This window comes from Brucella sp. GW823-FHT04E01, from assembly GCF_058796175.1.
Map to the genome: position 1 here is coordinate 953,574 of NZ_JBXAIK010000001.1, position 57,069 is coordinate 1,010,642.

Here is a 57,069-nt window from a genome sequence, read left to right on the forward strand (position 1 = left end):
AGCGACACCGCGTCAATGGCAACGTCGCTGCCCAGCAGCTCATCGATGTCGTGAAAAGACGGCAGGCCGTCCAGCCCGGCATTGCGACTGGCAATGGCTTTCAGCTCAATGCCATCGACGGCTTCAATCGATGGCAGATGCTGGTCACGCGCAATCTTGCCCAGACCGACGATTGCGAGAGCGATGTTCGGTTCCGCCGCCATGTTCAAAGCGCCTTCACGACAAGGTTTTTAGCTGCCGCCTGAGCCAGCCTGTTGACCAGCGGATAACGGAACGGCTTGGCAGAAATCTCGAACTGGTCGCCAGCTTCCGTCTTCACGCCTTCTGAGAAAGACAAGGTTGCCGTGCCAAAGAAATGAACATGAATGTCGCCCGGACGGCGGAACAGCTCATATTTGAAATGATGGTGTTCCAGATTGGCGATCGTATGTGACATGTTCGCTTCACCCGAAAGGAACGGCTTTTCAAAGATCACCTGATCGCCGCGACGAATGCGCGAAACGCCCTCCACATGGTCAGGCAACGCCCCCACATATAGCTCCGGCCCCAACGCGGCCTGACGCAGCTTGGAATGGGCAAGCCAGAGATAGTTCTGCTTCTCGGTCACATGATCGGAAAATTCATTGGCAAGGCAGAAGCCAAGCCGGAACGGCGTACCATCCAGGCCAATCAGGTAGATGCCTGCCAGCTCCGGCTCTTCGCCACCATCCTCGGCAAAGGAAGGCGAAACCAGTTCGCCGCCGGTTGCCACCAGCGCCGAACCGTCACCCTTGTAGAACCATTCCGGCTGCACGCCGGTTTCACCCGGCTTCGGTTTGCCGCCTTCGACACCCATCAGGAACATGCGCATGGAGTCGGTCGGCTTTTCAGCAGACTGCGCGGCCTTATGCATCTTGTCGCGACCGTCGGCGGAGCCAAGATGTGTGAGGCCCGTGCCGGCAACAATCAGATGTGCCGGATCGGCATGGGTGATGGGCAGACCGACGCGACCAGCCGCCAGGGCAGCGTCTATATCGACGGCTTCGCCCTTGCCGCTGCGTACGACTTGTTCCTCAAGGCTGATACCCGCTGCAATGGCTGCCGAGGCTAGCTCATAGGTCGTTGCTACGCCCTTGACGACATGCGCCGCTCCCTCCTCACTGCAGGCAGCCACACGCATTTCTCCGCTTTCATCGCGGAACTGGACCAGACGCAACATTAAACCTCCCATTTTCCGCATACCCGTTGCGGAATTCACCCCGACCGCTTGAGAAACGCCATAAGACGCCAATTTACGGCTCGTGTTATTAATATGACTATTTTGCCGTAACCCGCTTTGTCAAGCAAGCAGACGCCCCCACCGGGGCAGTTCGCGAGCCCTGCCCCTCCCGCACGAATACAAGCCTTTGTTTTATATATATAAATAGCAATATTGCGCGTTTGTCGCACCGGCATTTTATTGGGAAACGTCGAAAGGCTCTTGCCATAAAGTAATATTATATGCTTCATAAATGCGAAGGCCGGGAGGGCCTTATTGGGAGGAACCATCATGAAACGCACATTGACGGCCCTGACGGCCGCATTTTCTTTTGCCCTGATTTCGAGCGCATCTGCTGCATCGCTGACGGTTGGCTTTTCGCAGATCGGTTCGGAATCGGGCTGGCGTGCTGCAGAAACGGCCCTGACCAAGCAGGAAGCCGAAAAACGCGGCTATACGCTCAAGTTCGCCGATGCACAGCAGAAGCAGGAAAACCAGATCAAGGCCGTTCGTGGCTTCATCGCTCAAGGGGTTGATGCAATCCTGATCGCACCGGTGGTCTCCACAGGTTGGGACGCCGTTCTGAAGGAAGCCAAGGAAGCCGAAATTCCGGTCGTCCTGCTCGACCGCCAGATCGATTCTCCGGAAGACCTTTATCTGACCGCCGTAACCTCCGATCAGGTTCATGAAGGCAAGGTGGCCGGTGACTGGCTGGTGAAGGATGTGGGCGACAAGCCGTGCAATGTGGTCGAGCTTCAGGGCACCACCGGTTCCTCGCCCGCCATCAACCGCAAGAAGGGTTTTGAAGACGCCATCAAAGGTCATGACAACATCAAGATTTCCCGCTCGCAGACGGGCGACTTCACCCGCACAAAGGGCAAGGAAGTCATGGAAAGCTTCATCAAGGCCGAAGGCGGCGGCAAGAATATCTGCGCCGTCTATGCCCATAATGACGACATGGCTGTCGGCGCCATTCAGGCAATCAAGGAAGCTGGCTTGAAGCCGGGCACGGAAATCAAGATCGTGTCGATCGACTCCGTGCCGGACATCTTCCAGGCCATGGCGAACGGCGAAGCCAACGCGACCGTCGAACTGACGCCGAACATGGCAGGCCCGGCCTTCGACGCGATTGAAGCCTTCAAGGACAAGGGCACCGTTCCGCCGAAGTGGATCCAGACGGAATCGAAGCTCTACACGCAGGCTGACGATCCGAAGGCCGTCTACGAAGCCAAGAAGGGTCTCGGTTACTGATCCTCTCGTCCTCGGGCCGCGTTTGTCGCGGCCCGGAATGACCTTTGCAAAATGCAATGGAAGACTGCCATGGCTGCAAAAGACGCTCCATCGGCGGCCGCTATGCCGCTTCTTGAAGCCCGTTCGATCACCAAATCCTTTCTGGGCGTGACCGCGCTCGACCATGTCGATTTCACGCTCAACCGCGGGGAAATCCATGCATTGCTCGGCGAAAACGGCGCGGGTAAATCCACGCTTATCAAGATATTGACCGGCGCTTACCACGGCTTCGGTGGTTCGATCCTGCTTGAGGGCCAGCCGATTGCGCCTGCCTCCGTGGCAGAGGCGCAGACATTTGGCATCGGCACGGTCTATCAGGAGGTCAACCTTCTCGAAAATCTGACGGTAGCAGAAAACCTGTTTCTGGGACGCCAGCCGAAACGTTTCGGACTGGTCGACCGGGGCCGGATGGAAAAAGATGCGACGAACCTTCTTTCCCGCTATGGCCTCACCATCGATGTCGGCGTGCCTCTGTCCGCCTATTCAGTCGCCATCCGCCAGATCATCGCGATTGCACGTGCCGTCGATCTCTCGGGCAAGGTGCTCGTCCTTGACGAACCGACCGCCAGTCTCGATGCACGCGAAGTCGAAATGCTGTTCGGCGTGCTGCGCCAGTTGAAGGCAGAAGGCCTCGGCATCATCGTCATCACCCATTTTCTGGATCAGGTCTACGCCATCGCCGATTGCGCCACCGTATTGCGCAACGGACGGCTGGTCGGCAGCCGCAACCTGTCGGAACTGCCGCGCACCGATCTCATTTCCATGATGCTCGGCCACCAGCTGCAGGAGACTGTGCGCCGCCAGCTGACCGAGGAAGTAAGCCGCGACACGATTGCCCCGATCCGTTTTGCAGGCTTCGGCAGACAAGGCAGCGTTGCGCCGTTCGATCTCTCGATCAAGCCGGGAGAAGCCGTTGGCATTGCCGGGTTGCTCGGTTCCGGCCGCACCGAAACCGCGCTGTTGATGTTCGGTGTCGATCAGACCGATAGCGGCACCTTGACCGTCGACGGCAAGGAAACGAGGCTCCCCTCGCCCGTTGCGGCCATTGCGGAACGCTTCGCCTTCTGCCCGGAAGAACGCAAGACCGACGGCATCATTGGCGATTTCTCGATGGCGGAAAACATCGCGCTGGCGGTTCAGGCGAAGCGCGGCTGGTCCAGACCGATTTCATCGCGCGAGAAGACGGCGCTTGCGCAGCGTTACATCAAGGCGCTCGATATTCGCCCGCCCGATCCTGACAAGCCGATCAAGTTTCTGTCCGGCGGCAACCAGCAGAAAGCCATACTGGCACGCTGGCTTGCCACCGATCCCCGCCTGCTGATCCTCGATGAGCCGACGCGTGGCATCGATATCGGCGCCCATGCTGAAATCCTGAAGCTCATCGGCGAACTTTGCGCTGAAGGCATGTCGCTGGTCATCATCTCGTCGGAATTCGAGGAGCTTGCCGCCGTTGCCAATCGCGTCATCGTCCTGTCCGACCGTCGCCATGTGGCGGAACTGAAGGGCGAGGAAATCACTGCCGACAATATCGTGCGTGCAATCGCTGAGACCGGAAGCGAAAAGGAAGCTGCAGCATGATTGCCCGCATGACCAGAAAACTCAAAAGACTGGCGCCGCAACTGGCCGCCCTTGTGCTCATTCTGGTGGCGAACACCGTCATCGCGCCTGGCTTTCTCGACATCTCGTTCCAGAACGGACGGCTTTATGGAAGCCTGATCGATATTCTGGTGCGCGCCGCACCCGTCGCCATTCTGGCTGTCGGCATGACACTGGTGATCGCAACGCGCGGCATCGATCTGTCAGTCGGTGCCGTCATGGCGATCAGCGGTGCTTTTGCCGCCTCACTCATCGTCGCGGGCTATCCACTTGCAATCGTCATTCCGGCAGCGCTTGGCGTCGGCCTTCTGTGTGGCTTGTGGAACGGCTTTCTGGTTGCGGTCTTCGATATCCAGCCGATCATCGCGACGCTTATCCTTATGGTGGCAGGTCGCGGCATCGCACAGCTTATCACCGAAGGCGCGATCCTGACCTTCAACAATGATTCCTTTGCGGCGCTTGGCTCCGGCTCCTTCCTCGGCGTGCCTGTTCCAGTCCTGATATGGATTCTGGCCGGTCTGGTCGTGGGCCTCGCAGTGCGTACCAGTGCGCTTGGCTTCCTGATCGAGGCGACCGGCATCAACCGTCGCGCAGCGATGCTGGCAGGGGTCAAGGCACGCTTTCTCCTGTTCAGCGTCTATGCGGTTTCCGGCGTCGGCGCTGCCCTTGCAGGGCTTATCGCGGCGGCGGATATTCGCGGCGCAGATGCCAACAATGCCGGGCTGTGGCTTGAACTCGACGCGATTCTGGCGGTCGTCATCGGCGGCACCTCGCTTAATGGCGGGCGTTTCTCGATCATGGCCTCGCTGCTCGGCGCGCTCATCATCCAGTCGATCAACACAGGCATTCTGATGGCGGGCTTTCCGCCGGAATTCAACCTCATCATCAAGGCCGTCATCATCGTGATCGTGCTCACCTTCCAGTCGCCGGCCATTGTCCAGCTCATTACCTTCCTGCGCTCGGAACGCAAGGGCAATGGAGCCAATCCGGTCCGTCAAAGCCAGCAGGGAGCACGGCAATGAGAGCACTGCGCAATCTGCCCTTCCTGACGACGGTTGCAATCTTCCTGCTCGCCTATGCGATCTGCATCGTCCAGTTTCCGAACATGCTGTCGACACGGGTAATCGGCAATCTTCTGACGGACAACGCCTTCCTCGGCATAGCCGCCGTCGGCATGACATTCGTGATCCTTTCCGGCGGCATCGACCTGTCGGTCGGCTCGGTCATCGCCTTCACCAGCGTTTTCGTTGCCGTGATGGTCGGGCAGCTCGGCGTGCATCCGCTCGTGGCATTCGGCCTCGTTCTTGTGATCGCTGCATTGTTCGGGGCGTGGATGGGCATGATGATCCATTTCTTGCGGATCCCGCCTTTCGTGGCCACACTTGCGGGCATGTTTCTGGCTCGCGGTGCGGCATTCCTCATCTCGACGCAATCCGTGCCCATCGCGCATCCGTTTCTCGATACATTGCAGGGGCTTTATTTCCGCCTGCCGGGCGGCGGCAGGCTGACATTCATCGCCATGCTCATGCTCGCGGTCTTCATCGTTGGCGGCATCATCGCCCATCGCACGCGCTTCGGCGCCAATATCTACGCGCTTGGCGGCAACCAGCAGTCGGCGGAGCTGATGGGCGTTCCGATTGCCCGCACGACAATCGGCATCTATACGATGTCGGGTATCCTTTCCGGCCTCGCCGGGATCGTCTATACGCTTTATACTTCGTCCGGCTATTCGCTCGCGACGGTTGGGGTAGAACTGGATGCCATCGCTTCGGTGGTGATCGGCGGGACATTGCTGACAGGTGGCGCAGGCCTTGTGGCCGGAACATTCGTCGGCATTCTCATACAGGGGCTGATCCAGACATACATTGTTTTCGACGGAACGCTGTCTTCCTGGTGGACGAAAATAGCAATCGGTATATTGCTGTTCCTGTTCATTGCTCTGCAACGAGGACTTGCGTGGTTCTCGGATCTAAGGCGCATCCCGAAAAGTGGGAACCGGTTTTCGGGCAAGATGCGCATTGAAACAAATAGCTAGCCAGGCAACGAATGAAGGAGGCCTGAATTGGGATTGCTGGAAACGGCCATAACCGGACGCAAGCGCCATAACAGCCACGCTGTCGTGGTGGGTGAACTGGGCCGCGGCATCGTCGCGGGAACCATTCCTGCAGGGTCCATCCTTCCGGGCGATCATGAATTGTCGCTGCGCTTCGGCGTTTCCCGCACCGTTCTGCGCGAGGCGATGAAAACCCTTGCCGCCAAGCGCCTCATCGAACCCAAGGCCAAGGTCGGCACCCGTGTTCTGGGCCATGCGAGCTGGAATTTCTTCGATCCCGATGTGCTGACATGGCGCTTCGAGGCAGGCTTCGATGAAGTCTTCGTGGACCATCTGGCGGAAATGCGCATGGCACTGGAACCGGCAGCCGCAGCGGCCGCGGCTGAACGCGCCACCAGTGACGAGATTGTCGAGCTTTACGCGCTCGCCGCCAAGTTTGACGATCCGAACCACACGCCGGAGTCCATCGCCAAGGTTGATCTGGAATTCCATCTGGCCATTGCGCGCATGTCCGGCAATCCGTTCATGCGCTCGGTCAGCGGATTGATCGAGGCGGCGCTGGCAATCTCGTTCCAGCTTTCATCACCCGCCTCATCGCGAGAAGGCATTGCCGAATGCGCGGCCAATCACCTGCGCATTGCCCACGCCATTGCATCGCGTGATCCACAAAAAGCACGTCTGGCCATGGAAAGCGTTATCAAGCTCGGCGTCGATCGTATCCGCGATGTGATCTGAGCATTTCCAGCAAAAGTGGGAGCCGGTTTTGCGTTCGGAAATGCGGTAACAAAGAGACAGAGCGGTTCTTACGGTTCTATCATACAAGAACCACTCTGAAGGTTACGATACCTTCAGATCAAACTGCGGCTCGCCGCGCAGCGTATTACTGACCGTGCAGATTTCCTCAGCCATTTCGGCGAGACGATGCTTTTCGTCGTCGGTGAGGTCACCGCCGAAATGGAAGGTGATGTTGAACCGTTCGATACGCGACGGTCCTTCATGCGCCTTGTCGCCCTTCACTTCCACCCGCACATCGGTCAGCTTTTCCCTTAGTTCGAGCTTCGTTGCGGCGATACGAGCGCTCAACGCCATGCAGGCCGCAACCGACGAATAGATGAGATCGAGCGGATTGAAGCCCGCTTGACTGACACTCGTAACGAGCTCGACCACGCCGCCGGTCGGCGTGGTGATGACAGGCAGCTTTCCATGCTGCATTTCGGCGACGGCACCCGTCTCGCGGGTTCTGACTTTCAGTTCGCTCATTCCTGAATTCTCCTGTAGTCCACATGCCGTGCCAGCCAGCAGCCGACGGTCATGCCTGTTATCTCGCCTTTGGCGTCACGATGGAAGACAAGTTTCCATTCGCCCGGCGACGGCGCGTCCATCGAGCGCTGCACCGGCAGCAGCCAGACATGCGGTCCTGCCTCATAGAGCGAATACATATCGCTCTTGCCGAGAAATCCTTCAAAGGCCCCGTAAAAAGCGCCGCCCTCATTGACGATCAGAAGATCGGCCTCAAGTTCGTCGCTGCGATAACGTCCAGCAATATCCTGCTTCGCCGCGCCTTTCAGGCGCTGCATTGTCAGGCTCAGATTTTCATCCTCGCGCGCCAGATGGATCGTGTCGCCATCGCGGCGGATCGTGGTCATCGCGGAACGCGCCTCGTTCTCGCCTATTACGTCCATGATTTCCGGGCCGGTGCCGAAACGTGCCTTCATGCGTCCGCGTCCGGCATCTTCAAGGCTCAGCACGAGACCGGTTTCATGGTCGAGCCATGAGCCGAACCATGCGGCATCGGCTTCAACGCGAACCTGTTCCGATGTCGGAACGCCAAGCGCAATATTCATCAGCTTGAAGGCGACGTCGGAAGCTCCGCCTTCAAAATTGAACATGGCGATTGTCGAGAGGCGCTCATCGGCGCAATGCCAGCGCTGGCAGCGCCAGCCGCGCAAAGCCCCGCCATGGCCGGTCAGTCGCTTGCCGCCTGTTTCCTCGAATTTAAGGCCGAGGCCGTAGGGAGCAGCAGCACCGTCGCTGAAAGTCTGAGGACCGCTCAGGCGACGATAGATTCCGCTTTCGTCGTCGCCGGTCGCATCGATGAACTGCTCCCAGGCAATCATGTCGTCCAGCGACGCGCAGATGCCGGCATCGCCCATCCAGTGGATGCGATTGACGGCAGGCAGGAAGCCGCGCACCGTATCGCCCTCATAGCCAATGCATTCATCGAACAGCGCGGTATCGGGAATAAGTTCTGCGGTCTTCATGCCCGCCGGCTGGAAAATGCGTTCCGACAGAAGTTCGATAAGCTTCCGGCCTGTATGCTGTTCGATCAGATCAGCCAGAATGCGGAAATTGCCGTTGCAGTAGGAATAATGCGTGCCCGGTGCAAAATGCGTGGTCTTCAGGCGGCGCAGCAGGCTTTGTGCCTGTTCGGGCAGAAAGACGCCTTCCGGATCGGCCCCGCACAGAACCGTCAGCGCCCAGTAATCGCGCAGGCCCGACTGGTTGTTGCACAGATCGCGCACGCTGGGACGCTTTTCAGCAAACTTGTCGAGATAGGCGGCAAGCGCATCATCAAGAACTTCCGGCTCGCCGACACTGTCGAGCAGAACGGCGCAGGTGAACTGCTTGCTGACCGAACAGATCGGCATGCGCGTTTCGGGCGTCATCGCCTTGCGAGTGGAAAGATCGGCAAAGCCCCATGCATGGCGCAGCACGACCTTGCCATCTTTCAGCACCGCGACCGCACCACCCGGTCCCTTATAGTGCTGCGGAATGGTGCGAACGAAGGTTTCAAGCGCGGAAAGATCGAATTTTGACATGATGCTCAGGCGACTCAGATGAAAATCAACAGCCGCCACGAGGCATCATTTTGTCCGTTCGATCAAGGCCATGGCCGCATGCGGATTATGCGCCTTATAGCCGCTGATCACATAGAGATAGACATCGCGGGCGATATGGTCCGCAACAGGCGGCGTCACGGTCTTCAACCCTTCAGCGGGTTCTCCCGCTGCTATCGCCTTGGCGCGTGCAGCCCACTGATCGAGATGACTTTCACCATAGCCAAGCGGCTCGCTTTCCTTCGTTCCCATGATGCGAAGATAGGCGAAAGGTGCGGTCATATCGGCGAATTGCGGAAAGTCGCTGTCGCCTGCAATCACCACCGCTACGCCATATTCGCGCAGCAAGGCGATGAAGTCCGGTGAATTGAAACTGTCGTGGCGCACTTCCACCGCATGACGCACATCGCGCCCGTCGACACGCTTCGGCAGAAGCTTCAAAAACGCCTCGAAGTCCACGGGGTCGAACTTCTTCGTTCCCATGAATTGCCAGTTGACCACGCCGAGCTTGTCCTTCAGTTCCATCATGCCGCCGGTCATGAACCGTTCAATGCTCTCACCCGCCTCCGCCAGGACACGGCGATTGGTGGAAAAACGCGGTGCCTTCAGCGAAAACACAAAGCCTTCCGGCGTTTCATCGTGCCATTTGGCGAAGGTCGTGGGTTTCTGCGGACCGTAATAAGTGCTGTTGATCTCGATGGATGTGAGCTTGCTCGATGCATATTCAAGCTGGCGCTTCTTCGACAGTTTTTCAGGATAGAAGCTCTTGTCCCACGGTTCATAGGCCCATCCGCCAATACCGACGCGGATCTTACCCGTGTTTTCCCTGGCCATCGCCATTCCTCCATACCGGTGCATCATGAGTTCATACAGTTTAGTCATGATGTTTAATCTGTATTCGCACCGCTGGCTATGTTCATATCAGCGTGCTTGACTGGGAGGAGAAGCAGGCGGCTGAACGTAAACTTTGCCGCGAGACTGAGGTTTATGCACCTGTCGGCCATTTGGGTGCGTCTGACCATGAGTTCCCGTTCCCCCAACACATGGATTGTCCCGGTTTTCGGGAGGATCTTTTTGAAAAGAGGCGGAGAAACCGTCCTTGCAAGGCGCGCCGGAATGGCGAGCGAGACATGGTGAGATTGAGGAAATGCATACAATGACGAGCAAACCCAATGCCCGTACCGGAGGCCAGATTTTGGTGGATGCGCTGCGCATCCACGGCACCGACCGGGTCTTCTGCGTCCCCGGCGAGAGCTATCTCGCCGCGCTTGACGCCTTTCATGATTCCAGCGACACGATTGACCTGATCGTCTGCCGGCAGGAAGGCGGCGCGGCCTATATGGCGGAAGCCTATGGCAAGCTGACCGGCAAGCCGGGCATCTGCTTCGTCACACGCGGTCCCGGCGCAACAAACGCCTCTGTCGGTGTGCATACAGCTTTTCAGGATTCGACACCGATGCTGCTCTTCATCGGTCAGGTCGCCAGCGATCAGGTCGAGCGCGAGGCATTTCAGGAAATCGATTATCGCCGCATGTTCGGCCAGATGGCCAAATGGGTCGTCCAGATCGACGATGCCGCCCGCATTCCGGAACTGGTCAGCCAAGCCTTCCACCGCGCCGTCAACGGTCGCCCCGGCCCGGTCGTGATCGCCCTGCCGGAAGACATGCTGACATCCTATGCCGCCGTCAGCGACGCACCAGCCTTTAAACAGGTTCAGATGCATCCAGGTGCCGACCAGTTGCAGGACATGCAAGCGCTTCTTGCAAAGGCCGAACGGCCTCTGGTGATCGTCGGCGGTGGCGGCTGGAATGCGAGAGCCATCAGCGATCTGCGGAAATTTGCCGAGAACATGCACCTGCCCGTCGCGGCATCCTTCCGCTGCCAGGACATGTTCGACAACACTCACCCGCTCTATGCAGGCGAAATGGGAACCTCGATCAGCCCCAAGCTGGCGCAGCGCGTGCGCGATGCCGATCTGCTGATCGTAATCGGTGCCCGCCTCGGCGAAATGACGACACAGGGCTACGAACTCGTCTCCATTCCGGTGCCACAACAGAAGCTCGTCCATATCCATCCGGGGGCGGAGGAACTGGGCCGCGTCTATCATGCAGACGTTCCGGTCAATGCTTCCATGCCTGCCTTCTGTGCGGCAGCAGCAAAGCTTGCGCCGGTTGCTGATCCGCGCTGGAAATCATGGACCGACAGCGCCAATGCCGATTACCGCGACAACATCAAATCGCCGGTCATCCCCGGTGATGTGCAGATGGGCGAAGTGATGGAGTGGTTGCGCGCGCATCTGCCAGCCGACGCCATCATCACCAATGGCGCAGGCAACTATTCCGCCTGGCCGCATCGCTTCTACCAGTACCGTACCTATCGCAGCCAGCTGGCTCCCACCAACGGCTCGATGGGCTATGGCGTACCGGCTGCGGTCGCGGCCAAGCTCACCGCGCCGGAACGCACGGTTGTTGCCTTTGCAGGTGACGGCTGCTTCCTCATGAACGGACAGGAACTGGCAACGGCGGCGCAATATGGCGCCAATGCCATCTTCATCGTCGTCAATAACGGCATGTACGGCACCATCCGCATGCATCAGGAGCGCACCTATCCGGGCCGCGTTTCAGGCACCGGCCTCGCCAATCCTGACTTCGCAGCGCTTGCCCGCGCCTATGGCCTGCATGGCGAAGTGGTGGAAAAGACGGCTGATTTTGCACCGGCCTTCGAGGCTTGCGAAAAGTCCGGCAAGCCGGGCCTCATCGAAATCCGCATCGATCCGGAAGCGCTTTCACCGAAGATGAGCCTCAGTCAGATGCGCGAGCAGGGTCTGGCCAAGCAGCGATAGACGGACGCCAATAAAAAAGCACGCTTTCTTCTCGGCCAAGAAGGAAGCGTGCAAAAAGACATTTTCAATCACAACGCCCCCCGGCGTATCTATGATCCGGTGCAAGGGGGTGTACCGCACCGATAAAATGCCTTTCGGTCGCCGGAACGAGTGTCCCGGCAATCCCAAGATCAGGCCTGCGCTTCTCCACAGATCTGCTGTTTGTCGAGCGCCTCGATCATCAGCTCCACCGCTGACGAGATCGGCGCGACAATCGGAATATCGAAGCCGCCACGCAGTTGTTCCGCAGCTTCCCCGAGCGGCCCACCGCCGATGATGACCGCTTCGGCTCCATCCATGATGCAAAACCGCACCGCCGCTTCCAGTTCTGTACGCAGACGCGCGCCATCGCGCGCCAGTTTCTCAGGGTCTCCGGGCGTGCAGCGAATACCCGTATAAAGATGCGACAGGCCTAGGCTTTCCGCCCGCGCCGCTATTGCATCGGCAAGATCCGGCGTTACCGTCGCAATGCCGAACCGTCGTCCATTCCGTGTTGCCTCGACCATCGAGGCCTCACAAATGCCGAGAACCGGTACGGCCAGGCTTTCCTGCAAATGCACGACACCGGGATCGCCATAAGCGCTGACAATGACCCCGATGCAGTTTGAATTCTGCCCCCTGCCGATTTCTATGACCTGCGCCGCTGAAGCGTGCAACTGCTCGTCATTGACGATCATCGAAGGGCTGCGTGTCGCAGTGGCGGCTTCGATCCGAAGCCGCCCGTTCGCCTTCCGCCTGGCAATATCGAGCATCATCCCGCTCGTTGCCTCTGAGCTGTTTGGATTGATCAGCAGGACATAGGGGGATGATGCAGTCATGTTCAGGCCTGTTCTTTAGCAGTTTTTGTGAAATCGACCGTCGGCTCGTCGGCTTCCGCCGGCTGCGTCAGGTCTTCCATGGACCGACCATAGGTTTCCGGCCCAAGCTGGATGCAGAATGCGAAGATGGCATACATCGATGCGGCAAGGCCGAAGACACCGAGCATTCCGTATGTGTCGAACAAGGCACCCGCAATCGTTGGTACGAAGGATCCGGCAGCCGAACCGCTCGCGAGGATGAGTGCCACACCGAAGCCGCGGATACGGGTTGGATAGAGTTCCGGCGCGTAAATCCAGATCGACGTGTTGAGCAACAGGACGAAGAACTGGAACAGCGCTCCGAAGAACAGCACCAGATAGATGTTCGTGCCCAGATAGATGATCGAAAGCGCTGCGGCACAGGCACAGACCGCACCCAGGCTGAGAACTTTCTTGCGCGGAAAGTAATAGCCGAATGCCGATGCTGCAATGGCACCGAGCACGCTGCCGCTCTGGATGATCATGCTGTAAAGAAGGCTGCCCGAAAGCGTGTAGCCCATCGAAACGAAAATCATTGGCATCAGCGTCAGGACGGAAAGCTGTGCGCCGTAGCTCATCAGGATCGCGATCGCCACAGGGACGGTGCGGCCAAGATAAGGCGCCTGGAACAGTTCCCTCCAATTGCCCTTGACAGGCTTGGTGTCACTGTCTTCCGACTTCGACAGATATTCAGTGACTTTCAGGTTCTTGGGTCGGAGTGATCCGGACGCCAGAATGGAAAGTACCTTGTTTGCTTCGTCGATCTTGCCTTGCGAGGCCAGAAAACGCGGTGTTTCCGGCACGTAACGGCGAAAGAAAACAACGAGGAAAGCGGGGATCGCCAGAACGGCGAAGAGCCAGCGCCAGTTGTCGTCGCCCGGAAAGAGCGTGAAAACCAGCAGGCCGAAAGCCGGGGCGAGGAAGTTGCCGAAACCGCCTGCGCCGACATTGACGAGACCGGCTGCAGTTCCACGGAACTTCGGCGAACAGAATTCGGCAAGCATCGTAACGGCAGTCGAAATTTCGCCGCCGACACCAAAGCCGACAATGGCGCGTGCGAGACAGAGCCAGCCGAAGCTCGGTGCGAGCGCACAAAGTGCGGAACCGACGGTGAAGAGAAGAAGATTGATCGTCAGCATGACACGGCGGCCGTACCGGTCGCCAAGAATGCCGGACAAGAGACGGCCAATGGCCGCGCTTGCGAAAGTGATGGTATTGAGGAAGCCGATATCGGCGCCCGACAGACCCCATTGTTCGCGAAGGATCGGCCCGACGAGGCCAATCGTGTTCTGCTCGAAACTGTCAAAGAGACAGCCGATCAGGATCAGCGCGAGAATCTGCTTGTGCGCAGTTGTCACGCCGATATTTCCCAATGCATTTTCCATCTGCTTGATGGCCGGTGACGTCGCACCGGATTGTATCATTTGTTCCCCTGCCATAACGGTCCAACTCCCATGATATTAGCCGTATGAAATTATTTTTTCATAATCAAACATCAGAAAATCAATTTTTACAAGCAATTTTTTATCGTTTATTTTCAGATAGATAATCTGCTCAAAGCTTAGGCGAAAAAGATGCAAAAATAGTCAAAAGCTGCTAATAGTTAGGCAATCTGAAAATATGATTTCATCAGGCGGCACATGAAACCCACCGAAAAGTCCTTTCTGACCCGCGTAAGAGACGTGATGGACGAACTGCCGCCAGCCGAAAAAAGGCTGGGTGAATTCGTATGTGATTTTCCAGGGGAACTGGCGAGCTATTCGGCGTCGGAACTGGCAGCTCTCGCCCATGTTTCCAACGCGACCGTGACGCGTTTCGTACAGCGCCTCGGTTATGACACCTATGAAGAATCCCGACGCCATGCCCGTGAGGAAAAACAGACGGGATCGCGTCTGTTTCTGTCGAGTGCCACCGATGCGGAGAGCGGCCAGTCCCTGTCGTCGCATGTCGGTCAGGGCATCGCCAATCTGGAAAAGACCTTTCTTTCAATACGCGAAACACAGATCGATGCCGTTGTGGAAGCAATGCTCGGCGCACGCAAGACATGGGTATTCGGCTTTCGCAGCAGCCAGCCTTTTGCGGCCTATCTGCAATGGCAGATGATACAGGTGGTGGACAATATCGTTGCGGTTCCCGGACCGGGCCAGACACTTGGCGAATATATTGCCAGCATCAGCCCCGACGATATGGTCATCGTCTTCGCGCTTCGCCGCCGTATTGCAAAAATGGACGACATCCTTGCCGCCATCGAAAAGCGTGGTGCGAAACTTCTCTACATCACCGATGAAGGCGCGCCGTTCCGGGCTTCCGCGCAATGGCATTTTCATTGCCAGACACTGGCGCCCGGCCCGTTGTTCAATCACGTTGCGGTCATGGCGCTCTGCCATTTATTGACCACGCGGGCCATTGAAAAAGCAGGCGCTTCCGGACGAAAGCGCCTGCGTGATATCGAAGCCTCCGGCGACCTGCTCGAAGAGCTGTAAACCGGTTATTTTACAGGCGGCGCATACATAAGCCCGCCCTTGTTCCACAGCGCATTGATGCCGCGGTCGATCTTGAGCAGGCTGCCCTTGCCGATGGTGCGTTCAAACATTTCGCCATAATTGCCGATCTTGGAGACGACATTATAGGCCCATTTCGGCTCAAGGCCGAGCTGTTGGCCGCTATCGCCTTCCGATCCGAGGAAACGGCGCACGTCCGGCTTCTTGGAGTTCAGATCCGCATCAGCTGAGGCTTGCGTAATGCCCAGTTCCTCGGCCTCAAGCATTGCAAACAGCGTCCAGCGAACGATGTTGAACCATTTATCGTCGCCCTGGCGGACGGCAGGTCCAAGCGGCTCCTTGGAAATCACTTCCGGCAGAACGGTGAAAGCATCAGGTTCGGCAAGCTTCAGACGTTGCGCATAAAGTGCGGACGCGTCGGTCGTGTAAACATCACAGCGACCCGTTTCAAATGCCTTCAGGATGCCATCGGCAGAATCGATCACCACCGGTTCATACTTGATACTGTTGGCGCTGAAAAAATCAGCGGCGTTCTGTTCGGTAGTCGTGCCCTGCTCGGTGCAGACCGAAGCGCCGTCGAGCTTCAAGGCGCTATCGATACCCAGATCCTTACGGATCATGAAACCTTGACCGTCATAATAGGCGGTGCCGACGAAATGGATGCCCATGCCCGCATCACGCGAAAGCGTCCAGGTGGTCTGGCGCGAAAGCAGGTCGACCGTGCCGGATTGCAACGCCGTGAAACGTTCCTTGGTCGAAAGCGGAATGAAACTCACCTTGTCAGGATCGCCAAAGACTGCCGCCGATACCGCACGACAGAAATCAATATCGAAGCCGGTCCATTTGCCCTGATCGTCTGGCGACGAAAAGCCTGCAACGCCCTGACTGACGCCGCAATTGATCTTGCCGCGCTCCTTCACGGTCGAAAGCGTATCCGCCTGCGCCCCAGTTTGAGCGGACATGGCAAAGCCCGCCGCCAACAACGAACCCAAAACTATTTTTTTCATTGTTCCTCCTCCCAGAGTTTCGGCCCAGAATTTCGAAAAAGCCGATCCATTGCCCGGCAGCACGCCGCCGGGCTTGTTGTTTGTTCAGTTATCCGACTACGAACTACTTCAGTGCAGCCGCGAAGCTGTCCTCCAGAACGCTCAGCAGATGATCGGCATTGGCACGCGTGAAGATCATCGGCGGGCGCATTTTCAGGACATTGTCGAACGGACCTTCAGTCCCCATCAGAATGCCGCGTTCGCGCGCGCCATCATTGATCTTCTTGGCCAGAGCCGTTGCCGGTTCCTTGGTCTTGTGATCCGTGACCAGTTCGATACCGAGGAACAGCCCCTGCCCGCGCACATCACCGATGATATCGAAGCGCTTCTGCATCGAGCGGAACCCGTCGATGAGATAGTTGCCGATATCAAGCGCGTTGCGGCGCAGATCGTTGCGCTCAATGACATCCAGCACTGCCAGACCTGCCGCGCAGGAAACCGGATTGCCGCCAAACGTGTTGAAATATTCCATGCCATTGTTGAAACTGCTGGCTATTTCACGGGTCGTTACCACTGCCGACATCGGATGGCCGTTGCCGATAGGCTTGCCCATGGTGACGATATCCGGCACCACATCCTGCATTTCAAACGCCCACCAGTGGCTGCCGACACGGCCGAAGCCAACCTGCACCTCATCCGCGATGCAGACACCACCAGCCGCCCGCACCATCTTGTAGACTTCCTGCAGATAGCCTTCCGGCAGGAAGACCTGACCGGCGACGCTCGGGATCGACTCGGCAATGAAATAAGCCGGGCCGCGTCCAAGGCTTTTGATGGCCTCGATCTGCTCGGCAATACTTTCAGCAAAGCGCTTGCCATGTTCTGCCAGCGGCCAATTTTCCGGCGCGCGGTAGCTGTCGGGGATGACGGCCTCAAACACGTGATCCGGACGTCCTTTGCCGCCCTTGCGCTTGTATTTATAGGGACTGAGATCGATCAGCTCCTGCGTTGTACCGTGATAGGCCCAGTCGAGCACCAGCGCATCGCGCTGGCCCGAATGCGCACGTGCCATACGCAGCGCCAGACTGTTCGCCTCACTGCCCGAGCAGGCAAACGAGGCCACCGTCAAACCTTCGGGCAAAGTCGCCGTCAGGCGCTCCGCATAGGAAACGATGTTGTCGTGCAGATAGCGCGTATTGGTGTTGAGGATCGCGGCCTGTCTGGCAATCGCCTCCACCACCTGCGGATGAGCGTGGCCGAGATGGCAGACATTGTTGAAGCAATCGAGATAGGCGCGGCCCCGATTATCGATCAGCCATGCGCCTTCACCGCGCACGAACTTGATCGGCTCGGAGTAGGAGATGGAGAGGTTCGGCAGCAGAATATCCTTGCGGGCGCTGACGATCTCGGTGCGCGTGCGACCGGTCTGGTGGAAGGCTTCCGCCGGAATATCGGCAAGGACTGCGGCATCCGGGAAGATATCGGCCCAGACATCAAGATAGGCATGTTCGCCGACGCCCAGAATTTCCGCTGCCGTGAGGCCGGTATCCGTCGAAATCTGGAAATGGAGATGCGGCGTCCAGCCACCATTCTCGTGCATGTCGCCCATCTGGCCGACGAGATCACCGGCGGCCAGTTTCTGCCCCGGCTTCAGGCGGGACACAGCCTCATGCGCCATATGGCCCCACAGCGTGATGAAAGGCGGGCAGCCTTCCGGCTGATGTTCCAGCGCAATCAGGCCGCCATAGCCAAGTGGCGCGGTCTCGATCTCGACGCTTTTCACAGTAGCTGCAAGCGGCGTGTAGACGGGCGTGCCTGCAGGCATGAACAGGTCAAGGCCCAGATGGTGGACACGCCGCTCGCCTTCGACAAAGCGTGAACGAAACGCCTCATCGGTATAGACAGTACGCTTTTCGCCCCATGGACCGATGCCGAGCTGCACATGGTTGCGGGCGCAGAAATCATCCCACCAGGCGGTGGCTTCCTTTGGGCGCTGCCCGGCAGAATCGACCGTCATCACATGAGCCGGGTCGCCATAGGGCACCAGCGCCTTGGTCATCGTCGCCGGATGCGGGCGAACGATGGGGGCGAGGTTCTTTCGGTTGGCATTGATCCATTCACGCACCGCACCAGCACCGTCTACAGCATCGAAACCGCATGCCTTGCGCAGGATGGCGGTGGCGAAGCGCGGGTTCATGGCATCAAGCTTGTGCAGAAGCCGCCATGCAGGTGCTTCGCTGATCGCAAGATAAGGATTGTCACCGGTCTTTTCGCGGCGCGAAGCCGACAGCGTGACGCTGGTGACGAGACGCATCGCAATCAGATCGAATATGAGATCGATTTCCTGCGGCAAAAGCGGATATCTCGCATGGAACCCGGCAGCGAGGGCTGCGGCTGCACCAATCGGGTCGTCCATATCCAGAATGGAATAGGCAGCGGCAATCGCCACTTCGGCAACCAGAACAGTGTGAACCGCATCGCCAAAATCGATCAGCCCGGCAATACGTTCATTATCCTGCGGATCAACCAGCACATTCCAGTCATTGGCATCGCTATGGATCACCTGTGCACGCTGGAGCGGCAGCTTCGGCGCGATATCGCGCTCGAAACGGACAAGGAAGCGCTCGACGACAGCGCGGTCTTCCGGCTTGTCGATGAAATGCAGACGGTCACGCGCCCGTCCGGCGTGGCGCACATCCCAGTCAAAATCGCGCAAGGCACCCGGATGGATGAAGCCCTGCAAGGCGCGGTCCAGCTGCCCCAGCGCACCGCCCAGATTGTGCATCAGCGCCTTGGTGCGCTTGACCTCGGCCAACGGCGTGCCCGGCAGCCAGCTTGCCACCCGCAGCGCATGGGGCTTGCCCTTTTCCTTTTCGATAGAGGCCAGTACCTCCCCCGACAGGCTCGCTTTCAGGCGCGGTACGGCGAGCGCCGGATCAGCCTTGGCCAGATGCTGCAGGAGCGCTGTCTGGAATTCGCTTTCAACGCGCGGTTCACTGGCATTCACGACTTTCAGAATCCAGTCTCCCGATCCATTGCCCGTCTTCAGCCGGAAATTGCGATCACGCTCGCTGTCGAGCGGCGAGGCACTCGCCGTCACCCCGAAATGAAGCTGGGCCAGCACTTCAGCCTCTTGCGGAGAAAAATCGGGGGCGGGATACGAAATATCGGTCATGGGAGGCACTTCACGGGTTGAATATGAATGGGAAGTAACAGGATGAGCTTGGCATGTCCGCGATTTTCAGGCATCAGACAAGGCGTCGGTCAGACCGGCACTTTGCCGGAATGGACCGGCACATTTACGATAGTACGAAAGAACCGACCATGCGGGAACTGGATGCGAAGGATCGCGAGATATTGGCCATTCTCTCCAAGGAAGCGCGCATTCCGCTGAAAACCCTGGCGGGACGCATCGGTCTTTCGCGCAGTGCAACCGGAGAGCGTGTCGCCAATCTTGAGAAAAATGGCGTCATTCGCGGTTACAGGGCAGACATCGGCCAGATCGACAGGAACGTCATCCGCGCCATGATTCTGGTCAGCCTCAAGCGTACACCGGCACTCGGTCTCCTCGATGAGCTGGCGCGCCACGCCGAGGTGCGCCGGGTATCGTCGGTGAGTGGCCAGCTCGATTTGATCGTCGAGGTTGAAGTCCCCACCATAGACCGCCTCAACAGCCTGCGTGATCTCATCGCCACTCATGAAACTGTAGAGGATCTCACTACCGCAATCGTGCTTCGCCGGGATATCGAGCGCGAAACCGTCTGAAATTCAGTTATACAACTTTAGTTTGGACTACTACAATTTAAGGTAGACATTCTACCATAAGTCGAACATAACGCCTCCGGGTTGAAAAGGAGGGGACATGAAGACGCTTAATCTATTCATTATCGGGTTCGGCTTTACCGCACTCGTCATTACTTGCATTTTCGCCATTGGCGGCGGCACTATCTGATCAGTAACGAACGACAATATCATGCCCTCAGCAGGGGTTCCCCGAGGAAGATTGCTGAAGATTCGCGCACAGCGCGGATCATGAAATCGCTCAGCACCCGGATTCGCGGTGCAGCCACCACATCGATGTGACAGCTCATCCAATATTCACGCACCAGATGCATCTCGCGCGGCAGAACCGGAACCAGTTCCTGATGCCGGCTGGCGATGAAATAAGGCAGCACGCACAAGCCATAGCCAATCTGCGTGGCGATCAGTTGCGCATGAATACTGGAACTTTGATAGGTGCAGCGCTGCCCTGGCAGGATTTCGCGCATGTAATCCAGGCCGGGCGTGAACACCATGTCGTCGATGTAACCAATGAACGGATGCCGGGCCATGTCCTCGCGTGTCCTGATCGGCGGATGCCGCTCCAGATAATCGCGATGACCATAGATGAAGAGCCGATAGGGCGTCAGCTTCTCGCTGTGATAGGGACCGGTGCGCGGCATATGCAGCGTGATCGACAATTCCGCCTCGCGGCGCGACAGCGACATGATCTGCTGGATCGTCACCACTTCCACGAACAGGCTCGGATAGGATTGCGCCAGCACAGGCAGACGGTCGGCAAGAAAGAAATTGCCGAAACCTTCCAGCGTCGAGAGACGCACGACACCTGACAGCGCCGCCAGATTGCCGGTAGCCTCGGTCTGGAATTTCATCGCCTCGCGCTCCATGACCTCGGCAGAGTTCACCAGCCGTTCACCGATGGGCGTCAGCAGATAACCGCGCGGATTGCGCTCGAAAAGCTTGGTCGCAAGGGCCTGTTCCAGCCGGTCGATCCGGCGCAGAACAGTGACATGGCTGGTGCGCAATTGCCGCGCCGCCGTGGAGAGCTGGCCGGTGCGCGCAACCGCCAGAAAATATTGCAGATCGTCCCATGTGAACTGCCGCATGCACCCCTCCCAAACAGTTGCGGTGGCTCCTGCCTCTCTGTCTGTACGTTTTCGAACAGACGGTGTTCAAAAATTGTTGTTCGTGTACGCATTTGTCAATGCTACCGTTTCAAAAAGTAGCTCCATCGAAAATGCTAGACAGGTTTGCGTCAGGAGCTGCAACAAAGAAAGAAACGCCCGGGGCGGAGGAACAAATCGGGCGGAAGCAGAGGGCTAACGGCACAGAGGAAAAGCCGTTTCCTGATCTCGAAAGACTGCTTCACTACAGCATTGGCCGGAAAATCGGAATCGATTTTCAGAAAGCACAATGCGTAGATTCAATAGTTTAGAGCGTCGTTTGTACGTCCGTAAGGATGCATGGCGCTCTGAAGAATGCCGTGCGGGTTTTCCGTGGCGGTTTTGGTGTTATTGGGAGGAGCACTTCATGAAATGTCTCGCACTTGCAACGGCAGCGCTTTTCGCCGCCACGGCTATCTCGTCGGCAGCGGAAATTTCCGACGGCAAGGTCAAGATCGGCATTCTGAACGATCAATCCGGCGTTTATGCCGACTTCGGCGGCAAATGGTCGTTCGAGGCTGCCAAGATGGCGGCTGAAGATTTCGGGGGCAAAGTGCTCGATGCGCCGATTGAGATCATCACGGCGGACCACCAGAACAAGCCGGACGTCGCCTCGAACATCGCGCGCCAGTGGTACGACACCGAGCAGGTCGATTCCATCATGGAACTGACAACCTCGTCGGTCGGCCTCGCCGTACAGGCCCTGTCCAAGGACAAGAAGAAGATCACCATCAACACAGGTGCGGCCACGTCGGAACTGACCGGCAAGCAGTGCACGCCTTATGGCTTCCATTGGGCCTATGACACCCATGCGCTTGCAGTCGGCACCGGCGGCTCGCTTGTGCAGCAGGGCGGCGATACCTGGTACTTCCTCACTGCCGACTATGCTTTCGGCTATTCGCTGGAAGAGCAGACAAGCAAATTCGTCGAATCCAAGGGCGGCAAGGTTCTGGGTTCCGTGCGCCACCCGCTGGCAACCACCGATTATTCCTCCTTCCTGCTGCAGGCACAGGCCTCCGGCGCCAAGGTGGTCGGCCTTGCCAATGCAGGTCTCGACACGTCCAACGCCATCAAGCAGGCGGCTGAATTCGGCATCGTCGCCGGTGGCCAGCGCCTCGCGGCCCTGCTCTTTACCCTGTCGGAAGTGCACGGTCTCGGCCTCGAAGCCGCTCAAGGCCTGACGCTGACCGAAGGTTTCTACTGGGATCGCGACGATGAATCGCGCGAATTCGGCAAGCGATTCTTCGAGCGCACGGGCCGTATGCCGAACATGATTCAGGCAGGCACCTATTCCGCTGTCACCCAATATCTGAAGGCGATCAAGGAAGCCGGGACCGACGAAACCGAGGCCGTTGCCAAGAAGCTTCATGAAATGCCGGTCGAGGACGTCTTTGCCCGTCACGGCAAGGTCGGTGCCAACGGACGCATGATCTACGACATGTATCTGATGGAAGTGAAGAAGCCTGATGAAAGCAAGGCGCCTTGGGATTACTATAAGGTTCTTGCAACCATTCCCGGCGATCAGGCCTACATGAAGCCGGAAGAAAGCGGCTGCCCGCTGGTAACGCAGTAAAAAGAGGCTGGTTGAATGAACGCAGCAACTGGCAATATGACGGCCCTGCATGAAGCAGGGCCGAACGATGGCGGCTCATCCGGCAAGACCGTTCTGTCGGCACGCGGACTGGGCAAGTCTTTTGGCGGCTTTCATGCAGTCAAGAATGTCGACCTCGATGTGGAACATGCTCGTGTTCACGCGTTGATCGGCCCCAACGGTGCAGGCAAGACCACTGTTTTCAACCTCCTGACCAAGTTCTTGCAGCCATCGAGTGGCGAGATCACACTTCTGGGCGAAACCATCACCAAGACCGATCCGGCCAAGGTGGCCCGCATGGGTTTGGTGCGCTCGTTCCAGATTTCGGCCACCTTTCCGCACCTGACCGTGCTGGAAAATGTAAAGGTCGCATTGCAGCGTCCCAATGGGCTTGCCACACAGTTCTGGCGCTCGCTGTCAGCACTCGACCGGCTCGACGCGCAGGCCATCGAGCTTCTGGAGCGGGTCGGCCTTGCCGATGCCCGTCATGCGCTGGCCGCCGATCTGTCCTATGGCCGCAAGCGCGCGCTCGAAATCGCCACCACGCTGGCGCTCGATCCGAAGGTTCTGCTGCTCGATGAGCCGATGGCGGGCATGGGCCATGAAGATGTCCATACCATTGCCGCCCTCATTGCCGATGTGGCGAAGGATCGCGCGGTCTTGATGGTCGAACACAATCTCAAGGTGGTGGCCGACATTGCCCACCACGTCACGGTGCTGCAGCGCGGCGAAATTCTCGCCTCCGGCGATTATGCCACCGTCTCCAAGGACGAGCGCGTGCGCACCGCCTATATGGGAACCGAACATGAATAGAGGCCAACCGCTATTATCCGTGCGCGGGCTCAATGCCTGGTATGGCGAAAGCCATGCCCTGCACGGCGTCGACCTCGATATCTGGCCCGGCGAAACCATAACGCTTCTTGGCCGCAACGGCGTCGGCAAGACGACGACGCTGCGTGCCATCATGGGCATCATCCGCAAGCGCACCGGCACCATCACGCTCGACGGCAAGGACATCATGCGCGTGCCGCTGCATCGCATCGCCCATGCCGGTCTCGGTTTTGTGCCCGAAGAGCGCGGCATCTTTGCCACCTTGAGCGTGCATGAAAACCTGCTTTTGCCGCCTGTCGTCGCCAAAGGCAGTCAGGGCACGATGTCGCTTGACGAAATCTACGAACTCTTTCCCAATCTGCATGAGCGCCGCAACAGCCCCGGCACCAAGCTTTCGGGTGGCGAACAGCAGATGCTGGCAATTGCGCGCATCCTGCGCACCGGGGTCAAGGTGCTGCTGCTCGACGAGCCGACCGAAGGTCTTGCGCCCGTTATCGTGCAGCGCATCGGCGATGTGCTGGTGGAGTTGAAAAAACGTGGCATGACGGTGTTGCTGGTCGAGCAGAATTTCCGCTTCGCCGCCAAGGTCGCCGACCGCTTTTATCTCATGGATCATGGCGTGGTGACGGAAAACTTCCCCACCGCCGAACTGCCCGCCCGCATGGCGGCGCTCAACGAAGCGCTGGGGGTATGACACGATGACAATGATTTTTGGAATACCTTTGCAGGCACTTCTCGGGCAGCTGCTGGTCGGCCTCATCAACGGCTCCTTCTATGCCATGCTAAGTCTCGGCCTTGCCATCATCTTCGGGCTTCTGCGCATCATTAATTTCGCCCATGGCGCGCAATATATGCTGGGTGCCTTTGTCGGCTATCTGCTGTTGAGCTGGCTTGGCATCGGCTACTGGCCAGCGCTGATCCTCGCCCCGCTTATCGTCGGCCTCGGTGGCGCGATCATCGAGCGCGTGGCCCTGTCGCGGCTCTACAATCTCGATCCGCTCTATGGCCTGCTCTTCACCTTCGGCCTTGCCCTCGTGATCGAAGGCACGTTCCGCTATTATTATGGCGCTGCCGGTCAGCCCTATGCCGTGCCGCCCTCGCTTGCGGGCGGGCACAATCTCGGCTTCATGTTCCTGCCGAACTATCGCGCCTGGGTGGTCGTCGCCTCGCTTTTCGTCTGCCTCGGCACCTGGCTCCTGATCGAAAAGACCAAGCTTGGCGCCTATCTGCGTGCCGCGACGGAAAACCCCACTTTGGTCAAGGCCTTCGGCATCAATGTGCCGCTGCTGCTCACCTTCACCTATGCGCTGGGTGCAGCGCTTGCCGGTGTTGCGGGCATCATGGCCGCGCCGATCTATCAGGTCAGCCCGCTGATGGGGTCCAACATCATCATCGTGGTCTTTGCCGTGGTGGTCGTCGGCGGCATGGGCTCGATCCTTGGCGCCATCATCACCGGTTATGTGCTGGGACTGGCGGAAGGCCTCACCAAGGTCTTCTACCCCGAGGCTTCCAGCATCGTCATCTTCGTCATCATGGCTATCGTCCTTCTGGTTCGACCCGCCGGACTGTTCGGGAAGGAGGCCTGATATGGCTGATACTGCTCTCAAGACCGCTCTCAGGGCCACCGCAGCCCCGCGCGAAAGCAAGGCGCCTGCCGTCAACAGCCTCTCGGTCATCGTCCTCGGCATTGCCCTTGTGGGACTACTGGCAGCGCCCTTCATGGTCTACCCCATCTTCCTGATGAAGATGCTGTGCTTTGCGCTGTTCGCCTCTGCCTTCAACCTTCTGTTGGGCTATACCGGCATTCTGTCCTTCGGCCATGCAGCCTTCTTCGGCGGCGCGGCCTATATCACGGCCCATACGGTGAAAGTCTGGGGCGTTACGCCGGAACTCGGTCTCGTACTCGGCGTTCTCGCCGCAGCCGCCCTTGGCCTCGTGATCGGTTATCTCGCCATTCGCCGCCAGGGCATCTATTCGACGATGATTACGCTGGCATTGGCGCAGATGTTCTTCTTCTTCTGCCTGCAAGCCACCTTCACCCATGGCGAAGACGGATTGCAGGGTGTGCCGCGTGGATATCTCTTCGGCATCATCGACCTCAACCAGCCGATGAACATGTATTATTTCGTGCTGGCCGTGTTCGTTCTTGGCGTCTTCGTCATCTGGCGCATCATCAATTCGCCCTTCGGCATGATCCTGAAGTCGGTACGCGAAAACGAGAACCGCGCGGTTTCGCTCGGCTATTCCGTCAACCGCTACAAGCTTGCAGCCTTCGTCATGTCGGCAGCACTCGCGGGTCTTGCAGGCGGCCTGAAGGCGCTTGTCTTCCAGTTTGCAACGCTGACCGATGTCGGCTGGCAGATGTCGGGCGAAGTGATCCTCATGACGCTTCTGGGCGGTATCGGAACACTCATAGGCCCCATCGTCGGCGCTGCCTTCGTCGTTGCGCTGCAGAACTATCTCGCAACATCCGACTTCCCGGTAACGATCGTGACGGGCGTCATCTTCATGGCATGCGTCCTCCTCTTCCGTAAGGGAATCGTAGGCGAGTTCTATGCATCGCGAATTGGAAAGAAACTCTTCGGCTAACCAACATTTCGGGAGCCGCACGCTCGTTCGATAGCGGCTCCGCCTTTTACTGGATATGAGATCATGACCGACACCTACGATTACATCGTGGTTGGCGCGGGCACGGCAGGTTGCGCCCTCGCGAACCGGCTTTCCGCAGACCAGAACCGCTCCGTGCTGCTGCTGGAGGCAGGCGGAAAGGACAATTACGCCTGGATCCACATCCCGGTCGGCTATCTCTATTGCATCGGCAATCCGCGCACCGACTGGTGCTTTACCACGGAGGCCGAACCGGGGCTGAACGGTCGTTCGCTCGGCTATCCGCGCGGCAAGGTATTGGGCGGCTGCTCCTCCATCAACGGCATGATCTATATGCGCGGTCAGGCCCGCGACTACGATCTGTGGCGTCAGGCCGGATGCGAAGGCTGGGGCTGGGACGATATCCTGCCACTCTTCAAGAAATCAGAAGATTATTTTGCAGGCGCCAGCGATCTGCATGGTTCGGGCGGCGAATGGCGCGTCGAGAGCGCTCGCCTGCACTGGGATATTCTGGATGCCTTCCGCGATGCAGCCGTCTCGGCGGGCATCCCCGCCACCGACGATTTCAATCGCGGCGACAATGAAGGCGTGTCCTATTTCAAGGTCAACCAGAAGCGCGGCATTCGCTGGAACACGGCCAAGGCCTTTCTGCGCCCGGCATTGGATCGCAAGAACCTCACCGTCGAAACCGGCGCGCATGTGCGCCGCATCGAGATCGAGGAGTTGCGTGCCACCGGCGTCACCTTCGACCAGAACGGTACCACCCGCACGGTGAAGGCAAAGCGTGAGGTCATTCTTGCTGCCGGTGCGGTCGGCTCGCCGCAAATTCTCGAATTGTCGGGCATCGGGCGCGGCGACGTGCTGCAGCAAGCGGGTATCCCGATCAAGCTGGAGCGCAAGCAACTCGGCGAAAACCTGCAGGATCACCTGCAATTGCGCTGCGCATATAAGGTCGCCGGTATTCCGACGCTCAACGAAAAGGCGAGCAAGCTTGTCGGCAAGGCAATGATCGGGCTGGAATATCTGCTGCGCCGTTCGGGGCCTATGTCGATGGCTCCAAGCCAGCTCGGCGTCTTCACCCGCTCCGACCCGTCCTACGAGACCGCCAATCTGCAATATCACGTGCAGCCGCTCAGTCTGGAAAAATTCGGCGAGGCGGTGCACCCCTTCCCTGCCTTCACGGCAAGCGTGTGCAATCTGCGCCCTGATAGCCGCGGCTCGATCCACATCAAGTCACCGGATCATCGTTCACAACCGGCGATCAGGCCGAATTATCTCGCCACCGAAAGCGACCGCCGCGTTGCCGCCGACGCCATCCGCATCACGCGCCATATCGTGGCACAGGCTCCATTGCAGAAGTTCCGCCCGGAGGAATTCAAGCCCGGCCCTGCTTACGAAACGCAGGAGCAGCTGGAAAAGGCGGCGGGCGATATCGGCACCACGATTTTCCATCCGGTCGGCACCTGCCGCATGGGGCAGGATGCGGAAGCAATCGTCGATCCGCGCCTGCGCTTCAACGGCATTGCGGGCCTGCGCGTTGCCGACGCCTCGGTCATGCCGACCATCACTTCCGGCAACACCAACTCGCCGACTCTCATGATCGCCGAGAAGGCCGCACAGATGATTATCGCCGATAACCGCTAGAACCAGATTTCCGAGTGCCCGGTCAGCGGAAATGACAATCCGCTCACCGTCTCGTGAACGCAATTTCGGCATCATGACTTCGGCAAATTCTGAAATAATTTTCCTTGTTTATTGCCTGACAAAAGGGAATTATCGGCAACAAGGTGGGCAGGGGGAGAAAGATCATCTCAAAAGATCGCTTTCCGGGACCGGCTCTCCAAAGTTTTTAAACAAGGAAAACAAAATGTCGTCAGTCCTTTCCCGCTACACGCTGACCCGTCGCGCCGGTCTGAAAGCCCTTCTCTTCACCGCAGCCGCACTGACTGTCGGCTTCGCGTCGGCACCGAGCCACGCAGAAGACAAGACCATCAAGGTCGGCATCATGGGCGGTGAAGACGAAGACGTCTGGAAAGTCGTTGCCGAAGAAGGCAAGAAGCACGGCCTCAACATCGAGCGCGTGACCTTCAACGATTACAACCAGCCGAATGAAGCTCTGGAACGCAAGGAAATCGACGCCAACGCCTTCCAGCACAAGCCTTATCTCGATGAGCAGGTCAAGCAGCACGGCTACAAGATCAGCGTCGCCGGCTACACCGCCGTCTGGCCGATCGGCATCTATTCGCGCAAGCACAAGAGCCTTGACGAGCTGAAGGAAGGCGCGGTCGTCGGCGTGCCGAACGATCCGTCGAACGAAGGCCGCGCCCTTCGCGTTCTCGAAGAAAAAGGCCTCATCAAGCTGAAGCCGGATGCAGGCATTCTGGCCACGCCGATCGACATCGTCGAAAATCCGAAGAAGCTTGAGATCAAGGAACTCGACGCCGGTGTTGTCGGCCGTTCCATCGATGACCTCGATGCAGCCATCGTGAACAACGATTGGGCAGCAAAGGCAGGCCTCAAGAAGGAAGAGGCAATCGGCTGGGAATCGAAGGAAAACAACCCGTACAACAACTTCATCGCGGTCCGCACCGAAGATGAAAACGCCGAATGGGTGAAAAACCTCGTGGCTTCGTTCCAGAACGACGCCGTGAAGGCCGAAATCGACCGTGCCTACAAGGGCACCGGCATCCCGGCCTGGAAATAATCGCTTTTGAAGCTTGAAAGACCGCGCCGGAACCATTTCCGGCGCGGCTTTTATTGACGTACCGACAAAAATTGCCCTAAAGCATCGCCACAGCAAAAGCTGATGGCTTGAGCGAGGCATCATCCTTCCTTGAACCTTAATAAAACAGCCGCTGTTCGCAGCGGCCTATCCAGACATAGAAGAAACGACCGTGACCATTGAAAAGCCACCCGCCACATCAGCGCCCATCGTCGAGATGAAAGACGTGCGCCGAATGTTCGGCGATACGGCAGCTATCAACGGCGTTTCGCTTTCCGTCGCGCGCGGCGAAATTCTCGGCATCATCGGTCGCAGCGGCGCGGGCAAGTCCACGCTGATCCGTTGCGTCAACGGCCTTGAAAAGCCGGATGCCGGTTCGATCCTGATCGAAGGTCGCGAAATCACTGGTCTTGGCGAAGACGCACTGCGCCCCTTGCGCCGCCGCATCGGCATGGTGTTCCAGCATTTCAATCTGCTTTCGGCCAAGACGGTTGCGGAAAACATCGCTTTGCCGCTGAAGATCGCGGGCAAGCCGAAGGCCGAACGCGCCAGGCGTGTTGCGGAACTTCTGGAACTGGTTGGCCTTTCCGACAAGGCAAAGCATTACCCAGCCCAGCTTTCCGGTGGTCAGAAACAGCGCGTCGGCATTGCCCGCGCCCTTGCTGCCGAACCGGCTGTGCTGCTTTCGGACGAAGCGACATCCGCGCTCGACCCGGAAACCACGCAGTCCATTCTCGCGCTGCTGAAAGACATCAACACCAAGCTCGGCCTTACCATCCTGCTCATCACGCATGAGATGGAAGTCATCCGCCGCATTGCCGACCGCGTCATCGTGCTCGACCACGGCGCTATCGCCGAGGAAGGTCCGGTCTGGAAAGTCTTTGCCAATCCGCAATCGCCCGTCACGCAAAGCATGTTGCAGGTGCTGACGCCGGAACTGCCTGCCGTCTGGCGCGACCAGCTGGAAAAATCCGGCGCCCTCGCCGTGCTGAAGGTAAAGCTGTCAGGCGCAGCCGCAAAAGGCGCTTTCTTCAACGATGTTTCCGCTGCCACCGGCGTGGCACCGCAGCTGATCCACGGCAGCATGGATACGATCCAGGGTGAGCCGGTCGGCACGCTCTTCATCGGCCTGCCCGCTGAGGACAAGGCGAAACTCGACGCCGCAATCACCTATCTCAACACCCATGCAGACGCCACGGAGGTACTCGGCTATGTCTCAGGCGATGCTTGATCTTCTCTGGCGCTCCTTCTGGGAGACCATCATCATGACCGGCTTTTCGAGCCTGATCTCGCTCGTCGTCGGTCTGCCGCTTGCCCTCATCATGATCCTGACTGAACGGGGTGGCCTCGCACAGAACCTGACGCTGAACACGATCCTCGGCGCCATCATCAATGGCTTCCGCTCGGTTCCGTTCATCATTCTGCTGGTGGCGCTCATTCCCGTCACGCGCTTCATCGTCGGCACGTCCATCGGCACATGGGCCTCCATCGTGCCGCTTTCCATTGCCGCTATTCCCTATTATGCGCGTATTGCGGAAGTGTCGTTGCGTGAAGTGGACCACGGCCTCATCGAAGCCGCGCGCTCCATGGGTGCAAACCGCTGGACCATCGTGCGCGAAGTGCTGGTTCCGGAAGCCCTGCCGGGCATCATCGCGGGCTTCACGGTCACGATCATCACTCTGGTCGGCGCATCGGCAATGGCGGGCGCCATCGGTGCTGGCGGTCTCGGCGATCTTGCCATTCGCTATGGCTATCAGCGCTTTGAGACGCAGATCATGATCGCAGTCGTGATCATCCTCATCATCATGGTTTGCGGCATCCAGTGGATCGGCGACCGGCTGGTGAGCCGTCTGGACAAGCGCAACCTGCGCGCCTGACCCTTTACTGGTCCGTTTATCTTTTCCTCTCGCGGAAACCCGCTTCCAGCGTGTTTCCGTCGGGATCGAAGACCAGTGCCGCGTAATAGCCCATCTCTTCCGGTCCCTGATAGCCCGGGCCGCCGCTATCCCTGCCGCCTGCCTTCAGCGCGGCCTCATGAAACGCCTCCACCGCCTCGCGGCTTCCGGCTGTAAACATCAGGTGCAGGCGGTCGCCGGGCTTGTCCTCGCCAGCGCCTGCACCATCGTGGCTGCCATGGATCCACAGAAACGGAACCGGCGCCCGCTCTCCCCCGCTGACGAAGAAACCGCTGCCTGATCGGGCAATGACCTCCAGGCCAAGTTCAGGCATGCAGCTTTCGTAAAAGGAAAGGCTGCGATTGACGTTACGGGCTTTGAAACCGATGTGATCGAAGAGCGACATAAGATTCAATATATCGCGGCCAACTATAAAGAAAAGCGGCGCTTTCGATTTTGGAAAACGCCGCTATCACTCTTCAATTCTTGATAATATCGAAGGTTATCCGCGTGTGCGGGCCAGACCGTCTTTTGCAGGCTGGTATTTCGGATCAAGCTGTACCGCGCGCGAATAGGAATTCGCAGCCTTGGCCTTGTCGCCATTGTGCTCGTAGACAAGCGCCTGATTGGCCCAGCTTTCCGCAATATTCTGATCGAGCGTAATGGCTGTGTTGAAATCATCGAAGGCATTGTCGTAGTCGCCGAGCGCCACATAGGAAATGCCGCGACCGTTATAAGGTTCCGGTGCCGTGGAATTGAGCGAAATTGCCTTGGAGAAATCCTCGATGGCCTGCTTGTGCTGGCCCTTGGCCTGATAGATCAGGCCGCGATTATGGTAAGCGCGACCGTCGGTGGTCTGCAGGGCAATAGCCTGATTGAAGTCGCTGAGCGCCTGATCAAGACGACCAGCCTGACGATAGACATTGCCGCGCCCGATATAGGCAGCGTCATATTGCGAATTAAGCTGGATGGCCTTGCTGTAATCCTGCACGGCCTTGGTGCTGTCGCCCATATAGCGATAGACCAGCGCGCGATTGGCATAGGCCTGATAGAAATTCGGGTTGAGCGCTATTGCCTGATCGAAATCGCGCAGCGCTTCCTTGTAGCGCCCGGACTTGCCATAGGCGGAACCACGCACATTGTAGCCTTCCGGATCGCGCGGATTGCTCTGGATCACGCTTGTCAGCGAACTGATGTTCTCGCTCGACCCCTGCGCCTTATCGACAGTGCTGAGTGCGGTGGTTGTGGAGCTTTGGCAGCCGGCAACGGTCAAAGCCAGAAGTGCGGCGGCAATGAGAAGGCCGTTTCGACCTGTTCCAGACGATTGCATCATCTTCAAGCGCGTGGGCAACGACTGCATTCCTTTCAGCTCGCATAGGGGCGCAAGGCCCTTCTGCCTCTTTTCCATCCCGTGCCAGCCCGGTTTCCGGAGCTAATTCATGCCGGGCTATTCTGTCTGTTACGGTATTATACTGGTCTCAACCAGCAGATAAAAACAGCAAAAAGGCGGCATGTTCTTAAGCTTGGCTTGCCTTCGGATAACCCGCCTGACAGTTGAATATCCTAATTATTTGTTTTTACACATAATGGCGTGCAAGAAGTCCAGAAACTTTTCGTAACGCTGCATTAAAAATAGAGGCTCGAAGTTATGAAAATACATCTAGTGGTCTGATTCCGACGTTTGAAACGGGATTAATGTCGGACGGGTATCAAACGTCAAATTCAATCCACTAGCCGACATAAAATCGCTTCACACTGCGCGGGAAACAACCTCAAATATCTGAAGTCAAAACGTGCAAAATCCGGCGCAAGCTGAAGCCAGCACCGGAAAGCAAAAAAGGCGCTGTCCAGCAGCGCCTGTTTTCAAGGTCGATCAGCGAGCGCCCGGACGGCCGCCGATGAGGCCTTCACGCTGAGCGCGCTTACGGGCCAGCTTGCGTGCACGACGAACGGCTTCTGCCTTTTCGCGAGCGCGCTTTTCGGACGGCTTTTCATAGTGGCCGCGCATCTTCATTTCGCGGAAGATACCTTCGCGCTGCATCTTTTTCTTGAGAGCGCGGAGAGCCTGATCAACATTATTATCGCGGACGAGTACCTGCACGTGTATTCCCGTATCGGTTAGAATTTCGGTTAAGCCTGAGGCCGTTAGGGGGTCTTTTAACGATTTCAGCCGGTCTGACCGGCCGAGCAACGCCCAAAGGCTCCCAAGCTTCGCAACGGATACGCTGCAAATTGGTCGTGGCTAATACCAGAAAGAGCCTAGCCTGTCCACCTCAAGATGCAACTTTGCCCACCGGCTTGCGTGAAATACCGGCTTGCACACGAATTACTATGGCCGCAACCGCGCGAATAGGCTAAGCGGCACGCGTTTCCCGCATAATTCGGCCTCAATAGCTATGCATAGCATTTTGCCAGCAAACCGATAATGCCTCCTCTCAATTTATCCGATTCTCCTGATGCCCCTCCGCAAACGACTCGTTATCCAGTTCACAGGCTATGAAGGTCTGCACCCGAAAGCCGTCCGCGTGCGCCACGCGCAGGCCCTGAAGGATTTCGACCGCCTGTGGAAGGCAAAGACCAAGCTTCCGCCCATGACCGAGGAGCCTGACGATTGCGGCACGACCACTGCCGTCACCGTGGGCAATGGCTGGCAGACGGAAACCGAATTCTGCCAGTTCGGCACTGCGGATATTTTTGACGATTACGCCGCGCGCTCCACACCGAAGCGGATGCTGACCGGCTTTCACGCATTCCTGAACATCCTCTTCACCGGAACGCTGTGGCGCTATCTGACGACGAGCTGGCGCTTTGTCCTGTTTTTCCTGTGGCCATTTCTGCTGTCGCTGGCGATTCTGGCTATCGCAGCCTTGCTCGCTTTCACACCGATGGCAGCAGGCCTTTCCGCGCTGCATCTTCTGTGGTCGGTTCCACTTGCCGCCGTCCTCGCAACCCTGCTCGTGCGCAAACCCGGCGACCGGTTTTTCATGTCCTATCTGCTCGACGACTGGTCTGCGGCCTATGATCGTATCCACGGGCGCAACGAGAAGCTCAACCAGCGGCGCAAGGCTTTTGCGGAAGCCCTGAAGCAGAAGATCGAAGCCAGCAATGCTGATGAGGTCATCATCGTTGCGCATAGTCTTGGCACGGTTCCGGCAGTGGAGGCGCTTGCCGACCTGCAGCGTGTGCGTCCCGATCTTCTGGCAAAACAGCCCGTGTCGCTGCTCGCCATCGGCTCATGCCTGATGATGATCGCTCTCCATCCCAAGGCGAAATCATTGCGCGAGGACGTGCGCGTAGTGATCGAGGAAAGCCCGGTCCTGTGGTCGGAATTCCAGGTGCTGACCGACATTATCCACTTCTACGGCTCGGACCCGGCCAAGGTTCTGAAGCTAGAGACCACCAACCCGCCGCTTATCAACCGCATCCGCTTCAAGAACGTGCACAGCGAAAACCGCTACAAGCGGTCGAAGGGCAATTTCTTCCTGATGCATCTGCTTTACATGCGCGGGGCGGAGAAGAAGAACTTCTACGATTTCGGCATGTTCCTGCACGGCCCGTTCTTCTTCCGCGATCTGATGACCGAACACAAAGGAAAAGCCGCCCCTCTCGATGAAGAAGGACGGCTTCCAGTTCGGCATAGCGAAGCGGCTTGAACTGCTTAAGCCTCCGGCGGCTCCACGACGGCAATCGTCAGCCAGGTGGCCGTCAGCGCAGGCTTCAGCGAGTTTTCGATTTCCAGCGTCACATCATAATGATTGACCACGCGACCTGACGGGCGGATATCCGCATCCGCCAGCTTGAAGCGGGCGCGCACGCGGGCGCCGGTCTTGACTGGCGACATGAAGCGCAGCTTGTCGAAGCCGTAATTGATGCCCATCGTAGCACCTTCCAGCATCGGAAGCGCTTCGTAAGCCAGCGTAGAGAGTAGCGACAGCGTCAGGAAGCCATGCGCGATGGTGCCGCCAAACGGCGTTTCCTTGGCGGCGCGTTCCGGGTCGACATGGATGAACTGATGATCGTCGGTCGCATCTGCGAACTGGTTGATCATTTCCTGCGTGACTTCGCGCCACTCGGAACATCCGACTTCCGTGCCGATTGCCTCGCGCAACTGGTCGAGCGTGATTGCGTCTTTCATTCGCTGGCTATTCCTGCTGATGTGATTTGCCTTGTGTTTAACCCATAAAACTCAGGCGGCAACCAGAATTTCCCGTGCTATATCATCCCAGTGCGAGAAAACCCGATGCGCGCCCCTGCCTGTCAATTTTTCGGCGTGTCCGGTATAAGTATGTCCGCCGCCCGTATAGCCGAATGCCGTCATGCCTGCCGCGATAGCGCCTTCGACACCGAAGGGAGAATCCTCGATCACCACGCAACGCGCCGGATCGATGCCCATCTTGTCGGCTGCAAACAGGAACAGGTCTGGCGCCGGCTTGCCGCGCTTGACCATGCTGGACGAGTAAACGGCATCGCCGAAATAATGGCTGATGCCGGTCTTTTCCAGGCTGAATGCGATACGCTCCGGCTGCGACGACGATGCCACGCAACGCTTTTGCGGCAGATCGCGCAGGAAATTGGCAATGCCGATGGTTGGCTGCAGAGCCTCCGCGAACAGGATTTTCGTCTCGGGCCAGAATTGGCTCGTGGCCTCCTCCGGCAGACGGTGCCCGGTCATGTCCTCGATCATCTTCATGATATCGGCCTGCTTCATGCCGATGCCCTTGGCGACCGTTCCTTCCGGCAGCTTCATGCCGTGATTGGCATAGACCTGCTCGAAAGCCAGACAGGAAAGCGGCTCGCTATCGACAAGAACGCCGTCACAGTCGAAGATCACGAGATCGAAAGGGGATACGCTGCTCATTTTGGCTCCAGTGGCCCACTAAAGGGATGCATATTTTGTCGCGCAGTTTGGGGATGCGCGTCTGTCAGTGTTGATATAGAGACTGTTCATCCAATACGCATCTATAACAACATAAGCGTGACAAAATTACCGCGAAGAAGCGGCCTTGAAGTTTTGCGGAGAGTTTCATGACGACAAATGTGGCACTGGTAGGACTGGCGCGCGATCTCGCAGCGCGAGCGGAAACCGGCAAGCCGATCCGCATCGGTCTGATTGGCGCTGGCGAAATGGGCACCGACATCGTCACGCAGGTGGCGCGGATGCAGGGCATCGAAGTCGGCGCTCTTTCTGCCCGCAGACTGCCCAACACTTTCAAAGCTGTCCGCACCGCCTATGGCGACGAGGAAAACGCGCGAGAAGCCCGCACAGAATCCGCAATGACCAGCGCCATCGAAAACGGCAAGATCGCCGTCACCGATGACAATGACCTGATCCTTTCCAATCCGCTGCTCGATGTCATCATCGATGCGACCGGCATTCCGGAAGTGGGTGCCGAGACCGGCATCAAGGCCATCCAGAATGGCAAGCATCTCGTCATGATGAACGTCGAGGCGGATGTCACAATCGGGCCCTACCTCAAGGCCGAGGCCGACAGGCAGGGCGTGATCTATTCCCTTGGCGCGGGCGACGAGCCGTCATCCTGCATGGAACTGATCGAGTTCGTTTCCGCCATGGGGCACAAGGTCGTGGCCGCTGGCAAGGGCAAGAACAATCCGCTCAATTTCGACGCGATCCCAGACGATTATCAGGAAGAAGCCGACCGCCGGAATATGAATGTCCGCCTGCTGGTGGAATTCGTCGATGGTTCCAAAACGATGGTTGAAATGGCGGCCATCGCCAACGCCACCGGGCTTGTGCCCGACATTGCGGGCATGCATGGCCCCAAGGCAGCCATTGACGAGCTGAACCGCACTTTGATTCCGAAGGAAGACGGCGGCGTGCTCAACAAATCGGGCGTGGTCGATTATTCCATCGGGCGCGGCGTATCGCCGGGCGTTTTCGTGATTGCCAAGATGGAGCATCCCCGCCTGGTCGAGCGCCTGGAAGACCTGAAGATGGGCAAAGGCCCCTACTTCACCTTCCATCGGCCTTTCCACCTCACCTCGCTGGAAGTACCGCTCACCGTGGCGCGCGTCGTGCTGCACGGCAAGACCGATATGGTGCCGCTGCCAAAGCCTGTGGCGGAAGTCTGCGCCGTCGCCAAGAAGGATTTGCGTCCGGGCGATCATCTGGATGCCATCGGGCAATATTGCTACCGCTCGTGGATCATGACGACGCCTGAAGCGCGTGCGGCTAAGGCCATCCCCTGCGGCCTGCTCCAGAACGGCACGGTCATCGCCCCGATCAGGAAGGGCGAACTCATCACCTATGCCAATGCGGCACCGCAGCCGGGCTCCAAGATCGCCGAACTGCGCGCGTTGCAGGACAAGATGATCTACGGCTGAAGCCCGATCGAAAACTCAAACAAAAAGGCGGCTCGAAGCCGCCTTTTTGTTTTCCAACCGGGCACCCCGGCCTTATGAGATTCGGGGAAATGGCGTGCCGAAAATGGTGAGGTTCGAGAACCGGAGCGGAGGGTACTTAACGTACATGAGCACCGGAAGCGCAGAACCGCGCCATTTGCAGGCCGCCAGAACCCGAATATCGAAGGCCTAGTGATCGAGGGCCTTCACAATACTCTCCACCATCTTCTTCGCATCGGCGAAGAGCATCATGGTGTTGTCGCGGAAGAACAGTTCGTTTTCCACGCCCGCATAGCCAGAGCCCATGCCGCGCTTGATGAACAGAACCGTGCCAGCCTTGTCGACATCGAGGATCGGCATGCCGAAGATCGGTGACTTCGGATCGGTCTTCGCAGCCGGATTGGTGACGTCGTTCGCGCCGATCACGAAAGCCACATCGGCCTGCGCGAATTCCGAATTGATGTCTTCCAGCTCGAACACTTCATCGTAAGGCACGTTGGCCTCGGCCAGAAGCACGTTCATATGGCCCGGCATACGACCGGCCACCGGATGGATGGCATATTTGACTTCCACGCCTTCGGCCTTCAGCTTGTCAGCCATTTCGCGCAGCGCGTGCTGCGCCTGCGCCACAGCCATGCCATAGCCCGGCACGATGATGACCTTGGAAGCGTTCTTCATGATGAAGGCCGCATCGTCGGCAGAACCCTGCTTGACCGGGCGCTGTTCGACCTCGCCAGCCGGACCGCCGGACGTATCGCCGCCAAAGCCGCCGAGAATGACCGAGATGAACGAACGGTTCATGCCCTTACACATGATGTAGGACAGGATCGCGCCCGAAGAGCCGACCAGCGCGCCGGTGATGATCAGCGCCAGATTGCCGAGCGTGAAGCCGATGCCTGCCGCTGCCCAGCCCGAATAGGAATTGAGCATGGAGACCACGACCGGCATGTCTGCGCCGCCGATTGGCACGATGATCAGCACGCCGAACACCAGCGACAGAAGCACGATCAGCCAGAACACGAAATGGCTTTCGGTGTTCACCAGCACAACAACCAGCAACACGATGGCTGCGGCCAGAGCGGCGTTGATGACATGACGTCCCGGCAGCATGATCGGCTTGCCCGACATGCGACCGTCAAGCTTGAGGAAGGCGATGATCGAGCCTGTGAAGGTGATTGCGCCGATGGCCACGCCCAGCGACATTTCGATCAGCGCCTGACCGTGGATCTGGCCCACTTCGCCGATACCGAAGGAATGCGGCGAGTAAATTGCGGCCGCGGCCACCAGAACGGCGGCAAGGCCGATCAACGAGTGGAACGCGGCAACAAGCTGCGGCATGGCCGTCATGGCGATGCGGCGGGCAATAACGGCACCGATACCGCCACCGATGGCAATACCGATGACGATCAGGACCAGACCGCCGAAGCTTGGACGCGCCAGCAGAAGCGTGGTGACGATGGAGATCGCCATACCGATCATGCCGTACATATTGCCCTGACGGCTGGTTGTCGGATGCGACAGGCCGCGCAGTGCCAGAATGAACAGCACGCCGGAAACGAGATAAAGGAAGGCTGCGAGATTAACGCTCATAATGGTTCAGCCTCACTTTTCTTTTTTCTTGTACATGGCGAGCATGCGCTGGGTGACCAGGAAGCCGCCAAAAATGTTGACGCTCGCCAGAATGAGCGCAATGAAACCGAAGCCGGTTGCCCAGCCCGAAAGCGAAAGACCGACGGCCAGAAGTGCGCCCACCACGATCACCGATGAAATGGCGTTGGTAACGGCCATCAGCGGGGTGTGCAGCGCAGGCGTGACCGACCACACCACGTAATAGCCGACGAAAATCGACAGGATGAAAATCGCAAAGCGGAACACGAACGGATCGATTGCGCCGCCCGATGCGGCATGCGCGGCAGCCGTCGCAGCATCGCCCAGACCACCGGCGTTTTCCGCGGCCTGACGCACGGCGTCCACAGCCTGATTAAGGCCCTCAAGGGCTTTGTCGAGATTTGTATCGGCCATTATGCCTCTCCTCCATCAACTGGAGACTTGGGGGAAGACGTCGTCTTCGGCGCCTTTGCAGGTGCGTTTTTCGCAGGCTTGGCAGCCGCCTTCGGCACCGCTGCCTTTGCTGCCGGTTTTTCCGCTTTCGGTTTCGGCGCGGCTTTTGGCTTGGCAGCCTTTTCAACAACAGCCGGAGCCGGTGCTGTCTCAGCCTTGGCGAACGCCGGATGCAAGATCTTGCCCTGATGGGTCAGAAGCGTAGCCTTGACCAGCTCTTCTTCCGGGTCGATTTTCAGGACCTTGGCTTCCTTGTCGACCAGCGTTTCGACGAAGGCGATCAGGTTGCGTGCATAAAGCTGCGATGCGCTCGCGGCGATGCGGCCCGACACATTGAGGTGACCGACGATCCTGACACCGTTCACGTCAGTGATCTGACCCGCAACTGCGCCTTCGACATTGCCGCCGCGCTCGACCGCGAGATCAACCAGCACGGAACCCGGACGCATGGAAGCAACCATTTCCTTGGAAACCAGACGCGGCGCCGGACGCCCCGGAATGAGCGCCGTTGTGATGACGATATCCTGCTTGGCGATATGGTCGGCAACAAGTGCGGCCTGCTTCGCCTGATATTCCTTCGACATTTCCTTGGCGTAGCCGCCGGAGGTTTCCGCAGCCTTGAACTCTTCGTCCTCAACGGCGATGAACTTCGCGCCGAGCGAAGCGACCTGCTCCTTGGCGGCGGGGCGAACGTCGGTTGCCGTCACGACAGCACCGAGACGGCGCGCCGTTGCAATGGCCTGAAGACCGGCAACGCCTGCCCCCATAACGAACACCTTGGCGGCAGGCACGGTGCCCGCTGCCGTCATCATCATCGGCATGGCGCGGTCATAGACTTCCGCCGCATCGATCACCGCCTGATAACCGGCGAGATTGGCCTGCGACGACAAGACGTCCATCACCTGCGCACGGGTGATGCGCGGCATGAACTCCATCGTGAAAGCCGAAATTCCGGCCTTGGCGAGTGCCGCCACGGCGTCTTCATGGCCGTAGGGATCAAGCATGGCGAAGAGCGCTGCGCCCGATTTATACCCTTTGAGTTCCGCGTCCGTCGGACGCCGCACCTTGAGCACCACATCCGCCGTTTTGGCATCCGCCACTGTGCCGATGCGGGCACCGGCTGCCGTAAACTCGGCATCGGGAATGCGCGATTTCTCGCCAGCGCCTTTTTCCACCACAACGTCGAAACCGAGCGCGATGAACTTCTTCACCGTCTCCGCCGACGCAGCAACGCGGGTCTCGCTGGGGTCACTCTCTTTCGGGATAAATAACGTCTGGGCCAAGCTGGTTTCCCTTTCGTGGCGTTCTTCCGGGGTTCCCCCGGTCAGGCGGCATTACGGGCTTCCGGGAAGAAGCCCTTTTAGAGCGCGTTTCGAACTGATTGAATCAGATCGACACGCGCTCTAACTATTGTTTTGTAACGCGCATCTGGTCCGAAAACCGTTTCACACTTTTCGGGATGCGCTCTAAAAATGAACTACAGACATGCATAAACCCTCGGCACGGTACCCCATGCCAAGGCATTCGATCAAATCGTGCGGGTTAATCCCGGTTCAGCACCAAAGCTGCATCGTGCGCCACCGGTTGGTCTCCATCCGGCAGCGAAAGGATGCGCTAGAGGATGAACCAGGCAGCGACACAAACTAGAATGAAAAGAACGGTCGCGGAGAAGAAACCACCAGCAAAAAAGCCGAACGCCATGGCAATCATAAGGGCGACGAGCGCCACCGTGCCCCATTTAACCAGGCCCGTGAAACCGGCATAAGTTTTCTCATGCTCGGAATAATCCATCGGTGCGCCAAGTTCAGCCGGAGCCGTCGTATGATGTTCTGCCATTTTAGTTCCACCCATTCAGAATTTCCGCCCGTACACCGTCATGTTAAGCGAAAATAACTGCAATCTTCAATGCGCGACCGAACAAACCGATGCTTTGACAGCAAGGCTTTTCGTCGCACTACCCTCTCTCCGCAGAAGCGGTTCCGCAATCTTCGTAAAGCGAAACCACCCCTCTGGCTACATTTAATTGTTTAATATCCGGCGATGTTTTTAGATTCTTATACGCCGAGGCCAGTATATTTCGCCGTCGGCAAAATCGTCAGCGGCACGGAACTGCTGCGCATGTCACCAAACATCGCATGGCGTTCATGCGGCTGCGACTTGAAAAACGGAAAGCGCACCGCCACCGCATCGCGAATATTGCGGATAGGTGCGGAACCAAGCCCGACCCTGATTCCATAGCCTTCATGTTCGCGCGCATCGGCCATGACAGAGGTGCCGAATATGCGCTTATAGAACGCCATATGTTCCGGTTTCACCGAGGCAAGACATTGATCTGCCGCGAAAAATTCGGATGCCATCGCCGCAATGCGCAGCGTGATATAGGGAATGGCCGGGTATTCGCTCAATAGCTCGGGATCGGCGGCAAAACGGGTCGGATCAACAAAATGCATACCGCTATTGAGCAGCGGATCAAGAATATCCGGGAACAGTGCATAGCTCGTGCCGCGACGATGATCGGGCGTAATGTGATGGATGCGCAGCGTGCTGACCAATTGCCCGTCCACATACACGCCATAGACGAAGGCATGGCTATCGCGGTCGATATCATCAACGATAGACGGCACTTCCGCCTCATGCATGACATTGCGCGTCCGGTAGGAACGGTAACGCAGACGGCCGATTTCCTCGAGGTCCTCCGCATGGACGATGCGGCGATATTCCACCCGGTCGAGAAACTGCAACAGCTGTCGCGCGAAATTGGACAATGGCGGTTTATCGCCTGTAACAGCTGTATTCGTCATGCAATCGATTTTCCGCACCCCACAAATCAGTGCGCAGAATATGCGCCTTTATCAGCGTGTAAAGATATAACTTTTTGCACTGCCTTTTTATTGCCCCACAAAAAACACTCCTTCGCCACAATTGGATTGTGCTTTTACACGTGACGAACGCGATAAAAATGCAAAATGGCCCCATCAGGGGCCATTTCACGAATTTGCCTTGATTTGAAAACGGGCCTTCAAAGCGCGTTGGCGATAGCCTGAAACGCATACATCGTTTCGTCCTTCATATCCTGCCCGTCGACATTGTAATTGGAATATGCCGAGGTCTTGGCAATGACGACACCTTTGGCAGGATTGACATAGATGAACTGCCCATAGATGCCAACGGCACTATAGTCGCCTTGCCAGTCAACCGGCGTCCACCACTGATAGCCATAACCGAACGGAATCTTGCCCAGTGCATCCTTGCGACCGGGCATCAGATAAGGCGCATCCGGCGTTACCGAATCGTGCACCCATTGCGCCGGCACAAGCTGCTCGCCCTTGAAGTTGCGACCCTCATTGAGATAGAGCAGGCCGAAACGTGCATAATCGCGAAGAACGGCGTTCATACCGGCCCCGGCAGCAGCTTCACCGGTGGGATCCACCGCCCAGTAGACATCGGCTTCCGCGCCAAGCTTTGACCAGAGTTTGTCTTTCAAATAATCCTGAAAACGAACACCAGTCGCGCCTTCCAGAACCAGCCCGAGCACTTGCGTATCCGCCGACACATAGTGGCTGAGCGTTCCCTGGGGGCGTTCATTTTTCAGATGCGCGGTGAAATTTGTGATCGAGCCAGTCAGAAGCTCGACAGCATACCGAACGATATCGGAATTGAGATCACCATAGTTCTCGTTAAATCCGATGCCAGACGCCATCTGCAGCACGTTCTTGACCGTCACGCCCTTGTATCCGCCCTCGGCCAGCACCGGTGCATAGCGGTCGACCGGCTGGTTGATATCGATCAGACCGTCCCGAACGGCATTGCCGACAAGGAAGGAAACGACAGATTTCGACATGGAGAATGCGATGCTCTGGGTGGCCTCGGTATTGCCGTGATCATATTCCTCGTGGACGATCACGCCGTCTTTCAGAACAATGAAACCGGTCGTGCCGCCGCGCTTCAGCCAGTCGGAAATCTTGCGGGTCTCACCCTTGTAGACAAAAGTCTCCGGCAAGGGCCGCTCTTCTTTCGCCAACTGGCTGACTTCGCCCTCATGCGGGATGCGCACCGATGGATAGCGCCTGTAAACATTGCGGAAGTTTTCAAAAATTTCCGGCCCCTTGAACATCTGGGCATATTGATAGACCGCCCAGCTTTCGTGGATTTTCGTCCAGAAGACCGCAGTACCAACACCGGCAAGAACAACAAGCCCGATCAGTCCATATAAAGCATAGCGAAAAAATCGTTTCATCGCCTCCCCTTTAAATATTAAAATTGAATTTGATAGACATTTTATAAGCAAATAACGAAATACTTATATACATCCTCCTAAGACATTAAGAGCATGATACGTGCATCTCAAAAAATCCCAATTATTATATTTATATTCAAATTCCTGTGATTTACACGAGAAGTGGCAACGACATTGAGCGTCGTAGATGAGATATGCCAAACACTTCGCAGTACTTTGAAAAACCGCGAGAAGCTCGTCCAACACAAACAGTTAAATCTGAAATAATCAGGCGACGGTTCGCCCGCCGTCGCGGCGCGCTGCGGCTTTCGTGGTCATAGCGCTGATCGCTTCCACAGGCACAGGCATACCGAGAAGATAGCCCTGTACGAGATCGGCACCCGCCGCCACACGGATCAGCGCAAGCTGTTCCTCTGTTTCGACACCTTCGACTGTCACGCCCAGCCCAAGCTCGTGCGAAAGCTGGGTAACGCCGCGAAGCAGCATGAGCGAGCGCCGGTCGGTGGTGATGTCGCGCACGAAGGAACGGTCGACCTTCACCTTGGTCAATGGCAAGGTGTTGAGATAGCTGAGACTGGAATAGCCGGTGCCGAAATCATCCAGCGCGATATTGATCCCGGCATTCTTGAGCCGCTGCAACACCATCGAAGTCTTGTTGCGGTCCGAGATGATGGCGCTTTCCGTCACTTCCACCTCAAGGCGGTGAGCCGGAAGGCCTGATTTCTGCAAGGCATTGGCGATGTCGCGGGCGATGTCATTGCTTTTCAGATCGATGGCCGAAAGATTGACCGAAACGCCGATGCGGTCGCCCCATGACAGACAGTCGGCACAGGCCTGCGCCAGCATGAAGCGGGTAATGTCGGTGATGATGCCCATTTCTTCCGCAAGCGGAATGAATTCCGCAGGCGGCACAAAGCCAAGCTGCGGATGCTCCCAGCGCGCCAGCGCTTCACACGCAACAACGCGCAGGGACTGCGCGCTGACGATGGGCTGATAGACGACCTTGATCTCGCCATGCTCGATGGCAAGCCGCAAATCGGCTTTGAGTTTCTGGCGCCCGCGATATTTGGTGTCCATCGCATCGATGAAGATGGACCAGGGCTTGTCTTCCATGCTTTTGGCTTCGTAGAGTGCCAGATCGGCGCTGATATGCATGCTGCCGACATCGCATCTTCCGATATCCTCGATCGCGATGCCCGCGCTGATATCGATATGCACCTGATCGCCGTCGAGATCGTAGACGCCGGTCACGACGGTCATGATATGATCCATCACGCCTGCAACGTCGGCCTCGCTGCGCAGATTGAAGACGAACACCACGAATTCGTCGCCGCCGAAGCGTGACGCGACGAAACGCTGCGGATCGAGCGAGTTCAGCCGCTCTGCAAACAGGCGCAGCAATACGTCACCGGTATGATGCCCCAACGTATCGTTGACATGCTTGAAATGATTGATGTCGATGACGATGAGCGCAGCCTGCGTGCCTGCTTGCTGGTGGGAACGCATGGATCGCACCAGGGTTTCGAAATAATTGCGGTTCGGCAGGCCTGTCAGGCCGTCATAACGCGCCATATGCTGAATGCGCGCTTCCGCTTCCACGCGCTGCGTCACATCCTCGAACATCAGGACGGCCCCCTCATTGAGGGTCTGATTGCCGATACATTCGATATAACGCTGGTTCGAAAGCTGGAAAATATCGCGCGTGCGCTTGCCCAGCAGAAGATCCTGCATGCGCACATGCACGCTTTTCAGGTCGTTTTGCGGAAACAGTCCCTTCTTCGCGCAATAGCGCAGCAGGACATCGAGCTTGCGGCCATGCAGCTTGGTGTGTTCGGCGATCTGCAACATCGCCTTGGCCTTATTGTTGATGACCGCAATGCGCTGCTGGCTGTCGAACATCAGCAAGCCCTGCGGCATGTTGTTGAGCGCCGCATCGAAACGCCCGGCCACAATGGACAGGCGACGTTTGCCCATGACTGCAGCGAAGAGAAACTCGCGCAGACCGTTTGCCATCTGGATGTTGGACAGGAAATACGGGATCAGCAGCAGGCCAATGATGACGTGAAACGGCGTTCCCGCCAGAATAAGCCCGGCCAGAACCGGAATCAGCGTGCAGGCCGACATCAGGACAACGGCTTTCGCCGATGCATAATTGCGGCCCACAATGGAAACGACCGAAGCAAGCAGCACAGTCAGGCTGGCAAGTTCGGCAAAGGAATCCCTGAGCACATAGCTTGAGAAGAAACACAACATGCCGAGCGTCAGGCAGACGGCGGACGCACCGATCAGATAGCGTGTTTCCCAGCGGTCGAGATCGGCATGGGACAGCGACTGCTGTTTTGCCTGGTCGAACTTGTGCATGTCGAAGATGCGACCAACGGCAATGATGGCGAACACACCGCCAAAAACCAGATAGCGCCAGTCATCGGTTTTCACATAGATGACGACACAGGCTACAACGTGCGCGAGCAAGCCAAACCAGAGCGTGGTACGATTACCATACAGCGCTCTGAGAAAAGATAGCCGCACATCTGCAGGTATCTCAGGTTTACGGCTTTGCCACATATCGATGCATTTATCCCTTATACGGGGAGGCAATATCGCACTAATGACTTAAAAATATCTTTCGGGATATTAAACCACAAGCTGTCACGACAACCACCATAAGATGTATTCAGATATTTTTTAAGGAAAACCACAGACGCACAACCCTCAACGGGCAATCACAACCATCGGCATACATGTTTTAGTCGTCCTAATATTACTGAAATGGCTAAAATGGGAGAACAGGGACAGGTTAGTTTCCGCATTCCCGAGAATTAATCCAGATTAGTCGATGTGGATATTCTACCGCCAGACCCCCGTCCGTTAGAGAAAAAACCTGCCATACAAGTCACGACGCGGGAAATAACCGCTAAAGAAACTTCCAACCTTGTCAGAGCTGATGACCGCCATCCACGGTAATGACGGAACCCGTCATATAGCGACTGGCATCGGAAGCCAGCATCAGCACAACCCCGTCCAGATCCTCAGGCTCGCCGAGGCGCCGCATTGGGTTCCGCCCTTTGAAGTAGCCCCCGGCAGGACCTTGCAGCTGGTCTTCATTGATTCGCGTTGGAAACCATCCGGGGGAAATCGCGTTGACGCGAATATCGTGCGTGGCCCATTCCAGCGCCAGCGCCCGCGTCATCTGCGTCACGCAGGCCTTGGACATGGAATAGGCGGCGGCACCCTTCTGCGGACGCTCGCCCAGAATGCTGGTCGTATTGACGATGGAGCCGCCCTCGCCGCGCTCGATCATGCGGCGCGCTGCTTCCTGCGCCACGAAAAAGGCGCCTGCGACATTGACCTCGAATATATGCTCCAGCATATCGCGCGTCGTGTCGAGCGCGCGTGCCATATGCGCGACACCGGCATTGTTGAAGAGCGTCGTTATCGGTCCGAAGCGTTCTTCCGCTTCATCAAAAGCACGCACGATTTCATCCGGATGGGTTACATCCGCCATGATTTCGAGCACTTCGCCGCCCGATGGGCAAATGCTTTCGCCTGCATGGGTGCGCGAGATCGAAATCACGCGTGCACCGTGCCCCGCCAGCACATGAACCATGCGCAGGCCCAACCCCGAAGACCCTCCCGTCACGGCAATAACCTTGCCCCTGACGGAGAAAAGCTGATCGTCAGTCATTCATCCCCTCAACTGCCAATCCCTCTTTATACCTTCCTAGAATATAGAGATCAGCATTTGAACCATCTTCGACCGTAAAAATCGGTTCAAATCAACACAATACACAGAAGGCACGACGAAAGACCTATGGCGCAGCCGAAAGACGACACCTGTTCGTGATTGCGCGACCCATTGCGGAGAAGTAAGGAACAGAGCAGATAAGAGCATAATCCGACTGGTGGATACGAACATTATGCCCAAGACTTCTCGCCCTCTCGTTGCCGTGCCGACCGATGTAAAGCCATTTGAAAACTACACCTGGCACGCAGCACCCCAGCAATATCTGGCAGCCGCCATCGACGTCGCAGGTGTAACGCCGCTTCTGGTGCCAAGTTTTGGCGACAAGATGGATCTCGATGCCATTCTGGATGCGGTGGACGGCGTTCTCGTCACAGGCTCCAAATCCAACGTCAATCCGGCGCTTTATGGCGTCGAACCGAGCGCCGCGTTCGAGCCCTATGACAATGCCCGCGATGCGACATCGCTGCCACTCATCCGCGCAGCCATCGAAAAAGGTGTTCCGGTGCTGGCCATCTGCCGCGGCATACAGGAGCTGAACGTCGCACTGGGCGGCACGCTCGCCACCGAAATTCAGGAAATGGAAGGCCGGATGGACCACCGCGCCCCGGAATCCGAAAGCCAGGCCGAGCGCTTCGCCATCCAGCACCCGATCAAGCTCAACCCGAACTCATGCCTTGCGGAAATCCTCAAAGAAGAAAGCGTGCGCGTGAACTCCGTTCACCGTCAGGCCATCGACAAGCTTGCACCGCAGCTTGAAGTCGAGGCGGTGGCCGAAGACGGTACGGTTGAAGCCGTCTCCGTGAGGAATGCGAAGGGATTTGTCGTCGGCGTGCAGTGGCACCCGGAATATTGGGCGCATTCCGATGCTCCGTCGCGCAAGATATTCGAGGCGTTCGGAGAGGCTGTGCGTCAACATCGGGCAGTAGGACAGTAAGGGTAAAAGTTCGTTGCGGTCGTCCGCAATCAAAACATATTCCCCTACTCGCCTGACAGACTGCTTCAGCCTTGCACATGCACCGTTTCCGGCACCGGCGTGATCGCCTTGCCGGTGTCGAACCATGCAATGAGATTATCAATCACCAGATCCGCCATGGCCTGACGGGTCTTTTGCGATGCGGATGCGATATGCGGCAGCAAAACCGTGTTGGGCGCATCAAGCAGGCCTTGTGGCACTGACGGTTCGTTCGCGAAAACATCCAGACCTGCAGCAGCGATTGTGCCATCGTTCAGCGCTGCGGCCAGCGCATCTTCATCAACCAGCGAACCGCGCCCGACATTGATCAGCACACCGTCCGGACCGAGCGCCTTCAGCACTTCGGCATTGACTGCCTTCGCGGTTTCCGCGCCGCCCGGTGCGACCAGAATAAGTGTGTCCACCGCCTTGGCCAGCTCGAGCAGGGTCGGATAATAATCGTAGGCGACGCCTTCAGCCTTGCGACGATTGTGATAGGAAACCGGCAGTCCGAAAGCTTCGACACGATGGGCGACCGCCTTGCCGATGCGGCCAAGGCCGAAAATGCCGACCTTGCGCCCACGCAAGGACAGCTTCGACAGCGGATAGCGGCCTTCCTTCACCCAATTGCCTGCACGCAGGAATTCCTGCGACTTCGACAATTCCCGCACCGTATCAATCAGAAGGCCAAGCGCCGTATCGGCTACTTCATCGGTCAGGACGTCAGGCGTATTGGTGACCATGACATTTTTCGTACCGGCATGTTTTGCATCGACCGCATCATAACCGACGCCAAAATTGCCGATTATTTTCAGATTGGGCAATGCATCGATCAGCGCCGCATCGACGGTGGACATGCTGGCAATACCATATATGTCGCCTGCCCAGTCGGCATCGACCAGCGCCGCGTCACCGCGTGGTATGCGGCGCACCGAAAACTCACCGGACAGACGCTCGACGGCATAATCGTTGAAGTTTCCGAGCACCAGAACGGTTGCGTCGCGCTTGGTCATGACAATATTCCTCTGGATTCCTCTGGACAGCATGTCGCAGTTCGTGAGGGACCGGCGACCGGTCAACCCAAAGGCTGCAACCGGAGCCGGAGCGGGGGAAATCAGCCGTGTTTCGGCTTGGATGTCGATTGCCGGATATGCAGTTCCGGTTTGATAAGTTCCTGCATCGAAGAAACCTCGACGCCGTTGAGCTGGTCCAGCAGTGCGCGAGCGGCACGGCGTCCCACTTCACGCTGTCCGTTCCAGACGGTCGTCAGCGCTGGCGTTGCGATCGCCGCTTCCTCGAGATCGTCATAGCCGGTCACGGAAATGTCCTCGCCCGGCACCAGCCCGGCGCGAGCAATGCCGTTCATCAGGCCGATGGCGGTCAGATCGTTCCAGCAGACCGCAGCCGTCGGCTTGTCTTTCAGCGCCAGAAATTGCGGCGCGACTTCAAAGCCGCCCTGCTTCGTGCGCGGCCCGGCAATGCGCCAGTCGGGGCGAACCTCGAGCCCGGCCTTTTCCATGGCCTGCACATAGCCGCGATAACGGTCACGGCCCGTCGAGGTCTGGTCCGTACCGCCGATCATCGCGATGCGCGTATGACCGAGCGAAATAAGGTGATTGGTGGCAAGGCCGATACCATAGGCATCGTCACCCCGGAAAACCGGCGCATGAACACCCTCGACGCTACGCGCGATCAGCACGACCGGCAGGCCGTTATCTTCCGCAAGCTGGATGTCTTCCGGCGGCGTGCCGATAGCGGGCGACATAATGACCCCATCCGCGCCGAGCTGCAAAAGCGTATCCATGAAGGTGCGCTGTTTTTCGAGCTGATCGTAATGGTTGGACAGGATGAAGGTCTGCCGCGACCGGTCCAGTTCCGTTTCGATGGATTTGAGAATTTCCGCGAAGAACGGATTCATGATGTCATGCACCACGACGCCGACAATGCCGGAGCGTGAGGTGCGCAGGCTCGCAGCGCGACGGTTATAGATATAACCGATGGCGCGGGCATGTTCCTTGATCTTCTCGCGGGTCTGGTCGGCAACGAGGGGACTGTCGCGCAAAGCGAGCGAAACTGTGGCTGTCGAAACACCAAGCGCATCCGCGATGGTCGATAGCTTTATTTTCTGGGCCAAGTCGCCTCCCCAAAATGGTCCGTGCCGCAGTCGGAGACGCGGCCGCAACCTGACAAGGTGAGACGCGACCGTTCGTCTTGCGAACGGTTATGCCATTGCAAACCTTGAATTGGAAGCATTTTCGATAGCACGCATCTTGAAAAGTGTTTCACGGTTTCCCGCCAAGATACGCGTCAAAACAAATAGTTAGAGCTTGATAAGCGACAGGCCTATTCCACGTCGTCCTCTTCAAGCACTTCCGTTTCAGGCTCATCGGGAATGCGCGTGACGCCGCGAAGCGCAAGATTGCTCTCCATCCGGCTCAGCATCTTGAGGAAGGTCTTGCGATCTTTCTTGTCGAGCCCCTTCAGCATGTCCTTTTCAGTCTTGCGAATGGATTTCTCGATCGCCTTGATAGTCTCGAGACCGGTCTGCGTCAGATAGACATGCGACTGGCGCTGATCGGTCTCCGAGGCGCGCTTTGCCACAAACCCCTGCCCCTGCAGACGCGCAATGGTTTTGGTGATGGTCGGCGGACGCACACCCAGCCGCTGTGCAAGCACGCCCGGCGTCAGTCCGTCTTCCGCAGCCAGCTGCAGCATGACTGCATCCTGCCCTGCATAGAGCCCCTGTTCCAGAAGCCGCGTGGCCAGCACCGTCCGCGACAGTCTTGCCACGGATTGCAGCCGGTAAAGTACAACCGCCTTATTGTCCTTGCTCATCGCCACCTCGCCCTTGTTGGCACTTTGATGCGCATCCCGAAAAGCATCCAATGGTTTTCGGACAAGATACGCTGTTCAAAATAAACCAGTTGCTGTCGCCTGATCGATAGTCCCATCCATTCATATATCGTAAAATATTGTCCGACTTATGAAACAACAAGGCCCGGTTGCTGTCATGGCTAACGGACGTTACGCTCTGGGGCTCCATGAAATGAAAAAAGCGAGGAAAACATGACCGATCTGCGCGATCAAAACAGCGACATGATTGTCGTTCTGCCCCTTGGCGCTCACGAACAGCATGGGCCTCATTTGCCGTTTGAAACGGATACGATCATCGCCGAAGGCATTGTCGCGCGTGTCAGCGATGCGCTGCCTGCCGAGTTGAACGTCAATTTCCTGCCTGCACAGCCGGTCGGCTATTCCATCGAACACATGGATACGGAAGGGACCCAGAGCCTCGCCTTCGCCGAGGCCGTGAACCAGTGGATCGGCATTGGTGAAAACCTTCACGCTGGCGGCATTCGCAAACTGGTCATGCTGAACGCGCATGGCGGAAATTCGCCATTGATGACAATTGTCGCAACCGAACTGCGCACGCGGCTCGACATGCTGGCGGTCGCCACAAGCTGGACCCGCTTCGGCCTGCCGGAGGGCCTGATTACGCCGGAGGAAAAAGCGCTCGATATTCATGGCGGTTTCATCGAGACATCGGTGATGCTGGCGCTGCGCCCCGATCTGGTGGACATGTCGAAGGCACGCAATTTCTCCAACGCCCAGTCACGTTACGCCGAGGAATTCAAGTTCCTGCGCGCCTATGGCCCTCATGCCTTCGGCTGGAAGATGCACGATCTCAACCCGGAAGGGGTTGCTGGCAACGCTGCTGCCGCAACGGCAGAAGCCGGGGAAAAGCTGATCACCAACGCGGTGACGGGCTTTATCGAACTGCTGCGCGATGTCGACAGGTTCGATCTCGCCCGGTTCGAATTGCAACGTCTCGCCAATCAGGCAGGTTAGACACTGCAAGGCCCGTGTTCCAACTGGCGTGAATGTGATTAGGCGAATGTAATATTATAGCATTGCATATGGCATTCACGCTGCCCTTCCCTTATATGAATTGTCCTATCCGAGGTTTCGGTGCTGTGCCGCTCGCGCTGGCCGCGCACTGGCCATCCCGGACCACGATTTCAAAAGGCCACAACTTCAAGAGGCATAACCATGAGCCAGGCTGAAGCCCAAACCGAAGCTCCGTCTGAAACCAAGACGACCACTGAAGCTGGCCGCATTCCCGTGACCGTTCTGACCGGTTATCTGGGTTCGGGAAAGACCACTCTTCTCAACCGTATCCTGACCGAAAATCACGGCAAGCGTTACGCCGTGATCGTCAATGAATTCGGCGAGATCGGCATCGACAACGACCTGATCGTCGAGTCGGACGAAGAAATCTATGAAATGAACAATGGCTGCATCTGTTGCACCGTGCGTGGCGACCTGATCCGCGTGGTGGAAGGCCTGATGCGCCGTCCGGGTCGTTTCGACGCCATCGTTGTGGAAACGACCGGCCTTGCCGATCCGGTTCCGGTTGCGCAGACCTTCTTCATGGATGATGACGTGCGCGCCAAGACCGGTCTCGACGCCGTTGTCGCCCTTGTCGATGCCAAGCATCTGCCGCTGCGCCTGAAGGACAGCCGCGAGGCGGAAGACCAGATCGCCTTTGCCGATGTGGTGCTCATCAACAAGACCGATCTCGTGACGCCGCAGGAGCTGGCGGCCATCGAGGCGACCGTTCGCGCCATCAATCCGCATGCCATCATCCACCGCACCGAGCGCGCCTCCATTCCGCTCGACCGCGTGCTGGATCGCGGCGCCTTCGACCTGAAGCGCGTTCTGGACAACGATCCGCACTTTCTCGACCATGATCATCCCGATCACGTATGCGGACCGGATTGCGACCATGATCATGACCATCATGGTCACGACCATGGACATCATCATCATGCGCATGATCACGATCATCATGACCACCATCACGACCATGACCATGTGTGCGGTCCCGACTGCGATCATGACCATCACCACGATCACGCCTCACCGATCCATGATGTGACGGTGAAGTCGGTGTCGCTCAGGGCTGGTGAAATCGACCCGGCGAAATTCTTCCCGTGGATTCAGAACATCACCCAGACGCAAGGACCGAACATTCTGCGCCTCAAGGGCATCATCGCTTTCAAGGACGATCCGGACCGCTATGTGGTGCAGGGCGTGCACATGATCATCGAAGGTGACCACCAGCGTGCCTGGAAGGAAGACGAAAAGCGTGAAAGCCGCCTCGTCTTCATCGGACGTGAACTCGACCCCGCCGCCCTGAAGGCCGGCTTCGAAAACAGTCAGGCCCGATAAAGCGCTTCCGGTTCTGTTCGAACCGGGAAATGCTCTATCTGTCCATTTTTATGCATTTCCAGTAGAACTGCGCCAAGCATTTGCTGGAAATGCTTTTATCAATAGAGCGCATCCCGAAAAGTGTGAAACGGTTTTCGGATATGATGCGCGTTAAAACAAACAGTTAGAGCGCCGATCTGATTCAATCAGATCGAAACACGCTCTAGAACAATACCGGAAGCCGATGCCTACAGTAGCTCCGCTCGACCTTGAAGGTCATTGTCTTTATGCGCGCTTTGTCGGCGGCATTCCCTTCTTCGCAATGGCCGATGGCTCGATCCATCAGCTCAACAACGGCAGCAAGACATCGGCAGCCCATGACGGACTGTTGAGCGCGACCGTTTCCGTTGACGGAAAGTCGCTCATCACTGGCGGCGAAGACGGTCGCGTGTGCCGTACCGACGCCGATGGGACGGTAACTGAACTTGCGAAGATCCCGCGCAAATGGATGACCGCCGTGGCAGCAGGCCCCGGCGGAACTGTCGGTTTTGCATCGGGTCGCACCGCCTGGGTGCGCACGTCTGACGGCAAGGTGCAGGAATTTGCGCAGGAACGCAGCGTCGAAGGCATTGCCTTTGCGCCAAAGGGCCAGCGGCTGGCGATTGCCCGCTATAATGGTGCAACCCTGATCTGGACCGGAACGGCGGCGAAGCCTGTCGAACTGGAATGGAAAGGCGCACATATCGGCGCAATCTTTTCACCCGATGGTCGCTTCCTCATCACCTCGATGCAGGAAAATGCCCTGCATGGCTGGCGTCTCGAAGATACAAAGCACATGCGCATGACCGGCTATCCGGCCAAGGTGAAAGACTGGTCGTGGAGCGCCAAGGCCAAGTGGCTGGCCACCTCCGGCGCCCCGGCAGCAATCGTCTGGCCTTTTGCGGGCAAGGACGGCCCGATGGGCAAGGCTCCTCTGGAACTCGGTCTTCGTGGCGATAGCATGGTGACATCCGTTGCCTGCCATCCGGTCGAGGACATTGCAGCCATCGGCTATAATGACGGCATGATCCTGGTTGCTCGTTTCGCCGACAGCAAGGAAGTTCTGCTGCGCCGCCCCGGCAAGGGCGCAATCACCAGCATGGGCTGGGATGAACAGGGCCAACGCCTCGTCTTCGGCTCCGAGGCCGGGGATTGCGGTGTGGTTTCGATAGCGGATTAGAGCGCATCCCGAAAAGTGTGAAACGGTTTTCGGAAAAGATGCGCGTAAAAACAAATGATTAGAGCGCCGATCTGATTCAATCAGATCGAAACGCACTCTAATTCCTGAACAGAAGCCGCAGGTCGCGGGGGGAAACAGTCCAATGGACTGATTCCCCGTTTCATCTACACAAGCAGACTGCTTGCAGATCCTCAGACCTGACCGTTTCGTTTGGCACGAGCCATACCGAAAAGACCCGAAATCACCAGCGCAACACCGACGCCCATCACCCCATAACCCAATGCATTCGACGTTATGTCGGTCTGATTGGCAGAGGCAATGGCTGCGGCAGCTTCCGACGCGCCAGAGCCACCAGCCCTGGCATCCATCATCGCGACCATGCCGGGCTCGTTGCATTTCGGCAGCAACGACGATTTGGCATCGGCATTATCACCATAAATATTCTGGATGATTTGTTCGCAGCGCTGTTGATCCGCGCTGGAAACAGACGAACCACTGGCTTGGTAATAAAACCCGCCTGCCACAAGAGCCGCACCAATTACGGCCATCAGGACAGAAGAACCTTTAGCACTTCTTAGAATCATACGATTTCCTTATTTAAATCTAGAGTTGCTAATAGACCATACCAACACCGGACCAACAATCGTAATCGATCTTCAGCGGTTTTATCCTGTTCATACAGGAGGAAGAGAATTTCAGTATGCTTTCACGTCGTTCTATTGTCCTCGGCGGAGTATCGGCAGTCTTTTCGACAAATCTGTTCGTTGAAAAGACTTCTGCGGCGCTCCCTTCGGTGGAGGCTGAGCCGTGGGCACAAAAGCTGATTGCGGCAGCGGAAAGCCAGGTGGGAACGACGGTTCACTATGACCCCGCCTATACGCAGCTGAAATATCCCGGCGGGGACGTTCCTCTCGATCGAGGCGTCTGCACCGATGTCATCATCCGCGCCTATCGGCAGGGGTTGAATGCGGACCTGCAGGCCTTGGTCCACAACGATATGCGGAAAGCTTTCAGGCAATATCCGAGAAACTGGGGCCTGAAGCGCCCCGACCCGAATATCGACCACCGTCGCGTGCCGAACCTTGCCGTATTTTTCAACAGGAGCAAAGCGGCCTTACCGGTTACAAAAGTTGCTGAGGATTATCGTCCCGGCGATCTCGTCGCGCAGATGCTTCCGGGAAACCTGCCGCATATAGCCATCGTTACACAGCGCTATAATGCCGAGGGCACACGTCTGTTGGTTGTTCACAATATTGGTGCGGGAACCCGGATTGAAGACCGGCTGTTTGAGTTTCCCATTACCGGTCACTTTCGCTACCGCGCAGATGCATGATCGCGAAGCCCGATCAGGGAAACTGACCGGGCTTCAATCAAGTCGATATTATTGTCCGCGTCTTGCAACCGCAGGCGCACCATCTGGTCCGAGCGATGCCACCCATTGAGTGATGGCGGCGATATCCTTTTCACCCAGCATATGATCCGCATCGATGGTGCGGGCATCGACGCGGGCACCACCTGAGCGCAGAAGTGCGGAAAGCGCTGGCGCAAACGGTGAATAGAGCTTGTCCTCTTCGCCTGTGATGGTCAGAACGCGCGCCTTGCTCAGATTGGCGACAGGGGCGTTATCCAGAACCGGCATCGAGCGCATCAGAATGGCGCGCTTCACCAGATCGGGGTGCAGCATCATGGTTGCAGCCAGAAGATTGGCGCCGTTCGAATAGCCCACGAAAGTTGCGTGGGTGAGGTCGAGGTCCTTGTCATCGGCCAGACGCGTCAAAAAGGTCACGAACGCATTGGCTTCGAGCTTCACGTCCTTCTGGTCGAACTTGACCGGCGAGATGCGCTTGTACCAGCGTGTACCGCCATCTTGCATCACGCGACCGCGAATGCCGAGCAGTGTGGCGCGCGGCCAGATCTTGGAAGCCAGCGGCACAAGGCTGGTTTCATTGCCACCCGAACCGTGCAGCAGAATAACCAGTTCATTCGAAGCATTTTCCGGCTTGTAGAAGCGATGAATGAACTGCTTGCTGCGCGAAAAATTCTGTTCCGGGGTCGTTTCCGTATCCATTTTCTTCTCGCGCATTGTCACGCCTTCACCCAGCTTGGGAGCGCCCTGCTCTTCTTTCATCGATGCAGCAATAGCGCTCAGAACCTTGCCCTGACCGTTCGTCGAAACGGGCTGTCCTTCGGCCAGAGCCGAGCCGGCCGCCACCGTGAATGCAGCTGCCGCCAAAGCGGCAATAAACATCTTCTTTACCATGATCTCAATATAGCCAATGAGACGTTAACGAAGGTTTGAAGGCAGCTCTTCCCGGGTGCGTCCCCACCCCTGCCGGCGATAATCACATGACCCGACACATCTCTCCGAAATCGCCCATGCTTTTGCAGGAAGCGCTTTCGGGATGCGCTAATGTAATGCCGTTAACAGCAGAGTTTTAGCGAGAATATGGCAGAATGCACGAAAAGTTACATTGTGTT

Annotated in this window: 52 protein-coding genes (1 of these 52 cut by a window edge); 24 read left to right on the forward strand and 28 right to left on the reverse strand. The window is 57.6% G+C overall.

All coding sequences use genetic code 11. The features are described 5' to 3' along the window. A protein-coding gene (locus tag AC1RHM_RS04720; RefSeq protein ID WP_036580521.1) for a Gfo/Idh/MocA family protein crosses the window boundary here: on the reverse strand, positions 1–203 show its start. It extends 733 nt beyond the left edge of the window; 203 of the gene's 936 nt are visible here — the first part of the coding sequence; its start codon is at positions 201–203; the stop codon falls past the left edge of the window. A 2-nt stretch (positions 204–205) separates the two neighbouring features. Beyond that, positions 206–1,198 (reverse strand): AraD1 family protein, encoded by a 993-nt coding sequence (araD1, locus tag AC1RHM_RS04725; RefSeq protein ID WP_010659488.1) that lies wholly within the window; start codon positions 1,196–1,198, stop codon positions 206–208. A gap of 330 nt (positions 1,199–1,528) precedes the next feature. Here araD1 and ytfQ point away from each other — a divergent pair, with 330 nt between their 5' ends. The 5 genes from ytfQ (at position 1,529) to AC1RHM_RS04750 (ending at position 6,911) form a co-directional block, all read left to right on the forward strand. After that, the gene (ytfQ, locus tag AC1RHM_RS04730) at positions 1,529–2,488 is read left to right on the forward strand and encodes a galactofuranose ABC transporter, galactofuranose-binding protein YtfQ (RefSeq protein WP_010659486.1); all 960 of its coding nucleotides are present in this window, start codon (positions 1,529–1,531) and stop codon (positions 2,486–2,488) included. 69 nt (positions 2,489–2,557) lie between these two features. Next, the gene (locus tag AC1RHM_RS04735; RefSeq protein ID WP_010659485.1) at positions 2,558–4,105 is read left to right on the forward strand and encodes a sugar ABC transporter ATP-binding protein; all 1,548 of its coding nucleotides are present in this window, start codon (positions 2,558–2,560) and stop codon (positions 4,103–4,105) included. Next, on the forward strand, positions 4,102–5,145 hold the full coding sequence (locus tag AC1RHM_RS04740) for an ABC transporter permease (RefSeq protein WP_010659484.1): 1,044 nt from the start codon (positions 4,102–4,104) through the stop codon (positions 5,143–5,145). The genes AC1RHM_RS04735 and AC1RHM_RS04740 overlap by 4 nt, the downstream gene beginning before the upstream one ends. Beyond that, a complete protein-coding gene (gene yjfF, locus AC1RHM_RS04745; RefSeq protein ID WP_010659483.1) occupies positions 5,142–6,158 on the forward strand; it encodes a galactofuranose ABC transporter, permease protein YjfF in 1,017 nt (338 codons plus the stop codon). Before AC1RHM_RS04740 ends, yjfF begins: the two co-directional genes overlap by 4 nt. 27 nt (positions 6,159–6,185) lie before the next feature. After that, positions 6,186–6,911 carry a FadR/GntR family transcriptional regulator gene (locus AC1RHM_RS04750; protein ID WP_010659482.1) on the forward strand — a complete coding sequence of 242 codons (726 nt, stop codon included), beginning with the start codon at positions 6,186–6,188 and terminating at the stop codon, positions 6,909–6,911. 102 nt (positions 6,912–7,013) lie between these two features. Here AC1RHM_RS04750 and AC1RHM_RS04755 read toward each other — a convergent pair whose 3' ends face one another. Genes AC1RHM_RS04755 through AC1RHM_RS04765 form a run of 3 tightly spaced genes read right to left on the reverse strand, consistent with a single transcriptional unit; the run spans position 7,014 to position 9,847 of the window. After that, the gene (locus AC1RHM_RS04755; protein ID WP_010659481.1) at positions 7,014–7,436 is read right to left on the reverse strand and encodes an OsmC family protein; all 423 of its coding nucleotides are present in this window, start codon (positions 7,434–7,436) and stop codon (positions 7,014–7,016) included. Beyond that, complete coding sequence (locus tag AC1RHM_RS04760; RefSeq protein WP_010659480.1) at positions 7,433–8,995, reverse strand: D-aminopeptidase; 1,563 nt, start codon at positions 8,993–8,995, stop codon at positions 7,433–7,435. The genes AC1RHM_RS04755 and AC1RHM_RS04760 overlap by 4 nt, the downstream gene beginning before the upstream one ends. Positions 8,996–9,040: 45 nt before the next feature. Beyond that, positions 9,041–9,847 (reverse strand): DUF72 domain-containing protein, encoded by an 807-nt coding sequence (locus AC1RHM_RS04765; protein ID WP_010659479.1) that lies wholly within the window; start codon positions 9,845–9,847, stop codon positions 9,041–9,043. A gap of 322 nt (positions 9,848–10,169) precedes the next feature. On the opposite strand from AC1RHM_RS04765, the gene AC1RHM_RS04770 reads away from it, so the two are divergent. Next, positions 10,170–11,855: a thiamine pyrophosphate-binding protein gene (locus tag AC1RHM_RS04770; RefSeq protein ID WP_010659478.1), complete on the forward strand. Its 1,686-nt coding sequence runs from the start codon at positions 10,170–10,172 to the stop codon at positions 11,853–11,855. Between the two features lie 170 nt (positions 11,856–12,025). On the opposite strand, the gene AC1RHM_RS04775 is transcribed toward AC1RHM_RS04770, so the two are convergent. Together AC1RHM_RS04775 and AC1RHM_RS04780 are read right to left on the reverse strand one after the other, a co-directional pair. Continuing rightward, positions 12,026–12,712, reverse strand: a complete 687-nt coding sequence (locus tag AC1RHM_RS04775) for an aspartate/glutamate racemase family protein (protein WP_010659477.1) — start codon at positions 12,710–12,712, stop codon at positions 12,026–12,028. A 2-nt stretch (positions 12,713–12,714) separates the two neighbouring features. Further along, entirely contained in the window at positions 12,715–14,169 is a 1,455-nt protein-coding gene (locus tag AC1RHM_RS04780) for an MFS transporter (protein ID WP_010659476.1), read from the reverse strand. 201 nt (positions 14,170–14,370) lie between these two features. On the opposite strand from AC1RHM_RS04780, the gene AC1RHM_RS04785 reads away from it, so the two are divergent. Next, positions 14,371–15,213, forward strand: coding sequence for a MurR/RpiR family transcriptional regulator (locus AC1RHM_RS04785; protein ID WP_010659475.1), 843 nt, complete (start codon positions 14,371–14,373; stop codon positions 15,211–15,213). 5 nt (positions 15,214–15,218) lie between these two features. Here the strand turns inward: AC1RHM_RS04785 and AC1RHM_RS04790 are convergent, their stop codons facing one another. Both AC1RHM_RS04790 and AC1RHM_RS04795 read right to left on the reverse strand, forming a co-directional pair. Then, positions 15,219–16,238: an amino acid ABC transporter substrate-binding protein gene (locus tag AC1RHM_RS04790; RefSeq protein ID WP_010659474.1), complete on the reverse strand. Its 1,020-nt coding sequence runs from the start codon at positions 16,236–16,238 to the stop codon at positions 15,219–15,221. A 103-nt stretch (positions 16,239–16,341) separates the two neighbouring features. Continuing rightward, positions 16,342–19,392 (reverse strand): aminotransferase class III-fold pyridoxal phosphate-dependent enzyme, encoded by a 3,051-nt coding sequence (locus tag AC1RHM_RS04795; RefSeq protein WP_010659473.1) that lies wholly within the window; start codon positions 19,390–19,392, stop codon positions 16,342–16,344. A 149-nt stretch (positions 19,393–19,541) separates the two neighbouring features. Here AC1RHM_RS04795 and AC1RHM_RS04800 point away from each other — a divergent pair, with 149 nt between their 5' ends. Beyond that, on the forward strand, positions 19,542–19,982 hold the full coding sequence (locus AC1RHM_RS04800; protein WP_010659472.1) for an Lrp/AsnC family transcriptional regulator: 441 nt from the start codon (positions 19,542–19,544) through the stop codon (positions 19,980–19,982). Positions 19,983–20,188: 206 nt separating this feature from the next. Here the strand turns inward: AC1RHM_RS04800 and AC1RHM_RS04805 are convergent, their stop codons facing one another. Continuing rightward, on the reverse strand, positions 20,189–21,103 hold the full coding sequence (locus tag AC1RHM_RS04805) for a LysR family transcriptional regulator (RefSeq protein ID WP_010659471.1): 915 nt from the start codon (positions 21,101–21,103) through the stop codon (positions 20,189–20,191). A 424-nt stretch (positions 21,104–21,527) separates the two neighbouring features. On the opposite strand from AC1RHM_RS04805, the gene AC1RHM_RS04810 reads away from it, so the two are divergent. The 9 genes from AC1RHM_RS04810 to AC1RHM_RS04850 all read left to right on the forward strand — a co-directional run bounded on the left by AC1RHM_RS04810 (position 21,528) and on the right by AC1RHM_RS04850 (position 30,788). Further along, entirely contained in the window at positions 21,528–22,733 is a 1,206-nt protein-coding gene (locus tag AC1RHM_RS04810; RefSeq protein WP_010659469.1) for an ABC transporter substrate-binding protein, read from the forward strand. A 15-nt stretch (positions 22,734–22,748) separates the two neighbouring features. After that, positions 22,749–23,564: an ABC transporter ATP-binding protein gene (locus tag AC1RHM_RS04815; RefSeq protein WP_010659468.1), complete on the forward strand. Its 816-nt coding sequence runs from the start codon at positions 22,749–22,751 to the stop codon at positions 23,562–23,564. Further along, on the forward strand, positions 23,557–24,276 hold the full coding sequence (locus AC1RHM_RS04820) for an ABC transporter ATP-binding protein (RefSeq protein WP_010659467.1): 720 nt from the start codon (positions 23,557–23,559) through the stop codon (positions 24,274–24,276). Before AC1RHM_RS04815 ends, AC1RHM_RS04820 begins: the two co-directional genes overlap by 8 nt. A 4-nt stretch (positions 24,277–24,280) precedes the next feature. Continuing rightward, positions 24,281–25,168 (forward strand): branched-chain amino acid ABC transporter permease, encoded by an 888-nt coding sequence (locus tag AC1RHM_RS04825; protein WP_010659466.1) that lies wholly within the window; start codon positions 24,281–24,283, stop codon positions 25,166–25,168. Between the two features lies 1 nt (position 25,169). Next, entirely contained in the window at positions 25,170–26,171 is a 1,002-nt protein-coding gene (locus tag AC1RHM_RS04830; RefSeq protein WP_010659465.1) for a branched-chain amino acid ABC transporter permease, read from the forward strand. A 63-nt stretch (positions 26,172–26,234) separates the two neighbouring features. Beyond that, entirely contained in the window at positions 26,235–27,833 is a 1,599-nt protein-coding gene (locus AC1RHM_RS04835; protein WP_492332485.1) for a GMC family oxidoreductase, read from the forward strand. A gap of 223 nt (positions 27,834–28,056) precedes the next feature. After that, entirely contained in the window at positions 28,057–28,893 is an 837-nt protein-coding gene (locus AC1RHM_RS04840) for a MetQ/NlpA family ABC transporter substrate-binding protein (protein ID WP_010659463.1), read from the forward strand. 190 nt (positions 28,894–29,083) lie between these two features. After that, positions 29,084–30,142, forward strand: a complete 1,059-nt coding sequence (locus AC1RHM_RS04845; RefSeq protein WP_010659462.1) for a methionine ABC transporter ATP-binding protein — start codon at positions 29,084–29,086, stop codon at positions 30,140–30,142. Continuing rightward, positions 30,123–30,788, forward strand: a complete 666-nt coding sequence (locus tag AC1RHM_RS04850) for a methionine ABC transporter permease (protein ID WP_010659461.1) — start codon at positions 30,123–30,125, stop codon at positions 30,786–30,788. The genes AC1RHM_RS04845 and AC1RHM_RS04850 overlap by 20 nt, the downstream gene beginning before the upstream one ends. Positions 30,789–30,804: 16 nt before the next feature. Here AC1RHM_RS04850 and AC1RHM_RS04855 read toward each other — a convergent pair whose 3' ends face one another. The 3 genes from AC1RHM_RS04855 to rpsU form a co-directional block, all read right to left on the reverse strand. Further along, positions 30,805–31,212, reverse strand: coding sequence for a VOC family protein (locus tag AC1RHM_RS04855; RefSeq protein ID WP_010659460.1), 408 nt, complete (start codon positions 31,210–31,212; stop codon positions 30,805–30,807). A gap of 96 nt (positions 31,213–31,308) precedes the next feature. Next, entirely contained in the window at positions 31,309–32,166 is an 858-nt protein-coding gene (locus AC1RHM_RS04860) for a tetratricopeptide repeat protein (RefSeq protein WP_010659459.1), read from the reverse strand. 513 nt (positions 32,167–32,679) lie between these two features. Continuing rightward, positions 32,680–32,907, reverse strand: a complete 228-nt coding sequence (rpsU, locus tag AC1RHM_RS04865) for a 30S ribosomal protein S21 (protein ID WP_010659458.1) — start codon at positions 32,905–32,907, stop codon at positions 32,680–32,682. Positions 32,908–33,262: 355 nt separating this feature from the next. Here rpsU and AC1RHM_RS04870 point away from each other — a divergent pair, with 355 nt between their 5' ends. Then, positions 33,263–34,459 carry an alpha/beta hydrolase gene (locus tag AC1RHM_RS04870; protein ID WP_010659457.1) on the forward strand — a complete coding sequence of 399 codons (1,197 nt, stop codon included), beginning with the start codon at positions 33,263–33,265 and terminating at the stop codon, positions 34,457–34,459. 5 nt (positions 34,460–34,464) lie between these two features. Here the strand turns inward: AC1RHM_RS04870 and AC1RHM_RS04875 are convergent, their stop codons facing one another. Both AC1RHM_RS04875 and AC1RHM_RS04880 read right to left on the reverse strand, forming a co-directional pair. Next, positions 34,465–34,941: a MaoC family dehydratase gene (locus AC1RHM_RS04875; protein WP_010659456.1), complete on the reverse strand. Its 477-nt coding sequence runs from the start codon at positions 34,939–34,941 to the stop codon at positions 34,465–34,467. Positions 34,942–34,992: 51 nt separating this feature from the next. Further along, a complete protein-coding gene (locus AC1RHM_RS04880) occupies positions 34,993–35,664 on the reverse strand; it encodes an HAD family hydrolase (RefSeq protein WP_012091465.1) in 672 nt (223 codons plus the stop codon). Positions 35,665–35,831: 167 nt separating this feature from the next. Between AC1RHM_RS04880 and AC1RHM_RS04885 the strand changes: the two genes are divergently transcribed. Further along, entirely contained in the window at positions 35,832–37,148 is a 1,317-nt protein-coding gene (locus AC1RHM_RS04885; protein WP_010659454.1) for a 1-deoxy-D-ribulose 5-phosphate reductoisomerase, read from the forward strand. Between the two features lie 207 nt (positions 37,149–37,355). On the opposite strand, the gene AC1RHM_RS04890 is transcribed toward AC1RHM_RS04885, so the two are convergent. The 8 genes from AC1RHM_RS04890 to AC1RHM_RS04925 all read right to left on the reverse strand — a co-directional run bounded on the left by AC1RHM_RS04890 (position 37,356) and on the right by AC1RHM_RS04925 (position 47,149). Continuing rightward, on the reverse strand, positions 37,356–38,756 hold the full coding sequence (locus AC1RHM_RS04890) for an NAD(P)(+) transhydrogenase (Re/Si-specific) subunit beta (protein WP_010659453.1): 1,401 nt from the start codon (positions 38,754–38,756) through the stop codon (positions 37,356–37,358). A gap of 12 nt (positions 38,757–38,768) precedes the next feature. Next, complete coding sequence (locus AC1RHM_RS04895) at positions 38,769–39,188, reverse strand: proton-translocating transhydrogenase family protein (protein WP_010659452.1); 420 nt, start codon at positions 39,186–39,188, stop codon at positions 38,769–38,771. Further along, the gene (locus AC1RHM_RS04900) at positions 39,188–40,510 is read right to left on the reverse strand and encodes a Re/Si-specific NAD(P)(+) transhydrogenase subunit alpha (RefSeq protein WP_151576227.1); all 1,323 of its coding nucleotides are present in this window, start codon (positions 40,508–40,510) and stop codon (positions 39,188–39,190) included. The genes AC1RHM_RS04895 and AC1RHM_RS04900 overlap by 1 nt, the downstream gene beginning before the upstream one ends. Positions 40,511–40,841: 331 nt before the next feature. After that, the gene (locus AC1RHM_RS04905; protein WP_010659450.1) at positions 40,842–41,063 is read right to left on the reverse strand and encodes an aa3-type cytochrome c oxidase subunit IV; all 222 of its coding nucleotides are present in this window, start codon (positions 41,061–41,063) and stop codon (positions 40,842–40,844) included. Between the two features lie 218 nt (positions 41,064–41,281). After that, positions 41,282–42,028: an N-acyl amino acid synthase FeeM domain-containing protein gene (locus AC1RHM_RS04910; RefSeq protein ID WP_010659449.1), complete on the reverse strand. Its 747-nt coding sequence runs from the start codon at positions 42,026–42,028 to the stop codon at positions 41,282–41,284. 218 nt (positions 42,029–42,246) lie between these two features. Beyond that, on the reverse strand, positions 42,247–43,464 hold the full coding sequence (locus AC1RHM_RS04915) for a serine hydrolase domain-containing protein (RefSeq protein WP_010659448.1): 1,218 nt from the start codon (positions 43,462–43,464) through the stop codon (positions 42,247–42,249). A gap of 267 nt (positions 43,465–43,731) precedes the next feature. Further along, positions 43,732–46,029 carry a putative bifunctional diguanylate cyclase/phosphodiesterase gene (locus tag AC1RHM_RS04920; RefSeq protein WP_010659447.1) on the reverse strand — a complete coding sequence of 766 codons (2,298 nt, stop codon included), beginning with the start codon at positions 46,027–46,029 and terminating at the stop codon, positions 43,732–43,734. 370 nt (positions 46,030–46,399) lie between these two features. Next, on the reverse strand, positions 46,400–47,149 hold the full coding sequence (locus tag AC1RHM_RS04925; protein ID WP_010659446.1) for an SDR family NAD(P)-dependent oxidoreductase: 750 nt from the start codon (positions 47,147–47,149) through the stop codon (positions 46,400–46,402). Positions 47,150–47,381: 232 nt separating this feature from the next. On the opposite strand from AC1RHM_RS04925, the gene AC1RHM_RS04930 reads away from it, so the two are divergent. Then, on the forward strand, positions 47,382–48,143 hold the full coding sequence (locus AC1RHM_RS04930; protein WP_010659445.1) for a gamma-glutamyl-gamma-aminobutyrate hydrolase family protein: 762 nt from the start codon (positions 47,382–47,384) through the stop codon (positions 48,141–48,143). Between the two features lie 65 nt (positions 48,144–48,208). On the opposite strand, the gene AC1RHM_RS04935 is transcribed toward AC1RHM_RS04930, so the two are convergent. From AC1RHM_RS04935 to AC1RHM_RS04945, 3 genes are all read right to left on the reverse strand, one after another. Beyond that, entirely contained in the window at positions 48,209–49,174 is a 966-nt protein-coding gene (locus AC1RHM_RS04935; protein WP_010659444.1) for a 2-hydroxyacid dehydrogenase, read from the reverse strand. A 101-nt stretch (positions 49,175–49,275) separates the two neighbouring features. Continuing rightward, positions 49,276–50,295, reverse strand: a complete 1,020-nt coding sequence (locus AC1RHM_RS04940) for a LacI family DNA-binding transcriptional regulator (protein WP_006471199.1) — start codon at positions 50,293–50,295, stop codon at positions 49,276–49,278. A 209-nt stretch (positions 50,296–50,504) separates the two neighbouring features. Next, positions 50,505–50,996: a MarR family winged helix-turn-helix transcriptional regulator gene (locus AC1RHM_RS04945; protein ID WP_012091455.1), complete on the reverse strand. Its 492-nt coding sequence runs from the start codon at positions 50,994–50,996 to the stop codon at positions 50,505–50,507. 231 nt (positions 50,997–51,227) lie between these two features. Here AC1RHM_RS04945 and AC1RHM_RS04950 point away from each other — a divergent pair, with 231 nt between their 5' ends. The 3 genes from AC1RHM_RS04950 (at position 51,228) to AC1RHM_RS04960 (ending at position 54,591) form a co-directional block, all read left to right on the forward strand. After that, positions 51,228–52,010 carry a creatininase family protein gene (locus AC1RHM_RS04950; RefSeq protein ID WP_010659442.1) on the forward strand — a complete coding sequence of 261 codons (783 nt, stop codon included), beginning with the start codon at positions 51,228–51,230 and terminating at the stop codon, positions 52,008–52,010. 201 nt (positions 52,011–52,211) lie between these two features. After that, a complete protein-coding gene (locus AC1RHM_RS04955) occupies positions 52,212–53,393 on the forward strand; it encodes a CobW family GTP-binding protein (protein ID WP_010659441.1) in 1,182 nt (393 codons plus the stop codon). Positions 53,394–53,616: 223 nt separating this feature from the next. Next, entirely contained in the window at positions 53,617–54,591 is a 975-nt protein-coding gene (locus AC1RHM_RS04960; protein WP_010659440.1) for a WD40 repeat domain-containing protein, read from the forward strand. 191 nt (positions 54,592–54,782) lie between these two features. Here the strand turns inward: AC1RHM_RS04960 and AC1RHM_RS04965 are convergent, their stop codons facing one another. Then, on the reverse strand, positions 54,783–55,175 hold the full coding sequence (locus AC1RHM_RS04965; RefSeq protein WP_050897434.1) for a hypothetical protein: 393 nt from the start codon (positions 55,173–55,175) through the stop codon (positions 54,783–54,785). A gap of 116 nt (positions 55,176–55,291) precedes the next feature. Between AC1RHM_RS04965 and AC1RHM_RS04970 the strand changes: the two genes are divergently transcribed. After that, on the forward strand, positions 55,292–55,924 hold the full coding sequence (locus tag AC1RHM_RS04970; RefSeq protein WP_010659438.1) for a DUF1287 domain-containing protein: 633 nt from the start codon (positions 55,292–55,294) through the stop codon (positions 55,922–55,924). A 48-nt stretch (positions 55,925–55,972) separates the two neighbouring features. Here AC1RHM_RS04970 and AC1RHM_RS04975 read toward each other — a convergent pair whose 3' ends face one another. Next, a complete protein-coding gene (locus AC1RHM_RS04975; protein ID WP_010659437.1) occupies positions 55,973–56,851 on the reverse strand; it encodes an alpha/beta hydrolase in 879 nt (292 codons plus the stop codon). Positions 56,852–57,069 lie beyond the last annotated feature (218 nt).

Bases quoted from the DNA above. Each gene is read 5' to 3' on its own strand.
- araD1 (WP_010659488.1), bottom strand. From the start codon at position 1,198: ATGTTGCGTCTGGTCCAGTTCCGCGATGAAAGCGGAGAAATGCGTGTG.
- ytfQ (WP_010659486.1), top strand. From the start codon at position 1,529: ATGAAACGCACATTGACGGCCCTGACGGCCGCATTTTCTTTTGCCCTG.
- AC1RHM_RS04735 (WP_010659485.1), top strand. From the start codon at position 2,558: ATGGCTGCAAAAGACGCTCCATCGGCGGCCGCTATGCCGCTTCTTGAA.
- AC1RHM_RS04740 (WP_010659484.1), top strand. From the start codon at position 4,102: ATGATTGCCCGCATGACCAGAAAACTCAAAAGACTGGCGCCGCAACTG.
- yjfF (WP_010659483.1), top strand. From the start codon at position 5,142: ATGAGAGCACTGCGCAATCTGCCCTTCCTGACGACGGTTGCAATCTTC.
- AC1RHM_RS04755 (WP_010659481.1), bottom strand. From the start codon at position 7,436: ATGAGCGAACTGAAAGTCAGAACCCGCGAGACGGGTGCCGTCGCCGAA.
- AC1RHM_RS04760 (WP_010659480.1), bottom strand. From the start codon at position 8,995: ATGTCAAAATTCGATCTTTCCGCGCTTGAAACCTTCGTTCGCACCATT.
- AC1RHM_RS04765 (WP_010659479.1), bottom strand. From the start codon at position 9,847: ATGGCCAGGGAAAACACGGGTAAGATCCGCGTCGGTATTGGCGGATGG.
- AC1RHM_RS04770 (WP_010659478.1), top strand. From the start codon at position 10,170: ATGACGAGCAAACCCAATGCCCGTACCGGAGGCCAGATTTTGGTGGAT.
- AC1RHM_RS04775 (WP_010659477.1), bottom strand. From the start codon at position 12,712: ATGACTGCATCATCCCCCTATGTCCTGCTGATCAATCCAAACAGCTCA.
- AC1RHM_RS04780 (WP_010659476.1), bottom strand. From the start codon at position 14,169: ATGGCAGGGGAACAAATGATACAATCCGGTGCGACGTCACCGGCCATC.
- AC1RHM_RS04785 (WP_010659475.1), top strand. From the start codon at position 14,371: ATGAAACCCACCGAAAAGTCCTTTCTGACCCGCGTAAGAGACGTGATG.
- AC1RHM_RS04790 (WP_010659474.1), bottom strand. From the start codon at position 16,238: ATGAAAAAAATAGTTTTGGGTTCGTTGTTGGCGGCGGGCTTTGCCATG.
- AC1RHM_RS04795 (WP_010659473.1), bottom strand. From the start codon at position 19,392: ATGACCGATATTTCGTATCCCGCCCCCGATTTTTCTCCGCAAGAGGCT.
- AC1RHM_RS04800 (WP_010659472.1), top strand. From the start codon at position 19,542: ATGCGGGAACTGGATGCGAAGGATCGCGAGATATTGGCCATTCTCTCC.
- AC1RHM_RS04805 (WP_010659471.1), bottom strand. From the start codon at position 21,103: ATGCGGCAGTTCACATGGGACGATCTGCAATATTTTCTGGCGGTTGCG.
- AC1RHM_RS04810 (WP_010659469.1), top strand. From the start codon at position 21,528: ATGAAATGTCTCGCACTTGCAACGGCAGCGCTTTTCGCCGCCACGGCT.
- AC1RHM_RS04815 (WP_010659468.1), top strand. From the start codon at position 22,749: ATGAACGCAGCAACTGGCAATATGACGGCCCTGCATGAAGCAGGGCCG.
- AC1RHM_RS04820 (WP_010659467.1), top strand. From the start codon at position 23,557: ATGAATAGAGGCCAACCGCTATTATCCGTGCGCGGGCTCAATGCCTGG.
- AC1RHM_RS04825 (WP_010659466.1), top strand. From the start codon at position 24,281: ATGACAATGATTTTTGGAATACCTTTGCAGGCACTTCTCGGGCAGCTG.
- AC1RHM_RS04830 (WP_010659465.1), top strand. From the start codon at position 25,170: ATGGCTGATACTGCTCTCAAGACCGCTCTCAGGGCCACCGCAGCCCCG.
- AC1RHM_RS04835 (WP_492332485.1), top strand. From the start codon at position 26,235: ATGACCGACACCTACGATTACATCGTGGTTGGCGCGGGCACGGCAGGT.
- AC1RHM_RS04840 (WP_010659463.1), top strand. From the start codon at position 28,057: ATGTCGTCAGTCCTTTCCCGCTACACGCTGACCCGTCGCGCCGGTCTG.
- AC1RHM_RS04850 (WP_010659461.1), top strand. From the start codon at position 30,123: ATGTCTCAGGCGATGCTTGATCTTCTCTGGCGCTCCTTCTGGGAGACC.
- AC1RHM_RS04855 (WP_010659460.1), bottom strand. From the start codon at position 31,212: ATGTCGCTCTTCGATCACATCGGTTTCAAAGCCCGTAACGTCAATCGC.
- AC1RHM_RS04860 (WP_010659459.1), bottom strand. From the start codon at position 32,166: ATGCAGTCGTTGCCCACGCGCTTGAAGATGATGCAATCGTCTGGAACA.
- AC1RHM_RS04870 (WP_010659457.1), top strand. From the start codon at position 33,263: ATGCCCCTCCGCAAACGACTCGTTATCCAGTTCACAGGCTATGAAGGT.
- AC1RHM_RS04875 (WP_010659456.1), bottom strand. From the start codon at position 34,941: ATGAAAGACGCAATCACGCTCGACCAGTTGCGCGAGGCAATCGGCACG.
- AC1RHM_RS04880 (WP_012091465.1), bottom strand. From the start codon at position 35,664: ATGAGCAGCGTATCCCCTTTCGATCTCGTGATCTTCGACTGTGACGGC.
- AC1RHM_RS04885 (WP_010659454.1), top strand. From the start codon at position 35,832: ATGACGACAAATGTGGCACTGGTAGGACTGGCGCGCGATCTCGCAGCG.
- AC1RHM_RS04890 (WP_010659453.1), bottom strand. From the start codon at position 38,756: ATGAGCGTTAATCTCGCAGCCTTCCTTTATCTCGTTTCCGGCGTGCTG.
- AC1RHM_RS04895 (WP_010659452.1), bottom strand. From the start codon at position 39,188: ATGGCCGATACAAATCTCGACAAAGCCCTTGAGGGCCTTAATCAGGCT.
- AC1RHM_RS04905 (WP_010659450.1), bottom strand. From the start codon at position 41,063: ATGGCAGAACATCATACGACGGCTCCGGCTGAACTTGGCGCACCGATG.
- AC1RHM_RS04910 (WP_010659449.1), bottom strand. From the start codon at position 42,028: ATGACGAATACAGCTGTTACAGGCGATAAACCGCCATTGTCCAATTTC.
- AC1RHM_RS04915 (WP_010659448.1), bottom strand. From the start codon at position 43,464: ATGAAACGATTTTTTCGCTATGCTTTATATGGACTGATCGGGCTTGTT.
- AC1RHM_RS04920 (WP_010659447.1), bottom strand. From the start codon at position 46,029: ATGTGGCAAAGCCGTAAACCTGAGATACCTGCAGATGTGCGGCTATCT.
- AC1RHM_RS04925 (WP_010659446.1), bottom strand. From the start codon at position 47,149: ATGACTGACGATCAGCTTTTCTCCGTCAGGGGCAAGGTTATTGCCGTG.
- AC1RHM_RS04930 (WP_010659445.1), top strand. From the start codon at position 47,382: ATGCCCAAGACTTCTCGCCCTCTCGTTGCCGTGCCGACCGATGTAAAG.
- AC1RHM_RS04935 (WP_010659444.1), bottom strand. From the start codon at position 49,174: ATGACCAAGCGCGACGCAACCGTTCTGGTGCTCGGAAACTTCAACGAT.
- AC1RHM_RS04945 (WP_012091455.1), bottom strand. From the start codon at position 50,996: ATGAGCAAGGACAATAAGGCGGTTGTACTTTACCGGCTGCAATCCGTG.
- AC1RHM_RS04950 (WP_010659442.1), top strand. From the start codon at position 51,228: ATGACCGATCTGCGCGATCAAAACAGCGACATGATTGTCGTTCTGCCC.
- AC1RHM_RS04955 (WP_010659441.1), top strand. From the start codon at position 52,212: ATGAGCCAGGCTGAAGCCCAAACCGAAGCTCCGTCTGAAACCAAGACG.
- AC1RHM_RS04960 (WP_010659440.1), top strand. From the start codon at position 53,617: ATGCCTACAGTAGCTCCGCTCGACCTTGAAGGTCATTGTCTTTATGCG.
- AC1RHM_RS04965 (WP_050897434.1), bottom strand. From the start codon at position 55,175: ATGATTCTAAGAAGTGCTAAAGGTTCTTCTGTCCTGATGGCCGTAATT.
- AC1RHM_RS04970 (WP_010659438.1), top strand. From the start codon at position 55,292: ATGCTTTCACGTCGTTCTATTGTCCTCGGCGGAGTATCGGCAGTCTTT.
- AC1RHM_RS04975 (WP_010659437.1), bottom strand. From the start codon at position 56,851: ATGGTAAAGAAGATGTTTATTGCCGCTTTGGCGGCAGCTGCATTCACG.